Here is a 43,418-nt window from a genome sequence, read left to right as displayed (position 1 = left end):
GGCGGCTACCAGTACAGCCGCTTCTGCGAGAGGTACGGGCGGTGGCTGGCCGCCTCCAGCGTCACCCTGCGCCAGGAGCACCGGGCCGGAGAGAAGTGCTTCGTGGACTTCAGCGGGGACGGGGTGCGGGTGGTGGACGCCGTCACCGGCGAGGTGCGGGTGGCGAAGCTCTTCGTGGCGGTGCTGGGGGCCAGCAACCTGACGTACGTGGAGCCCGTCTTCAGCGAGGACGTGCCCACGTGGGTGGGCTGCCACGTGCGCGCCTTCGAGTACTTCGGCGGTGTCAGCGAGGTGGTGGTGCCCGACAACCTCAAGGCCGGCGTCACCCGGGCGCACCGGTACGAGCCGGACCTGAACCCTACGTACGCGGACCTGGCGCGGCACTACGGCTTCGCGATTCTGCCCGCGCGCCCGCGGCGGCCCCGAGACAAGGCCAAAGTGGAGGTGGGCGTGCTGCTGGCGGAGCGGTGGATTCTGGCGGCGCTGCGCCACCGGCACTTCACGTCGCTTGGCCAGGTGCAGGAGGCGGTGAAGCCGCTGCTGGAGAAGCTCAACTCACGGCCCATGCGCAAGCTGGGCAAGTCGCGCTGGGAGCTCTTCGAGCAGGTGGAGAAGGCCACGTTGCGGGCCCTGCCGGCGCGGCCATACGAGCTGGCCTTCTGGAAGAAGGCGCGGGTGAACATCGACTACCACGTGGAGCTGGAGGGCCACGGGTACAGCGTGCCGTACACGCTGGTGGGCAAGCCGGTGGAGCTGCGTCACACGGAAGGCTGCGTCGAAGTCTTCCTCGGGGGCCGCCGCGTAGCCAGCCATGTGCGCAGCCTGGAGAAGGGGCGTTTCACCACGCAGCCCGAGCACATGCCCGCCTCCCACCGGCAGCACGCGGAGTGGACACCGTCGCGCCTCATCCACTGGGCCGAAGGCGTGGGCCCCTCGTGCGCGAAGCTGGTGGAGGAACTGATGACGAGACGCCCTCATCCGCAGCAGGGCTTCCGCTCGGCCCTGGGCGTGCTGCGCCTGGCCGACGAGAAACGCTACGGCAAGCCTCGCGTGGAGAAGGCGTGCGCCCGGGCGCTGCGCCACCGCGCCGTCAGCTACAAGTCCGTCGTCGCCATCCTCCAGCACCGCCTTGAGGATGCCGACGAGAAGACGGCCGAGAAGGGCGCGCTACCCGAGCACGAGAACGTGCGCGGCGCCCACTACTACCACTGACAGCACGCGCGGCTTGACGGCCATGCGCGGACATTCCCCGTCGGTGCTGGCCCTGAGTCTCCCAGCATCGGCGGTGGCCTGCGCGCGCCCTGGCAGCAGGGCGCGCGCAGGCCGGACGACGAGACGACAAAGAGAGCAAGAGATGCTGGTGGACCAGACGCTGGAGAAGCTCAACGCGATGAAGCTGCACGGCATGGCCAACTACCTGCGCAGCTGGGTGGAGAAGCCAGGCGACAAGGGCCTGAGCGCCACGGACCTGGTGGGCCTCTTGGCGGACGCGGAGTGGATGCACCGGGAGAACAAGAAGCTCACCGCCCGGCTCCAGCACGCGAAGCTGCGTCAGCAGGCGTGCCTGGAGGACATCGACTACGCCCACGCCCGGGGCCTGACGAAGCCGCAGGTGCTGGAGCTGTCCACCTCGAAGTGGGTGGCCGACAAGCAGAACGTGCTGCTGACGGGGCCCACCGGCGTGGGCAAGAGCTACCTGGCGTGCGCACTGGGGCAGAAGGCGTGCCGCGATGGCTACAGCGTCGTGTACCGCCGCGCTTCACGCCTCTTCGACGAGCTGGCCCAGGCCCGCGCGGACGGCACGCACCCGCACGCACTCAAACGACTGGCCAAGGCCCAGGTCCTCATCCTCGACGACTTCGGCCTGGAGCCGCTGGGCTCGGCCGAGCGCAAGGAACTGCTCGAAGTCTTGGAGGACCGCTACCACCAGTCATCGACGGTGGTGACGTCCCAACTGGAGCCCAAGGACTGGCACGCCGTCATCGGCGACGCGACGCTGGCCGACGCCATCCTCGACCGGCTCGTCCACAACGCCCACCGCCTCCGGCTCGCCGGAGACTCCATCCGCAAGGCGGATGCGAATTTGACGAAGGCTCGTAAGCAGGTGAAGTGACGGAACGTCCCAGCGTCGCTGACGCTCCGACTGCTCGCCATGGCCGGAACGGCTGCTCGGCTTGAGCTGGAATGGGTGCTCACCATCACCGGAATACGCATCCGCGATATGTCTAAAGTGCGCGAGTACGCTTGGGCCTCCTAGGGCAGCGCGACAGGGGCTCCACTCGATATGCCTCTGGATAATGCTGACGGACGTCATTTGTGTGGTTCGTCGGGCCAAGCTGATGACACATCAAGGCACTGTTAACGGGCGTATCTCCGCGCGCTCCGTTCGCCAGAGGCTTTACTCCAGGCTGTGTCCTCGAGATGGGTGCGGTTGGGACAACCCGAGCGCAGAGAGAGTCGCGGGTGTGCGTCAAGATGCCGAAGCCGTCAGCGCCTGCGTGGTATATCTGCCCATCTACAGCCCCGACCTCAATCCCATCATGCTCTAGTGGGCGGACTTGAAGCGGCAGCTTCGAAAGCGCGCGCCTTGCGCCAGCAACGAGTTGCCCCGGGCGGTGAGGTAGTTGCGCTCAGCGACCTCGCTCGCGAAACTCGTAGCTTAATTTTGCCACGGCCTCTCCTTCATTCAGCCCAACAGATCTTGGCGCTAAACGGCCAATGGTTGCTGCATGGGAAGTCTCACTCCTCTTTTCCTGTTTCTACCAGAAGGGCGACTGCGGTCTCTGTTGACCTACATCTGTAGGAGTAGTCACCGGGCTGCAGTATTGGGAATGTGAAGGAATAACATTTTGGCACAGTGACACTGCGGGGGGACGATGAAGACGACGTCGGCCGAGCCACTACACGCTACCCGCTCTTCGTGACATCAGCGGACGGGCATAACGATTCCATTCTCATGGGATATTCTCGCCGTGGCAATCATGCAGCGTCTAACTATCAACCCCAAGGGAGCCATATAAGATCCAGAAGAGCGATGGAGTTGGCGCGGACGCAGACTGGCTTGACGGCCATGCTGGAGTCGTATTAATCATCCTTATGCGCCACACACTTGCCGATCTCGGTTTCCTGGTTCGAGCGTTTCGCGAACAGCGCGAATTAACCCAGGAGCAGCTTGCGAAGCTAGCCGGTAACCTCCCTCGAAGCGCAGTTGCGCATCTTGAGCAGGGGCTCCGACTCCCTACTGCTGATCACCTTCGGGTGTTAGCTAAATACCTAGCGTTGCCGGACGCTCTTGTCGCGCCGTTTCTCCGCCCAACGGCGGCACGAAGGGTAGACTTCGAAGCCGAGTTGGGCGAACTAAGCGGACAAGAAGTTTCAATTGCCAACCTTGACGACGAAGCTTCACATGCGGTGGAGGGCGCCATCAGCGCGTTACTGGGGGCCGCGATAACAAACCCCCAGGCGTTCGACATCTTAAGGGAGATTCAAGTATTCTACGGCATCCGCCCCGTCTCTCGTTCCTTCTTTGATCGCTATTTCAAGGCTGATGCATTCCAGTCGATGAATCAGTTCTCGGCGGCTGTCCAGCGATACCAGTCGGAAGCCATTCGTCTCTTTCCGACGTTCATGCAAGCCTATGAAGAGATGAACCGCACGAACAATCTTGAAGGACTAGTCTCGGCTCTCAAGATACGAGTCCTTGATGACTATCGAGATCGCGCCCCATGGAATCGAGTTGAGGTGATTGATGAAGGTAGTCTTCGTGATCTGGGCTATATTGCCGCAGCAAAACTCGACCAGGAACGAAAGGAGCGCGAAGAACTTGTCAAGTGGCTCATGGAGATGTCGGCCTTTATTCAAAAAAATGGTCCTGCGGCGATAGCGGAATTCAAGCCGAAGCGGCGCCGTGAAATGGAGTCCCTGTTACGAAAGTTTGGCTCCCGGTTGAGTCACGGGCCGATGTCTTCGCTGTTTAGTCCGGCTCCAGAAGAGCTGGAGGCGGAAGCCAGTCGCCTTGCCCCCAAGGACGAAACAGACAGAGCGCGTATTGCGAAGACACAAGCAGTTGGGTTGAGGAATTTGTCTCAGTATTTAGCTGCCGATCACATGGATGTGTATGTGGCAACATCAATGCGCGACGACTCCGATTTTGTGTCCGTGAATCGCTTCGTCCAGCAGCTTTTTGAACATGCTGAGTTAAAGCCCCTGAAACTTCGATTTTTTAATCCAACGCAGTCTTGGGTTGAGGATCGGATCGCCAAGGGTTTGGTTGAGGCGCTAATGCTTCGTCGCTCTTCGGCGACAATATATATGGCGCAGAAGGGCGACACCTTTGGAAAGGACTCAGAGGCCTCTGTGGCGCTGGGTCAGGGGAAGCCCGTCATTGTCTATGTTCCAAAGCTTGTGGTGCCAGAGCTTGGCTTGGACTCATCGTCCCTGGCTATGTCTTCGGAGGAGAGCCTGCGCAACATGCTGCGCAGTATTGACCCCGAAGAGGTTTCGCCGACAATGGATCAAGAGGCCCTGTTAGGGGCAATTCTTAATCGGCGCCTTGCGGCGGCCTCCAGTGCGCAGATTGGCTTGACGGTGGCCAAGCATTGGGCAGACTTTGGTCTTGATGGTGAGGCTGCGCGGTTTAAGGAATCCGAAAGGGGTAGGTATCTTGAGTGGTTGCGAGAGGTTAGGAGAAGTCCGGAAACGCTGCCACCCATTCCGGAAGGACTGCGCACTGAAATCGAGACCACCTTGGTGGCCAATGCGGTTCGATTTGAGCGTCGAGCCTCGCTTTTTCGAGAAAAGCATCCGCTTGCACTTCAGGTCATTCTGAGCACTGGGGTCTTGAATGGTATCCTTGTGGCGCGCTCAGTTGAATCCTGCGGGGTGCTACTCCGAAAGGTATTTGAAAACAGCCTCGATCTTGAGTTGGTGCGTGGTGAGGATAGTTATCGACTTATCGAGCGAACAACCCAGTCGACAATTCGTGTGATTTCAAAGCACAGTCTTCTTGCGAATGCGTTTGCATCATACTATGCCAATTAGTCCGATAGGCGCAGTTCTGGAGAGATCGCAGTCGCCCTCCTGTTGGAAGTGCAACGAGTGCTCGCGCTGAGTCGGTGCCGACAGGGAGTGGGTCATCCGGGTCTCGCCTTTTCATCACCCACAATGAGAAGGCATCATCCCCGGGCCGTCGCCCATTCCCATGGCGGGCCACCAATCCCTTTCATGAACAAAGCATCCACGTCCCTGTGGCTGGCGCTCGCGCTGGCCCTTGTCTCGGGTTGTTCTTCCCCGTCCTCCGAAACCGAAACGGGGTCCGCCCGGTTCAGCGTCTCGGTCCCCCAGGCCCTCGCGGGCCCCATCACCCGGGTCACCGTCGTCGCGAGCGCCGCCGACTTCTCCCCGCTGTCCGTGGACCTCACGTCCACCAACGGCGTCTGGGGTGGGACGCTCGCCAACATCCCGGCGGGTGCCCTGCGCACGTTCCGCGCCCAGGCCTTCGACGACGCCAACACGCTGCGCTTCGAGGGGGGCCGTCTCCGGCATCACCATCACTGCCGACCAGACCGCGCTCGTCGCCATCCTCCTGCAGGAGGTCAACCCGGAGCCGCCGTTCCAGAACGAGGCGCCCATCATCGACGCGCTGGTGGCCAACGCCACCTCCATCGTCCTGGGCGGCACGCTGACGCTGCAGGCCACGGCGCATGACCCGAACACGGGCGACACCCTGACCTACGCCTGGACGTCCACCGGGGGCAGTTTCTCCACGACGACGGCGGCCTCCACGACCTGGACGGCGCCTGGAACCGTCGGCATCCAGACCCTCACCGTCACCGTGACGGACTCCGGGGGCCTGTCCTCCAGCGCCTCCCTGGCCATCCATGTCTTCCAGGGCGCGCAGCAGGGGCTGGCCCAGCTCTCCATCACCTTCAACCGCTTCCCGTCCGTCAGCGCCCTGGCGGCCTCGCCCACGCTGCTCGCCACGGGGCAGGCCACCACCGTCTCCGCCACCGCGTCCGATCCGGAGGGGGACAGCCTCTCCTACGCGTGGACCTCCTCCTGCGCCGGCACCTGGAACAATCCCGCCTCCATCACGGCTCAGTTCACGCCGTCGGCCCTGCCCGCGGGCAATTGCAACAACTGCCGTCTCACCGTCGCCGTGTCGGACGGGCGCGGTGGGAGCACCACGGGCACCGTGGCGCTGTGCGTGAGCAACGCTCCGCGCATCAATCACTTCCAGCCCATCATAGCCAATGTCTCCCAGTCCTCGGAGACCGCGACGCCGGGGCAGGGGCTCACCTTCGACGTCGTCGCCAGCGATCCGGAGGGCACCACGCTCGGCTTCGGCTGGCGCGCCAACACCGGCGTCCTGGGCACGCGCGTGAACACGGCGACCACCAGCCGCGCTCCCTGGACCGCCCCCGCGTGCGCCGTCGCGGCCACGCCCACGGTCATCACCGCCACCGTCACCAATGCCTTCAACCTGTCGGCCACCCGGAACTTCACGGTCACCGGGCTGCCGGTCTGCGCCACGGGCTGGGCCACGACCGCTTCCCTGAGCTCGGCCCGCAACGAGCACACGGCGACACTGCTGCCCAATGGCAAGGTGCTCGTCGCCGGCGCGTACACCGGGAGCACCACCCTCGCGTCGACGCTGGTGTACGACCCGAACGCCGGCACCTGGAGCAGCGCCGGCAACCTGACCTCGGCGCGCAGCAGTCTCTCGGCGACGTTGCTGGCCGACGGCCGGGTGCTCGTCGCCGGAGGGACCAACGGGGCCACCGACTTCGCGACGGCGGAACTCTATGACCCCGTGCTGGACTCCTGGCGCACGACGGGCGTCATGCCCGCGGCGCGTTCCCAGCATACGGCGACGCTGCTGGCCGACGGCAGGGTGCTCGTCGTGGGCGGTGTCCGGGGCAACACCCTCGCGACGGCGGACGTGTATGACCCCGCCACCGGGACCTGGAGCACGACTGGCTCCATGAGCATCGCGCGTTACAACCACACGGCGACGCTGCTGCCCAACGGCAAGGTGCTCGTCGCCGGTGGGGCGGATGGCTTCAGCACCGACCTGGGATCGGCGGAGGTGTATGACCCGGCCACGGGGACCTGGAGCACGACGGGCGCCATGGGCTCGAAGCGCTACGACCACACGGCGACGCTGCTGCCCAACGGCAAGGTGTTCGTCACCGGCGGCGGTAGCAGCACGGCCTTTGCGGCGGAGGTGTATGACCCCGCCACGGGCACCTGGACTTCCGTCGGCGCGCCCACCTTCGGTCGCGGGGGCCACACGGCGACGCGGCTGGCCAACGGCAAGGTACTCGTCACCGGCGGCTTCGCCAGCAGCAGCGTCCTCAGCTCGGCGGAGCTGTACACCCCCTGATTGTCGCGCAAGGGGCACCGCCCCATGCTCAACCCATCAGCCGGTTCAGGCTCAGATCGAGCTGGCTGTTCACCAGCCCCAGCAGGCTGTCGAGCGCGGCGTCGTCTGGCTTCAGGCGCCCGGCCAGCTCGGCGCGCAGGAGCTTGAGCAGCCGCTCGCGGGACTGGAGGACCCGGCGCGCCACGCCGGAGCGGGACTCGCCATACATCGTCGCGAGCCGATCCATCGTGAAGCCGTGTGTGAGTTGGGGAGCAGCGTGGGGGTGTTGATCCAGACGGCGTTCGGAAGGGCCTGGGGCTTCGGAGGGCCGTTAGAGAAGCGTTCGGGATGCGCGGTGAAGGCGGCGGCGGTCGTCGGCAGCACCGGCATCAGCACGATCTGCACCTCGGCCAGAATGCGAAACCCCGCGACACATTGCTGGCGCCACGGGGGTTCATTCTTCTCAGTGGAGGCGGTGGAATACGGCCTCTGTGGAGGTGAGGTCGGGTCAGGCGCCTGCGCGTCTTTGGGTGCGCCGCGCGCGAAGCACGCGGCGCACCGATTCTCCTACCGAGACCGCGCTGAAATCAGGGCACACTGCCCCATCGCGGTATCGCGTTCAGCTACTCAGAGTCCGTTGGGGACCACGGTCACGGTGCCGGAGCCCCTGTTGGTCAGGATGAGATCGGCGTACCCGTCCGCGTCCATGTCCGCGGTGGCGATGGCGTTGAGGCCAGGTGAGGCGCCGGTCGTGACGACAGTGCCTGAGGTGAAGCCTCCGTTGCCGTTGCCGGTCATCGGGCGGACGCCGCCCGAGGCCGTTGTAACGAGGATGTAGGCGTCGAGCTTGCCATCGCCGTTGAAGTCATCGGCCACGACGCCCAGCGCCGAGTTGGTGGCCGTAGTGGCCGCGGCGATGGACTGAACGCCGCTCGCGAAGGTGCCGTTGCCGTTCCCCTTGAAGAAGAAGAGAAACCGGCCGGCCGCGCCGTTCGAGAGGATGTCGAGCGTGCCGTCGCCGTTGGCGTCGCCGAAGGCGATGCCCGCCGTCTGGCCGCTGGCGGAGTTGCTGTAGGAGACGGGTGCGGCGAACGAGCCGTCGCCCTGGTTGATGAGGATCGACAGGCGTGCGCTGGCGGGGCTCGTCACCACGAGATCGGAGAAGCCATCGCTGTTCAGGTCACGGCAGGCGATCGACGACTGCGCGCCGCCGGTGTTCGGGATGCCGATGAACGTGGGCGCGCCGAAGCTGCCCGCGCCGGTGCCGAAGAGCACGCTCACCTGGCTCAGGGTCACGCTTGTCGTGGCGATGTCAGCCACCCCGTCGTGATCGAAGTCCCCGGTGCAGAGGTGGACGGAGCCCGGGGTGCCGGTGGTGAAGCTCGTCGGCGCGCCGAAGGTCCCGGGCGCGCTCGGGCCCAGGTTCTTGTAGACGCTGATGTTTCCGTTGATGAGGAGCAGGTTGGTCTGGCCGTTGACGGTGACGGCGTCGAGCCACCCGTCGCCGTCCACGTCCACGGCCACGACCGCGTTGCTGGAGAGCGAGGCGCTCCCGTAGTTGACCTCCGACTGGACGCTGGCGTCGCCGTTCCCGAGGAAAACGGAGAGCGAGCCAGAGGGGAACAGGATCGCCCCGGATTCGGCGTTGGCCACCAGGATGTCGAGCTTGCCGTCGCCATTCACATCGGCGACCGCCGGGGCCAGCGGGTTGTGGTTCGCGGGGGAGCTGATCGGCGTGCCAGGGATCTGGCCGGGGGGGACAGCCTGGCAGGTGCCGTTCGAGCAGATCTGGCCCGTCGAGCACACGACGCCGCAGGCGCCGCAGCTATTGGCGTCGCTCTGGAGGTTCACCTCGCAGCCGTCGGACGAGTTCCCGTTGCAGTCCCCGAGGGTGCCGGAGCAATCCTGGCAGTTGGTCCCCTCGTAGGTGGGCGCGCACTCGCAGGTGTAGCTCCCCACGCCGTCGATGCAGGTGCCGCCGTTCAGGCACGGGCTTGCGGCGCACTCGTCGATGCTGGTGCAGGTCACGCCGTCGCCCTCGTACCCCGCGTTGCAGGCGCAGGTGAAGGAGCCCACGGTGTTGGTGCAGGTGGCGTTTTCGCTGCAATTGTCGGTACCGGCGGCGCACTCGTTGACGTCGCCGCAGGTGCCGCTCTGGCACGTGAGGCCGTCACAACAGGGGACCGTGGCGTCGCACGGCGCGTTCACGGACAGGCAGCCCTGGCCGCTGCACGTCGGGTCGTAGAGCGGCGAGGTCGGGTCGAGGCTGGTGACGTAGTCGCCGTTGTGAGCGCTGTGCGCGTTGATACACGCCTGCTCGCTAACACGGACGATCGTGTAGGGATGAGTCGTCGAGCTGGTCTTGTGGCAGAGCTGGACCTTGCCGTTGACATCGAAGTAATCGCACTGCTCGGCGGTGAGGGCGGAGTCGGCCGAACCGACGTACGCGTCATTGTCTTCGACGGAGATCGGGCTGCAACCGCCGATGAGGCCGAGCAAACCGGCCCCCGTGATCATGACGAGGAGCGAGATTGATTTGTGTTTCATTGAGATTCCCCCTGAAAAGATGCACCACGGCCTCATGACGGCTTGCACGGAGTTCGCGGGCGCCCAAGCTGGATTGTCGTTGAACGCGGGCTGTCTTTATTCACCCGTAGTGAATTCGCATAGCGTCCCGCTGGCGACCTGTCAATTGCCAATTCATGACCGCGGTCGGATTCCTGCCAATTCGGCACAATGCCTGTCGTTTTCGCACAGCTAAACCATGCATGAGTCAGCACAAACCCATCACTTTCGACGTGGGTCGAACGCGCGCCAGCCGGACTTCCTCCTCCAGACGTGCTCGGGTGCGTTGGACCTTCTCGGTCAATTCCGCCACTTGCGGCAGGGGGACGCACTGGATCACCACGCAGGCTCCGAGGCCCTGCGGCGTGCGGGTCTGGGCGAGGAGGACTCGCTCGCCGACACGGCCCTGCCCCAAGTCCCGGAAGAACTCGTAGGAGGTGTCGCCGTTCGTGAATAGGACAACGCCCCCGGCACGCCGAGAGTCAGGCGGATTTGACATGGACGGGAAGCTCCTGGTGCCTGTGCGAGAGGGATTCGAACAAGGGCAGACGCCCAGCATGTCCGACAGCGCGTCCTTCACCAACCGCTTGGAGAGGCGATGTTTGCCCACCAGCAGTGACGCGAGCGCGGCAAGCCTGTCACCGAAGACGCTGCGCGCGTGCGCGGGCGCCTCCGCACGCGTCACCACCCCGCAGTCCGGGCACGCAAGTGCATGGCAACGGGGCTGTCCCTCCGCCACGACAACGGCAGCCAGTACACCTCCGACGCCTTCCAGAACGAGCTGCGCTTCCTGGGCGTCGACTCCAGCCCATCCTTCGTCCGCAGCCCCGAGGGCAACGGCTGCGCCGAGCGCTTCATCCGCACCCTCAAGGAGCAATTGCTCTGGGTGCGCACCTTCTCGATCGTGGAGGGACTCCGGCGGGCCCTGCTGGAGGGGGCCCATCGCTACAACGAGCACTGGCTGCTGGAGCGCCACCATTTCCTCTCTCCGAGTCAGGCCCGGCGAGAGCTGGTGCAGAAGCAAGCGGCCTGATGACAACCCATCTGGTGCCTCAACAATCCGGTGCGGTACAACTCGCCGTCTCACTTGATATGAGGACAGGAATTCGACGGGAACCAACAACTCGATTCCGCTCGTCGGATCCAGAAACCCGCGCTGGCTCGGCAGCGTCAGACCCCTGACCCCTGACCTGCGCGGCAGGGGGCGCCCCGCGCTCAACCCATCAGCCGGTTCAGGCTCAGATCGAGCTGGCTGTTCACCAGCCCCAGCAGGCTGTCCAGCGCGGCGTCGTCCGGTTTCAGGCGTCCAGCCAGCTCCGCGCGCAGGAGCTTGAGCAGCCGCTCGCGGGACTGGAGGACCCGGCGCGCCACGCCGGAGCGGGATTCGCCATACATCGTCGCGAGCCGGTCCATCGTGAAGCCGTGCAGGTGGTGCAGCCGCAGCAGCGTGCGCTCACGCGGGGGCAGGGCGGCCAGGGCCTTGCGGAGCACGTCCACCAGCAGCTCGCGCAGGTCCTTGCGCAGCAGGTCGTGCTCCGGGTCCCCCGTGGACAGCAACTGCACGAGCGCCTCGGGAGGTTCGTCGAACAGCTCCTGACGTTCGTCCCGGGTCTTGAGCTGGCTGGCGATGCGCGCGGTGGAGATGACCACCCAGGCGAGCAACGCGCCCCGGCCTGAGTACGTGAGGATCCTGGGCGGCTCTCCGCCGGAGCCCATCAACAACCGCTCGCGCAAGAGCTGGAGCGCTTCATCCACCTGGGTGCGCGGCATGGAGGCGAGCCGGGAGGGCACCTGCTGGAGCAGGTGCTGCTCGAAGGCGCGCAGGGCGGCGGGGTGGCCCTCTCCACAGGCACACGCGAGGTACAGGTCCGCGGCCTGGCACTCGCGCAGCACGTCCCGTGCACCCGTCTCCGGCAGGTGCAGTGCCAGGTGCCGCACGAAGGACTCCGTGGCGAGCGGCACCGTGGGCCACGCGTTTCGCGCCACCGAGAGGTGTCCGCGCAGGAGTGCTTCCAGGTCTTCCACTCCGTCCAACTGCGCGCGTCGCTCCGGAGGCACGTGCGTGCGCAGCATCGCGGCCAGACCTTCTGGTTCCACGGGGTCGCTCATTTCCGTGCCTCGCGCCGCTGCCAGGCGAGGACCTGAGCCAGCTGCTTCTGCGCCTTCACGCCCATGGCCGCCAGCTTGACGCGGGCCTCTTCGGCCAGTGCGACTGCGCGCACGGGGTCGGGGTTCGTGCGCTTCTCGCTGAGCGCTCGGGCCAGCAGGAAGGAGGTCTTGGCCGCGACCAGCGGCTCTCCGTTCGTCTGTTGGAGAATCTGGCGTGCGCGCTCCAGCAGCGGTTCCGCCTCCTCTGGAGCCTTCAGGGCCAGCAGCGCCTCTCCGATGCAGGAGCAATCCGCTCCGATCATCTGGGACTGCGGCGATGACCTTCGCTCGTCAATCATCAGCGCGTGTTTGCAATGGCCAAGCGCTTCTCGCGCGTTCCCCTCTGTCATTGCGACATCGGCCAGGTAATGGTCAACGAACGCCGCGCTGGGACTGTCGGGGCCTTGCTCCTTCTCCAGCAACTTCAGCGATGCCAGCAGGTCCTTCCGGGCCTCGGCGGTGCGTCCCAGCTTGAGCAGGATGCGCCCGCGAGATCTCAGGAGGGTCTGGGCGCGTGGCGTGTCCGGTCCAAGCGAGCGGCGGATACGCTCCAGGCCCTCCGTCACCAGCCGCAAGGCCTCGTCGACCCGGTCCGCGTCATGCGCCACCAGTGCCAACTCCTCCAGGATGACGGCAACATGGGGATGATCAGGCCCGTGGATGCGCTCCATGATGTCACGCGCTCGCTCCAGGCTCCGCCACGCTTCATCAAGCTCTCCCTTGCCCCGCAACGCCGTGCCCAGGTTCCCCAGCGAGTTCGCGATCCCCACGTGCTCCGGCAGGCGGGCCTCGTCCGTGATCTCGATGATGCGGCGCCAGAGGGCGATGGCCTCGTCGAGCCGCCCCAGATTCATGTGGGCCCCGGCGAGGCTGTTGAGCGTGGTCGTGAGCTGGGGGTGCTTGGGGCCCAGATGGCGCTCGCGCAAAGCCAGGTTCTGACGATGCAGGGCCAGCGCCTCCTCGGACCGGCCCTGGCGGGAGTAGACGCGCCCCAGGTTGTGGTTGAAATGCGCCGTGCGCAGGTGGTCCTCGCCGTAGGTCTTCCGCGCGAGCTCCAGCCCTCGGGTCAGCTCCTCCTCCGCCCGGTCCAGCTTGCCCTGCTGGATGAGCGCCGCTCCCAGCCACAGGTGCAGGTCCATGGTGACGGCGGGGAAGCGTTCCGGTCCCAGCCGCGTCACCGCGGCCTGGGCGTGCTGGATGATCCGCTCCACGTCCGCGGCGCGAGCCTGCAGATCGCCCATGACCCAGACAAGAAGGCCCCACGCGCGCGCCGCCGTCTCGTCATCGTGCCCGGCCTCGGCGGCGAAGACAGCCTTGTAGAGGTGGTCCTCCGCTTCCTTGTGCTTGCCGTCCTGCGCGAGCAGGTGGCCATGGGCCAGCAGCACCTCCGCCTCCAGGGGCCGGAAGCCGAGCCCCTCAATCTCTCCGAGCAGCGCCGTCGTCAGCGCGAGTCCCTCGGGGTAGCGGCCCGCTTCGAGCGAGGCCTGCGCCTGCGCGAGCTTTTGCCGGGCGGTGTCCACCCGCGCGGCCAGCGCATCCGGGGGCTGCGGACGGGAGGAGAGCGCCGACGTGTCCTTGCACCCGGTCAGTCCCTCCAGCGAAGCCGCCAGCTGCTGCGCGTTCTGCACCGTCCGCGCATCCGCCTTCTCCAGCACCTCGGCGACGGCGGCGAACTGCCAGAGCCGGGCATCCAGGCACGTCTCCGTCTGCCAGGCCGGGCTCATGTCATCGAGGGTCGCGGAGAGGCAGGCCTCGGTGCGCAGCGTGCGCCACTGGGCCGCATGCGCATCCAGCGTGGCGGCCAGCGTGTCCCAGGCCTTCGCGGCGAACGGTACGCCCGTGGCGAGGAAGGCCGCGTGGATCCGCTCCCGCCTCGCGGGCCCCCACGCCCCGGCGAGCTTCGCCACCTCCTGCTCGCAGCGCGTCTCGTGCCGGGGCGCGAGGCCGTACACGAGCGCCCCCACCAGCAGGGCGGCCAGGACCGCGGTCGCCATCCACACGACCTCGCGATGCGACGGCGGAGTGAGCGCCGTCAGCAGCGCCTCCATGGAAGCGAAGCGCTCCTCGGGCCGGGCCCGCAGGCCCCGCAGCACCGTGCGCCGCACCCGGGCTGGCACCCTCACGTCGCGCAGCGGCGGCCGCACGCGGCCTTCCTCCGCGGCCCGGGCCATCTCCTCCAGGGTGTCGCCCGCGAAGGGACGCACGCCGAAGAGGGCTTCATACAGGGCCACGCAGAAGCTGAACTGATCCGACAGCGCGTCCGCCCGCTGGCCCTTCACCAGCTCCGGCGCCATGTACGCGGGCGTCCCCAGCAGCACGCCCGTGCGGGTGAGGGGGCTCAGCGTGGACGTGGCGGCCTTCGGCTCCGCGCGCGCCGCCAGCCCCTGCTCGCGGTTGAGGGGACGGGCCATGCCGAAGTCGGTGACCCACACCCCGCCGTTCTTCCCGACGAGCACGTTCGCCGGCTTGAAGTCGCGGTGCACCAGCCCCGCCGCGTGCGCGGCCGCGAGCCCCCGGCCCGCGTCCTGGAAGACGCGCAGCACGTCCGCCCACGCGCGCGGCGTCTGGAGCCAGCCCTGGAGCGTCGTGCCGTCCACCAGCTCCATGGCCAGGAAGACGCAGTCCCCATACGTCCCCACGTCGTAGAGCGTGACGACGTGCGGATGGGACAGTCGCGCCAGCGCCTGCGCCTCCAGCAACAGCCGCCGCTGCAACTCCTCCACGTGGCGGCCCTCCGGGCGCACCACCTTGAGGGCCACCTGCCGGTCCAGCTCCGGATCATAGGCGGCGTACACCACGCCCATGGCCCCGGCGCCCAACCGCTCCAGCACCACGTACCGGGAGAGGGTGGCCCCCCGGGCCAGCGGGGCAGGGTGCGGCTCTGGTGCCGCGACCCCGGGGAGGGCGTCGTTGCCCACCGCCAGCACCCACTGACAGTCAGCGCAGCCTTCCAGGTGCGCCACGACGCGCGTCCGGGCCTCCTCGGAGAGCCGCCCCTCCAGGAAGTCGCTCAACGTCGTTTCGTCCGGGCACGCCATCATCACGGGGCGAGTCTAACAGGACTCCCCGTGATTCCCGTGAAGGTTGGTTTAACCGCCAGTGTGCCCCCGGCGGCGGGGGCGCACTGGCCTCAGGCGCGCACGCCTCCGAGATGGCGGCCGGTGGCCATCTGCCGGTGGAGGGACGCCGAGTTGGGGGCCTCGCCCAGGCCCGCGGTGCCGCTGGAGGTGTTCGCGACCGCGCCGCCGGGCCCGGTCGAGCGCACGAGCGTGTCCATGGCCAGCTTCGCCTCCTCGGCGGAGGAGAACTTCATCTCCACCTTCGCGCCGACGCCGGCGGTGGCCTCGGCCTCGGCCTCGGCCTCGGCCTCGGCCTCGGCCTTGGCCTTCGCGCCCACGCTCCCGCCGAGCATGCCGTACAGGCCGGCGCCCAGCTCGCCGTCAGCGGAAACGATGTCCTCGCCCTTGTCATTGCGGGTGCACTGGAGGTCCGCCTTCGCGTAGACCTTGCCGGTCTCGACGCTGGCGTCGCCTCCCACGTGGAGGGAGTACGTGTCGCCCGGCCCGAGGTTGTCGATGCTCTTCTTGTAGTCGACGGACTCCTTCCACTCCTCGACCTTGCCCTTGTCGAAGGCCTTGTCCCACAGGCTCTTCTTCTTCGGAGCGGCTGCCTTCTGCTCGGCGGGGAACTGCGGCTTGATGAGGGTGGCGGCACTGCGGAAGGCATCAATGGCTCTCATGTCCCTGCTCCTGGCTTCGACGTTGGGGGTCGAGGGGGTTCCAGAAGGGAGGGCCGGGCTCGTGCCGCGCCGTCCCAGAAATGAATTTCTGGGGATTTCGGAGGAAGGGGGCTGAGCGCGGTATCCTCCGGCCTCCTTCGCCGTCTCCACACCGGAGCGCTTCCATGAACAGCGGTATCCGCGCCGTCGTCATGTCCCTGGGCCTGTTCCTCGCGCTGGCGGCCCCGGCGGCCAGAGCGGATGGCCTCTCCGTCATTCCCTATGGCGACAACTGCTGGGGCACCGGGACGGATGCGGACCGGGATGGGCTCAATGACGACTGCGAGTATCAGCTCGCGAAGTGGTTCATGCCGCTGTTCTGGTTCGACAGCGGCGAGAGTGGCACCGCCCGCCGGCCGTACTACGCGGTCAAGAGCGAGGCGTTCGCCACCCGCACCGTGCGCATCTTCTACCTGGACACCTTCTTCGAGGACACCGGCGTCACCACCGGTCACGACGGCGACCCCGAGTTCCAGATCTTCGAGGTGCACGCCTCCGGAGGGCGCTGGTACCTCGACGCGGTCTACCTGTCCGCCCACCGCAAGAGCTCGTGTGAGTCGTCCGCTTGGTACTCGTTTGATCAGCTCGAGTACGACCTGAGCGATTCGCGCAATGGCTATCGCGGGTGGCCCGTCCTCTACATGGCCGAGGACAAGCACGCGTCCTACAACAACCTGTCCACATGCGACCGCGGGTGCTTCTCCCAGGACTTCTGCAGCCGCACCACGGCGCAGTACCTGGACACCACGGCGAACAAGCTCGCCTCGCGCAACGTGGGCTCCACGGCGGTGCAGCTGATCAACCCGGTCGTCCTCAACGGGAAGACGGAGCGCCTGCTCGACGACGTGGAGTTCAAGGGTTGGGATGACCAGTGGTACCGGCCCAACTCGCAGGGCTACCGGCGCCACCTCAACGACTTCGGCTTCTGATCCCCCGTGTCCCCTGGAAGTCGTGGACGCAGGCTCCTGCTGGCCAGTGGCGTCCTGCTGGTCATCGGATTGACGTGGGTGCTGCTCAAGGACGGTGAGCCGCCGCCCGCCGCCCCCGTCATCGCGGTGCCTGCGCACGTGGCGGAGCTGCCTCCAGCGCCCATCGTGCATGCACTGCTGCGGCCACTGGCCCCCGACCGTGTTCCGCCCGCCGCGACGGGAGCAGCCCTCTCCGCCGCTTTGAACGAGGAGCGGGTGGAGCTGTCCTCGACCGCCCGTATCGAGGGCATCGACGCGGACCGCCCGTGGGTGTGCGCGGGCGAGCAGCTGACGCTGTCCGCTCGCACGGGAGGGGAGGTCGAGCCAGGCATGGTCCAGCGCTGGGTGTGGCCGGGCTCGGAGACGGGTGCGGAGCTGCAGCCCGGTGCCCGGCTCCCGTGGCGCGCACCGGCCACGGCGGGGCGGTACTTCGTGCGCTTCCAGCTCTGCAAGGACCTGGGGGGCCGACGCGTCGGCGTGCTGGCCGAGCAGGTCGTCGGCATCGATGTGCGCGCGTGCGGCGCAGGCGAGGGACAGGCCGACGCACTCCGTATCGAGGTCTCCCAAAGGGGTAACGAAGACTTCTCCTTCCGCGCGGTGTCACCGAAGCCAGCGACCACGTACCGGTGGGACTTCGGTGATGGAAGCTCCACCGTGACAACGGAGCCCGGTGCCACGCATGTCTATGCCGCGCAGGCCCCCGGCGAGCCGGACGTGCGCAGCTTCAAGGTGTCACTGTCCGCACGAGGCGCGGAAGGGGAGCAGACCGCGACGACGTTCGTGCAGGTCCGTGGGCAGCCGCCCTCCGATGCGCCACCGGGAGCGCGCCTGAAGGTCGAACGGGTGACCGGCCGCGCAGCGAGCGAAGGCTGGAGGAGCGAGGTCCGGGTCGACGTTCCCGAGGACGGCAACGTCGCATGGGAGCGTGTGGAGCGGCTCACCGTGGGCTGGGATGATCAGGTGGACGTCCGCACGAGCGGGTGGCGCGAGGTCATCACCGTGGAGGAGGACCTGGGACGTGGAGGCTTCCGGGGTTACGTCACCGTACTTCCGTCCGACGTGCGCCCGGAGGTGAAGCAGGTCATCGACTTCCTCCACGGGCGCGATGCGACGGGCAAGGACGTGTCCCTGTCCTGGTCCGCCTACAAGGCCGAACCCCTGCGCCCGTCCTCTTCGGAACGGCCACCGCCGAAGTAGCTCACGGGGCCGTATGCCCCGCCCCCGCTTGAGCGGAAGGGGAGAGCGCCTGGATCACCTGCGCGGTCCGCACCACGCGGCCGAACTCGCTGTTCAGCGTCGTGAGGTGCACGCGGTGGATCGTCTCGCCGTCCAGCAGCGCTCCGTCCGGCGTGTGCTGGCTCCAGGTGTGGCAGGCGTCCCCCACCACCACGAGGTCGAACCCGAGGTTCGCCGCCATGCGCGCCGTGGTGGAGACGCACATGTCCGTGGCGATTCCAAAGAGCACCACCTGCCGGACGCCCGCCGCGCGCAGACGCGTCTCCAGGTCGGTCCCGATGAACGCGCTGTTGACGTGCTTGGTGATGAGCGGCTCACCGGGCTGCGGCTCGAAGCCCCGCTTGAGCGCGTTGCCGGGCGTTCCCGGGGTGAGGGGAGAGCCGGGCTGGATGCTGTCATGGCGCACCACCACCACGGAACGGCGGGCCGCGCGCCAGGCCGCGAGCAGCGCGAGGGCATGCGCCTCCATGTCCGGGTTGTTGCGCGGTCCAGAGGGCCGCAGGTCGAAGCCCTGCTGCACGTCGATGGAGATGAGCACCGCGGTGTCGTCGAGCTGCATGTCCTTGCCCCTTTCGCCAGGTGCGGTGCACCCTAGGGTTCAGTCCTGCCGGACGCGACCCGGCAAAACGACGGAACACCGGCACAGTGCCGGCGGGGTGGAGCAAGGGGCACTCGCATGGCGCTGGACGAACTCGACGGTCGCATCCTGGCCCTCCTCGAAGCCAATGGGCGGGAGTCCGCGACGAAGCTGGCGGCGAAGGTGGGGCTGTCGCGCAGCGCGGTGCAGGAGCGCGTGGCGCGACTCGAACGTGACGGCGTCATCCAGGGCTACACGGTGCGGCTCGGCGAAGTCGCCCGTGCGCCTGGAGTGGTCGCCTACCTCACGGTGAAGCTCTCAGGCCCGGTGTGCCCCCGCGTCGCGCCGCTGCTGCGCGACCTGCCGGAGGTGCTGCGCATCGAATCACTGGCCGGAGACGTGGACATGCTCATTCGCGTGCGTGCCCCGGACCTGGAGGCGCTGTCAGCGCTGCGCGAGCGCGTCGCGCGCATCCCGGAGGTGCGCGCCGTCACCACCGCGCCCGTGCTCACGGTGCACCTGGACCGGGGCTGAGCGCCCGCCTACTTCGCGAGCCACGCCGCGAAGCGCTTGTCGAGCAGCGGCGCCGCCTTGTCGACGGCGTCCCAGGTGTCGTCGTCGAGCTTCGGCGCATCGTGGCCGAACGCGCCCGCGCGCTTGCCGAACGTCTTCTTGAGGTCGGCCGTGATCCACAGCCCGTTCATGTTGTGGAACCAGCGCCACGCCAGTTGGCGGAGCCCCGGCGCATCCCGGAGGTGGTCGTCCCAGAGGCCGCGGGGAAGCGCCTGCTTCACGAACTCCGAACCCTTCGCCTTGCGTGACGCGACGGCCGCGAGCAGCGCCTGGTGCGCCGGGAACCGCGAGGTGTCGAGCAGGCCTCGGGTCGCGGCATAGCCGACGAAGAGCCCGGTCGTGACGTCGGGCTGGCGCATGAGCGCACCTGCGCTCTTCACGGTGAGGGTGACGGAGAGGGACTCGTCGAACGAGAGGTTGAGCCAGACGTGCGCCGTGGTGTCGAGCTCGAAGTCCCAGTAGGCGACGGTGGGCTCGTCATCGGTCGCGAAGGCGGCCTCGTATCCGGTGGGCGGGCCGAGCAGCTTCGTGATCTCCGCCTCCGACTTCACCTTCCACGGCACGCCCAGGACCTCCTCGCCGATCTTCGACCTCACCCAGGCGGAGGCGAGATACGGGATGAACGTCTTGGCGGTCTTCGGGATCGGCAGAAAGGCATCGTTCAGGACGTCGTGGGTGAAGACGAGTTCGACGCCGTGCTTCGTTGCCTCGACGTTCACCGAGTCGGTGTTCTCACTCGTGGACGCGGGCACCTTCTTGCCAAGCTCCCCGGTCACGTAGGCGACGACCTCGGGATCATCCCCGCGATGTCCGAGCAGGGACGCCAGCCGCCGTGTCTTCGGGCCGAGCTTCTTCATCACCGGGGTCGGCGAGAACGTGATGCTGGCCGCCGCCGCAGGAGCAGGCACGGCGCCGCCGTCCAGCCAGGCCTCGAAGTCGAAGTCCTTGGCCTTTGGCGCCTTGATCTTCTTCGCCTTCAGCCACGCAGCCAGCGCCTTCCGCCCGGACGCTCCCTCTTCGTCGTCGAGGTCGTCGATCTCCGTCTCGCCCCGGGACCACTGCGTCAGGAACTCTTCGAGGCTGTTCGCGACCGTGCGCGCCTCTCCCTCCGAACCGAGCAGCGCCACCGCCTGCGGAGCGTCAGCCCCGGTCTTCACGAGCGCGAGCAGCGAGCCATCAGGCAGGTGCAGGAACGAGAAGGCCTCGCGGCGAAGCCGGTCCGCCTTCTCCGGGTACCACTCCTTCGGAATGGGCTCGATCTCGAGTGCATCGAACCAGCCCAGCGTGCCGTGGGCCTGCGTGCCAACCCAGGCGCCGACCTCCGCGAGCAGCGGCGGAACCTCATGACCCTTCGGTGCCTTGGAGACCTTGACCGTGTATTTCGCCATGCGGCGCAGCTTTGGCCACAGGCCCGGTGCAGTAAAGCCGCAACGCTCAGTCCGTCAGCAGCACCATGAGCGTCTGGGACAGCTCCAGCGCCCCCGGGTATTTCGGGTCGAGCTCCATCGCCTCGTCGACGATGATGCTCGCCTCCCCCAGGCGTCCCTCCTCCTTGAGGGCCACGGCATACGCGAAGTAGGCGGCCGCGGACTTCGGCTCCTTCGCGATGCGGTCCAGGTGCACCTTCTCCTCGGCGCTCGGCGGAGTGAACGCGCCGGTGGGCGGGCAGGGGTCGCCATACGCGCCCTTGATGCTCTTGGAGTACGTGCCCGGTGCCAGGGCCTTCACCGCCTTCACGAGCGCCTTGGCATTGGTGTCCCCGTCACGGGCACAGAGCCCGAGCACGGCGATGTACAACCCCTTGTTGAGACCGGGGTAGTCGTCGGACTTCTCCACCCGGGGGTAGTGCCAGCTCCCCTCGGTCAGCCGCACCCAGAGCACCCGCTTCTTGAGGGCTTCCAACGGGGCCTGCGCCGCGGCCTCCGTCTTCCCGCCTCCGAGGATGATGATGTCGTAGGTGCGAGGCTTTGGCTCCTCCGCCGAAGCAACCAGGGGCAACAGCACGAAGGGGAGCAGCAGGAGGCGAGCGATCATCCTGCCACTCTATCCAATCCTGCGCGAAGCCTGCTCAGGCGGTTTCGAGCACGAGCCGCTGCGTGACTTCCCTGCAGATGGCCTGCGCCTGCTGGACCGTCTCCGCGTAGGCCAGCACGTAGCCCGCGCGGTCCTCGGACTTCATGGCCGGGCGGATGGTGGTCCCCACGTCGACCACGAGTGAGATGTCCACCACACCCGGGAGCCGCTTCAGCGCGTGCATGCCGTGCAGCCGCCTGAGCTTGCCGGGCGGCGGGGTGAAGTACTGGATGGCCGCGCCGCCACGGGGGATGGGGTCGGCCTCCAGGGGCTTCAGCGTCCCCATGGCCCACTGGAGCGTCATGTCCAGCAGGTCATACCCCGTGGTTAGTCGCACCAGGTCCCACAGTCGGTCTCCACCGAGCCGTGTATGGGTTTCCACGATGCGCGGCCCGCGCGAGGTGTACTTCAGCTCCGTGTGCGAGGGGCCGTCCTTGATGCCCAGCACGTCCAGGAAGCCGCGGATGAACGCCCGCACCTCGCGGTCGCGCTCCGGGCTCATCGGCGCGGGGACCTGGTGGGCCACCTCCAGGAACTCGCTGCCGATGGGGTCCGTGTTCTTCGTCTCCACGTTGATGCCGAGGATGACGTGGCGCCCCGCGAACGAGAAGGCCTCCACGGAGTACTCGGGGCCGTCCAGGTACTCCTCGGCGATCCACGACGACGTGCCGTTGAGCACGCCCTCCAGGTCGTTCACGGAGCGGACGAGCCGCACGTCGATGCTGCCCACGCCATCCACGGGCTTGAGGATGAACGGGTAGCCCCGCTTCTCGGCGAACGTCACGGCATCCGCGTGCGTCTTCACCGCGGCCCACTGCACGGGAGAGAAGCCGCCCGCGTCCAGCACGCGCCGCATGGCAGGCTTGTCGCGCGTCTTCTCCACCAGGTCCAACGGCGTGCCGGGCAACCCCAGCGCCTGGTTGATCCGCGCGCAGGGGATCAGCGCCTCCTCCGCGATGGTGACCGCGCTCACGAAAGGGGTGAGCGCGTGCGCGGCCTTCAGCATGGGAATCAGCGCCGGATCCTCGTAGCTCATCAGGAGCACCCGGTCCGACTGCCGGTTGACCGCGTCCTCCGAGCGCTCCGGGTGCTGGATGACGAAGGGCCTGGCACCCAGCTGCCACGCCCGCTCACAGATGAAGGGCCTCGCGCCCAGGAGGATGATGTCTGACGCCATGATTCACGGGCTCCCTGGTGATCCTGCTGGAGACTTCACGGTGAGGCGCGCTGGCTCCGCGCGTGACGGATGAAGTCACGGCGTCCTGCCTCGGAGACGACGAAGGCCCACCCCAGCTTGCCTCCGCTGGAGATGTTCACGACCTTGGAGCTGCGGCTGCCTCGCACCAGGAACCCGTTGGGCTTGCCGCCGTAGGAATACAGGCCCAGCACCAGCCGGTACTCCACCGGCGTCGCGTCCCCGACCGCGCGCAACGCGACCGTCTCCGCTTCCACCCCCCGCTGGCAGATCCAACGGTCGAGGCCTGACTCGCGCAGCTTCTGTTCGAGCACGTCCGCGGGCCAGTCCCCACCCATCAACACGCCGCTCCCGCCATAGGTGGCGCCGCCGTCCCACTTGAAGACGAGCTCGTCCTTGTCACGCAGCGCGGACGCGAGGGTGTCCTCGGACAATGAGAAGGCGTGCGGAAGGTGCTTGCGGATGGCCGCGACCTCCTCCGCGCTGAACAGGGCCTGGTAGGCCGGCTCCCACAGCAGCGCGAGGAACCGCTTGCTCATCCGCAGCTCAGGTTCAAAGCCATTGGTCAGCACCGCGCCGCTGGCCCACAGCTTCTCCACGAACGCGAAGTCGTCGGTGACCTCCTCGTGCGTGAACATGCGGTGCACGAGGGTCTTCTCGCCCTCGCCCCGGCTCAGCCAAGCCTTGGGGTAGCGCGCTTCATCGAGCAGCTCCACGGTCAGGCCCGGGTTCGCCGCCTCCAGGTAGCGCTTCAGCAGCTCCTGGCGCGGGTATCCCATCTGCCCGTGCGCGGTGGAGTCGAGGATCACCACCCGGCGGAGGTCCCGCTTCCTGCACTCCGCGGTGTACAGCCCGGCGAGGTCCCGAAGCGCGCTGCCCGCCCGGCCGGCCTGGGGATACCCCAGCGCGTCGAGGTAGAGCTCCGTCCCTTCGTACGCCTCGCCCCCGCCCACGCCGGGGAAGATGTTGAACTCGCAGAAGAAGTACCCGTCGCGCGTCGGGACGATGTCCATCCGGCCGACCGTCGCGTCACCGTGCTGGAGGTTGTCCCAGTGGATGAACGGGGCAAGCCGCCTCGGCATCTGGAACAGGTCGAGCACGCTCTCCTTCGAGCGCGTCGCGAGCAGGTGCTGGATGATCTTCAACTGCGCGGAGAGCAGGGCGCTCGACGCTCGCCCCAGCTCGAGGAACTCCGCCTCGTCGAACAGGAGCGGGTGCGCGAACAGGCGCTTCTCGAACATCGTCGAACCCAGCCCCATCATCAGGGCGTCACCGTTCGCGTGCGCCACGGCTTCCCTGGCGGGATCCCGTCCTTCTTCGACGGCGGCGAAGAACTCTTCGTTGAATGCACCGATCATGGGCGGACGGGGCTGCGCAAGGGGTGTCTGGGAAGGTGAGCAGGATACATCACGCCACACCGAAGAGCGCGTTCATCTTCTGGAGGGAGAAGGCCTTGTAGACGACGGGCTCGTACTTCGCCGGTGTGTCCTTGCAGAACTTGGGGAAGCACTCGATCAACGCGTCGTCGTTGGCGAGCTTGAAGAACGCGACGGACTGTCGCTCGTCTCCGGACAGCACGACGCGATGGGGCGTGGAGACGTATTCGTCATTGGACCACCGCGCCATCAGGTCGCCGATGTTGACGATCAGGTGGTCCCGCGCGGCCAGCCTGGGGGTGATCCAGGTGCCACCCCGGTCCCTGACCTGGATGCCGGGCCCCGTCTGCGCCAGGACGGTCAACAGCGTCCCATCCGTGTGCTCGCCCATGCCCTGGTCATTGGCCAGCTCCTTGTTGAGCTGGGGATAGAGCAGGGAGCGGAGCGAGTCATTGGACGCGGAGGTCTTCTTCGCGAAGAAGTCCCGGGGCAGGTCCAGGGCGATGCTGAACAGCTCCGTGAGCCGGGCCGTCAATGCCTCGCACTCCCGGAAGTACGCCTTCAGCGCCGCGCGGAGCTGCCGGCCCGTCAGGTCCGGGCTGAAGGGCAGGGGGGCGCCGTCGTCGTCGATGCGCCGGCCCACGCTGAACTTCTCCACGTAGTCGCTGGGGAGCCCCTTCTTGCCCGTGTACGCGAAGGCATTCTCCTCCAGCATGCCGCTGTAGCCGTAGGGCGTGTAGTCGTCCGCGGCCATGGTGAAGCCGGACTGCAACCGGCACCGGTTCTTCACCTCGAACGGCAGGCCGAAGAAGGCGCGCGAGGTCGCGTACGCGTCCTCGAAGGTGGAGGGGGCGATGCCATGCCCGCTCAGGGTGAAGAAGCCCACCTCCTTGCACGCACGGTCAATCTGGAACGCCACCCGGCGCTCCGCTTCGGAGCCGGGCGTCGCGGACGTCAAATCGATTCGGGGTAGCTCGGTCATCTGTCTTCTCCTCCTTCAATCCCGGTGGTGTTCGAGCTCGCGCAGCAGGTGCGCGGTCGTGATGACGTCAAGGAAGGCGTGGCCCGTCGAACTGAAGACCGTTCGTCCTGCCCGCAGCGGCTCGCGCGCTGTTCGGACGAGCTGCCCCAGGGAGAGGGCGCTGGCATGGACCGGGCCGGCCTCGGCCACTGCGGTCGCCAGGTCCTCCACGATCAGCGTCGACGTGCGCAGCAGCTCCAGCGGCACCTCCCGCGCTTCCGTCGTGTGCCCGCCCATGCAGTTGATGTGCACGGTGGGGGACAGGTCCGAGAAGCGGCCCAGCGGCACCTTCGATGCCGTCGCGGTGCCGATGACGTCCGCGGTCCGGACCGCCTCCTCCAGGGACTCGCAGGGGAGGATCCGCACGTCCTGCCCCAGCGACGCGCGCAGCTCCGCTGCGAATGCGGCGCACCGGGACGCATTCCTGGCCCAGAGCCGCACCTCCTGGATGGGGCGGACCGAGCAGACCGATACCGCCTGCTGCCGGGCCTGCACCCCCGTCCCGGCGATGGCCAGCACCCGGGCATCCGGTCGCGCGCAGCGGTCCGTCACCAGCGCCGACACCGCGGCGCACTTGAGGTTCGTCACCGCCGCCCCGTCGAGCATCGCGAGCAGCTCGCCGGTGCGGGTCGAGAATGCGGTGACCACGGCGTTCACGGTGGGCAGCGGGTCGGTGGCGGACCGCTGGAAGAGGGTCGCCACCTTGTTGATGTAGAGGCCGAAGTGCTCCGACACCGCCGGCATCGACAGGAACGCGGAGCGGGGCTGCTCCAGGGCGACCACCTCCCGAAGCGGGACCTGCATGCGCTCATGCAGGCCCTGTTCGAGGGCGGACTCCAGCTCCCGCATGAGCCGCGGGAGGTTGCCGCGCGCGGCGACGACGCTGTGGGGATGGAACGGGGGCATCGCGCGGGCTCGCCTCTCTCGCCTACAGCGTCGCGAGGACTGCCTTCAGGTTGTCGATGAACGACTGGACCGTCTCCGTGGGCAGGTCGCCGCGAAGCATGAGGCGGATGCCGGCGCGGCCGACGGGGACGATGGGGAAGAAGACCGCCGAGCAGTAGAAGCCCCGCTTGTACAACTCGCGCGAGAGCTTGACGGCCTTGTCCTGCTCGCCCACCTCCACGACCTTGATGTGGAGCCCGTCGCCCCGCTGTGCCGTCTGGATGTGCTCATCGAACAGCGCGATGTTCTTCCGGAGCTGTTCCTGGCGCTTCCCCAGCTCGGGGCTGCGGTGCACCTTGATGCTGCCCAGCGACGTGCCAATCGCGGCCGTGCGCAGGCTCTGCGACCACCCCATCGGGCCCGTCCGGTAGAGGAAGTCGTAGTGCTTGCGGGAGCCGAGCATCGCGATGCCGCCCGTGCTGCCGAACGCCTTGGCGGTGGAGGCGATGATCAGCGTCCGGTCGTTCATCGAGGGAAGCCGCGAGCGGATGTACCCCTCGCCGTTCTTGCCCTGCGTGGAGAGCGAGTGCGAGTCATCGATGTACAGGAACAGCCCGTACTTCTCCTGCAGCGTCCTCAGCGCTTCGAGGTTCGTCTTCCCGCCCACGGAGTAGACGCCGTCGCACACGTACGCCACGCGGGGGTACTTGCGGCAGACGTCCTCCAGGTAGTTCATGTCGTTGTGCGGGCTGTTCAGCACCAGCGTCTCGTCGGCGACGATGGGCTTCACGAACGCCATCGAGAAGTGCGCGAACTTGTCGAACACCATCACCAACGGCTCGCTGTCCGTCAGGTGGCCGGAGCCGAGCATCGGCAGGATGGCCGCCGTGAGCGCGCTGGACGTGACCGCGGGGAGCACGGGGCCGCCGAACAGGTCGGCGAGCTGCACCTCCAGCTCCTCCATCAATCCCAGCCGGATGCGGAACTCGGCCATGGACAGCCCGGTGACGCCTTCGCTCCGGAGCGCGTCGATGCCTCCCTGGATGACGTCCGGGTGGCTGTTCAACCCCAGGTAGGAGCACGAGCACAGGTTGACGAACTCGTGCCCGGTGTCGACCTCGCGCAGCCGGTTCTGGCTGCCGTTGAACTCGACACGGATGCCCAGCATGTTGGCGTCCTGCGCCACGCGCCAGGCGCTCTCGCTCGCCGGGACCATCTTCTGGTTGTTGCGGTGCGCATGGGGACCCATGATCGGGTCGGTGGGGTTCTTCACGGCCGGGCTCCTGTCTTCTCGATCACGAACTGTCCAATCCGGGCAATGGCTTCACGCCCGCTCGAAAGCCGCGGGTGGTGCAGGTGCCAGACGTGCACCATGTCGGGCCACTCCTCCAACGTGACGTCCACGCCGGAGGCCCGCGCCTTCTTCGCGAGCGCCTCGGAGTCGCTGAAGAGGATCTCCCGCTCGCCCACCTGGATGAGCAGCGGCGGGAAGCCAGTGAGGTCCGCGTGGATGGGCGCCGCTGTCGGGTGCCGGAGGTTCTTCCCGTTGAGGTACAGCCGGATGACCTGGTCCACGACCTTGCGCTGCACGAGCGGGTCGATGTGCTCACGCGTCCGGTAGCTCTCGCCGGTGGGCTCCATGGCCACCAGCGGAGAGATGCTCACCGCGGCCCCCGCGAGCGGGAGCCCCTGCGCCTGGGCCGCGACCAGCATCGCGAGCACCAGCCCGCCGCCGGCGGAGTCACCCACGATGGAGATGCGTCCGGGCGCGAACCCCCGGCGCAGCAGCCACTGGTACGCGGCGGTCGCGTCCTCGACGGCGGCCGGGTAGGGGTGCTCGGGGGCCCGGCGGTAGTCGAGCTGCAGCACGCGGCAGCGCGCGGCCCGGGCGACCTCGCCGACCATTCCGGCGTGACTCTTCAGCGAGCCGAAGACGAAGCCGCCGCCGTGCAGGTAGAGGAGGGCGCGGTCCGCATCGCAGTCCGGAGGGGTGAGGATCTGGGCTCCGACCCCGTCGAGGCTGAGGGGTTCGGCCTTGATGTCGGGCGCGAGCGGCGTCCCGAGCGCGTCGTAGTGTACCCGCGCTTCCTTGAAGTCGTCCGGCCAGGGCCGGGCGTCCAGGTACGCGAGCAGTTCCTTCATCTCCGCGGCATTCCGCGCGGTGTTCGAGCGTGTCGTCATGTCGCGCCTCAGGCCAGGACGTCGATGACGTGCGGGAACGAGTTGAGCTCGCCACGGACGTAGCGGGAGACGGTGGGGTCCTCCTTGTGGTCGTCCGCCTTGAACAGCGTGAGCCCGTAGAAGTCGTACCAGCGCTTGAGGTCCTCCGTGCCCGGCACCTGGTACTCGACATGGCGGATGGGCCGGCGGGCATCCCGGTTGGCGTCGGGCCGCATGGGCTGGGTCGCCGCGTGGGCCACGCCGCCCACCACCTCGTTGTGGAGGACGATCATCACGATGTCGTTCTCCAGGTCGAGCTTCAGCGCGAACGAGTAGTCGTTGAGGACCTCGTCGTAGAACTCCTGCTTGAGCGCGACGTTGTAGTTGTTGGGGATGTTCTCGATGAGCGACTTCGGGTCGATGCCCTTGTCCTGGCAGAACTTGCGCGTGTCGCAGATCATCGGCAGCCCGCCGCTGATGTTCCGGTTGGGGCCGTAGAGGTTGGCGATGAACGGCGTCGCCGCGTCGAAGTGGATGCACTTCGTCGTCACGAACTCGCGGCTCTCGGTGTGGTCGCTGTTCGGCGTGAAGCTCTTGTTCTTGTTGTACCCGTCGACGTCCATCTTGACGACGCGGTCATAGGCGACGTCCACCGGGCTGTATCGCTTCAGGTCGAAGCGCGGCGCGGCGGCGCGGAAGAGGCCTTCCAGGTAGTTGCGGGCCAGCTCCGCCCCGGCGTCGGTGCGGATGTCCAGCTGGCGCGCCGCGAGCAGCTTGTTCGCGCCGTGCACCACCGCGAAGCCGTTCTTCTTCTCGACGGCCTCGATGATGGCATCCACCAGCGCCCTGTTCGGGGGAACAGAGTCGCCCTTGCTCAGCTCGGCGGGGAAGGTCGAGACGTCAATGAGCGAATCCTTGATGCGGCTCGGATCGATCTTTTTCATGGACTGTCCAGGTTTTGAGGGAGGAATGACTGGAGAAACAACCTATACATTTGCAGATATTCTCCGTCAATCCATGCCAGGCGTGATTTATTTGGGTGTGATTAGGGGTGGAGTGTCGCGATGCTGGTCATGGTAGCATTTGATTGTCCGGAGGGGGAACGACTCGCTCAGGGGGTCCGGGGGTTGCGATGCGGGCAACCTCTTGCGTGTGAAGGATTGACCGGCTTTCGCTGCACTCGTCTGGTTATGGCTATCGCCAGGATGGATCCCTACGATCACTGGCAATGCTGCAATCACCTTGGGTCCGAGCCACTCCGATAGCGATCACTGGCTTTGCATTTGCGCTGCCTGGCGCCCGCTCACTGGATGAGCTGGCGGATGTTCTTCTGCGCGGGAAGACGACGTATGGCGTCTGGCCCGCGGACCGCATTCCCCCCGCGACGTACCTTGATCCCGCTGCGTCCGTGGGGGCGGCGAAGCTGTACACGGCGCTGGGCGGCGTCATCGAAGAGGGCGAGCGCCCAGAAGACCCGTCAGGTGGAGCCGGGCTCGCGCAGCGCTGGGTGCTGGAGGCGGTCCACCGCGCGCTGGCGTCGGCGAAGCTGCCCCCTGGCTCGCTCAGCGGGCAGCCCGTGCCGGTCTTCATGGCGCACTCACGCGGTGGCGGCCACGGGCTCTATGACGCCGCGGTCCTCGCCCTGGCAGGTCGGCTCCAGCCCTACCTCGTCCATGGCGCGCATCCGAGTGAGTTCACCCCGCAGGAGCTGTCGAACGTCGCGGAGCAGGTCCGCCGCGAGCTGCTGGACGCGTTCGGTCCCCGCTTCGTCGCCGACCCGCGCGAGCGAGCCATCCACCGGCTGGCCAGTGGGATCGCGGAGGATCTGGGCACCACGGAGAAGGCGTTGATTGTCGATGGCAACTGCACCGGGGGGCTCATCGCGGTGGAACTCGCGGCACGGGAACTCGCGCGAGGTGCTCCGTGGGCGCTCGCGGGTGCGCTGTCGTACGTCGACACCGTCAATCAGGTCCTCTACTCGAACGCGCGCCTGTTGTCGGCGGAGGGCTGCTTCCCCTTCGCCAGGAAGGGCACGGGCACGGTCATCTCCGATGGCGTGGTCATGCTGGTGCTCACGACCCTGGAGCGGGCCCAGAAGGAGGGCCTGCCAATCCATGGCGTGATCCGTGGAGTCGGCGGCGGGAACGACGGCGCGACCGAAGGGTACATGCTGGTTCCGAACCCGCGTGGGCACCAGGTCGCCATCAAGCGTGCAATCGATCAGGCCGGTGTCTCTCCGTCCGAGCTGGGAGTGCTGCTCTCGCACGGTACGGGCACCCGGGCCGGTGATGCCGTGGAGACGAAGGTCTTCAATGGCGCGCTGAGGATGCACGGGGAGGCCGGGCAGCCGCTGTCTCCGGTCCCCGTGCTGTCGATCAAGGGGAACGTGGGGCATGCCAAGGAGGCTTCGGGGCTGGCGAATCTTGTCGCGCTCCTGTCCATGTTCGAGGCCGGGCAGATCGCGGGCCCGCTCCGTGCCGAGAAGGACGGAGCGCTGATCGAACCGGGTGGGCTCATCGAACTCGACAAGACGGCCCGTCCCTGGCCGGCAGGCGATACGCCGCGCATCGGTGGTGTGAGCGCCATCGCGAGTGGCGGTCAGAACTACCATGCGGTGGTGGAGGACCGGCCTTCGCCAGCACGGGTCAGGACCCTGCTCCGAAGCCAGCCCCGAGGCCCCACGAGGAGTGACGAGCCCATCGCCATCGTGGGGGTGGCGGGCGCATTCGCGGGCGCTCCTGGACTCTCCACGCTGTGGCGCAACCTTCTCCAGGGGCAGCGGTCCTTCCGTCGGCTCTCGCTCGACCGGGGGCTGTCACAGTCCGCGCGTGGCGAGCTGTACTCCGACCAGGGGGCGCCACTCGATCTGGACGCGGAGCACTTCGCCGACAAGGCCAGCCAGTACGCGGAGCGGCCTTCCGACATCCTGCGGTACGACCCGCTGCACTACCTGCTCGTGGACCTGGCGCGGAGCGCGGCGTCGAAGGTGCCCATCGAAGCAGGGAGCAATGTCTCGGTGGTCGTGTCCGCGGAGCACTGCAGCGAATACGGGCTGCGCCAGGTCGCGGCGGCGCGTCTGCCGGAGCTTGAGGAGCACCTCCTGCGCGCCTTGCGTGGGACGGGCAGGGACCCCAAGGGGGTGTCCCGCACGCTGCGAGCGGTGATGAAGCGACTCTCGGGTGACCTGCCCGAGCTGTGGGCAGGCAGCCTGTTCAACCTGTCCCCCAGCTTCATGGCGGCGCGCATCGCCCGGGCCTTCGATCTGACGGGGCCCACGTGCGCCATCGAAGCCGGAGGCGCCGCATCGTCCATCGGGGGCCTCGAAGTCGCGTGCGGCCGTCTCGCGGCCGGAGAGGTGGACGCGGCCTTCTGGGCGACGGCGGACATGCGCCTCGGGTACACGCGCTACGCCGATGAGTGCGCGATGGGGCTCGTGTCACGGCGGGACGCACCGACCGCGCTCGATGCTGCTTCCGACGGCTATCTGCCGGGGGAGGGCGCCACGGTGTGCCTTCTGCGGCGGTTGTCGGACGCGAAGGCTCGCGGCGAGCGGATCCACGGGATCATCCGGTCCATTGGCAGCACCTTCGCGCCGCTTCCAGACCGTGGCCTCGTCTCCGAGACCGCGATGAGTCTGGCCATCCGGCGCGCCTACTCCCGGTGTGACGTGTCGGCGGACGACCTCGCGTTCGTCGAATGCTTCGGCAGCGGGCACCGTGCCAGTGACGTCGCGGAGACCACCGCGCTCGGACGAACGTTGGGCGCGGCGCGAGCCAGGCCGCTCCCCATTGGCGCCGTCATGCCCAACATCGGTCACACCGGGGCTGCGGCGGGTGGCGCGAGCCTGATGAAGGCCCTCTTGATGCTGAGCACCCAGAGGGCCCCTGCGACGGTGGGTGTGAAGAGTCCGCTTGTCGGTGCGCAGGAGAACCTCCGCGTCGTCACCGAGGCCCAGGAGTTGAAGGACGCGCGCTTCGCGGGCATCAACGCCGCGGGGGCGGGCGGGACGCACTATCACGTCGTGCTCGAAGCGGGCCCGGATGCCCTGGAGCTGGACCCATGAGCGCCCACCCGGAGGTACTGGCCTCGCTGGCACGAGGGCTCCACGAGCAGATCCCGATGACGCAGTTCCTCGGGATCACCTTCGCGGAGTTCGAGCCCCAGCGAATCGTTCTCGCGGCGCCGCTCGGCCCTTCGATCAACCACAGGGGCACGGCCTTCGGCCCGGGAGCCTTCACCGTCGCCGGACTGGCTCCCTGGCTGCTGCTCGTGCGGAAGGCCTGGTCGGAGAGGCTCGCCGTGCAGATCCTCCTGCGGCGCTGCGAGTTCGCCCTCCATCGACCCATCACCGGAGACTACCGGGCGCGGTGCGACTCGCTGCCCATCCTGGAGGTCGAAGCCCTGCGGCGTGGAGGGAAGGAGCGGCTCTCGGCCACGTCGCACGTCATCATCGATGAGGGGGCGCCGGCTGCGACCTACACGGCGCACTACACGCTCATCGGGGTGCCGGCTTCGGCAGGTGCTGGAGAAGGTGACCTGCGGTTGCCCTTCCCCGAGGAGTGGCGGACGTGATCTACCGCAGGCTCGGCGGCCTTGAGGTCTCTGTGTTCGCGCTGGGTGCGGCGAACTTCGGAGGCATTGGAAGCTCACGGAAGCTGGTGGGGAAGGGCGAGACCGAAGCCGAAGCGCACGCGCTCCTGGATCGTGCCGTGGCGCTGGGTATCAACCTCATCGACACCGCGGGCACGTACGCGGATGGGGCCAGCGAGTCCTTCATCGGTTCCTGGCTGGCTTCTCGGGGCCCGGCGATGCGGGACAGGGTCCTCCTTTCGTCCAAGGTCGGGATTCGCGGCGGCCTCGGTCGGAAGCATGTCTTTGAAGAGGTGGACCGCACGCTGGCCCGGCTTCGCGTTGACACGCTCGATCTCTACCTGTCGCACGTGCCCGATCCCGCCACCCCGTGGGACGAAGTGCTCGCGACCTTCCAGGACCTCGTCAAGCGGGGGAAGGTTCGACAGTTCGGCCTGTCCAATGTGTCCGCGAGCGATGTCTGGAGCGCCGCCGCCAAGGGGAGCCCGGGGTTCGGCTGGGTCCAGAACCGCTTCAACCTGCTCGAACGGGACGACGAGCACAACGGCGTGTTGGAGGCCTGCCTGAAGCTGGGGCTTCAATACACGCCGTACTCGCCCCTGGCGGGCGGCCTGCTGAGCGGCAAGTACAGCCTCGCTGGCTCCATTCCAGAGGACACCCGCATCGGGCAGCGCCGGGACCTCTATGCGAAGGCCTGGAGCCCGGAGAACGCCTTACGAGTCGAGCAGTTGAAGACCCAGGCCGTCGCCCATTCGCTTTCACCGGCGGGGCTCGCGACCTGGTGGCTGCTGCGCTGCCCGTTCGTGACGTCGGTCCTCGTCGGCGCACGCAGCCCTGACCAGTTGGAGCAGCTCGTGACCCAGGCCTTGTCCCTGCCCGCGAACGAAGGGCTGTGGCAAACCCTCTCTTCCCCGGGCCAATAACGTGCGCGCCATCGTTTGCAGGACCTGGGGTGGACCCGGGCAGCTGACCCTTGAGGACCTGCCGGAGCCCGTTCCGGGAGAAGGCGAGGTGAAGATCGACGTGCACGCGTGCAGCGTGAACTTCGCCGACCTCCTCATGATTGGCGGCACGTACCAGACCCGACCACCGCTGCCCTTCGTTCCAGGGCTGGAGGCCGCGGGCACGATCGCGAGCGCTCCCGAAGGCTCCGGCTTCCAGCTTGGGGACCGGGTCGTGGCGATCCTGTGGCACGGGGGCTACGCGGAACAGGCCGTGGCCGCGTCGCGAGAGACCTTCCTGCTTCCGGCCGGCGTCTCGTTCGAGGTCGCGGCGGCCTTGACCAGCGCGTATGTGAGCACCGCGCTGGCGCTGCAGCGAGTCGCCCGCTTGATGCCATCCCAGACGCTGCTCGTCCTCGGGGCGAGCGGGGGCGTGGGCCTGGCGGCCGTGCAGCTGGGCAAGGCGCTGGGCGCCACCGTCATCGCGGTCGCGGGGACGGCGGACAAGCTCGCCACGGTGCGCGAAGCCGGCGCGGACCACGTCATCAGCCACCGCGACGAGGACTGGAAGGAGCAGGTCCAGGCAGCCGCGGGGCCGTCAGGCGTGGACGTCTGTTTCGATCCCGTCGGAGGCCCGCTCTTCGATTCAGCGCTCTCGACCCTGGGCTGGGGGGGACGGTACGTGCTCGTCGGGTTCGCGGCGGGCCAGGTGCCCCAGATTCCGGCCCACCGGCTCCTCGTGAAGCACCGCGCGGTCCTCGGCTCCTCGCTGCGCTACTTCCGCTACCGCGAGCCGGCCGCCCTGCGCGAAACCATGGAGCAGCTGTTCACCTGGTACGCGCAGGGCAAGGTCGCCCCGCGCATCACCGGCCGGCTGCCCCTGAGCAGGACCTCCGAGGGCCTGCGCGCCCTGGAGGAACGACGAGCCATCGGAAAGCTCGTCGTCCACGTCCGCGACGCCGGCCTATGAGAAGGACCGGGGCAGCCCGAGGAGGTGCTGCCCGATGTACGACAGGGCCATGTTCCGGCTGACCGGCGCGTTGATGTACAGCCGCACCTCCCGGAACTTGCGCTCCACGTCGTACTCCTCGGCGAAGCCGTAGCCCCCGAAGGTGTCCATGCAGACGTTGGCGGCTTCCCAGGCGGCTTCCGCGGCCAGGTACTTCGCCATGTTCGCTTCGGCCGCACAGGGCTGGCGGGCATCGAAGAGCGTCGCGGCATTCTCCGTCAGCATCGACGCCGCCGTGATCGCCGTGTGGGCCTTCGCGATGGGGAACTGCACGCCCTGGTTGGCGCCAATGGGCTTGCCGAAGACGACGCGCTCCTTGGCATAGGCCACGGCCTTCTCGATGAACCACTGCCCATCGCCAATCGCCTCGGCCGCGACGAGCACCCGCTCCGCGTTCATCCCGTCCAGGACATAGGAGAACCCCTTGCCCTCCTCGCCAATGAGCTGGTCGGCGGGCACTTCGACGTCCTCGAAGAAGAGGGCATTCGTCGCATGGTTGAGCATGGTGCGAATGGGCCGGACCTCAAGCCCCTTCGTCTTGCGGAGATCAACGAGGAACAGGCTGATGCCCTCCGTCTTCTTCTGGACCGCCGCCCGGGGCGTCGTCCGGGCGAGCAGGAGCATCAGGTCCGACTGGAGCACCCGCGAGATGAAGATTTTCTGGCCGTTCACGACGTAGCGGTCGCCGGAGCGCACCGCGGTCGTCTCGATGGCGGTGGTGTCCGAGCCCGAGTTCGGCTCCGTGACGGCAAACGCCTGGAGGCGGAGCTTGCCCGCGGCGATGTCCGGGAGGAAGCGGTTCTTCTGCTGCTCCGAACCATGGCGCAACAATACGCTCATGACATACATCTGGGCATGGCAGGCGGAGGCATTGCCGCCGAAGTGATTGATCTCCCCAAGGACGGTCGCGGCCTCCAGCAATCCCAGACCCGCCCCGCCATACTCCGTGGGGATGAGCGCGGCCAGCAGCCCGGCCTCCGTCAGGGCATTGACGAAGTCATGCGGGTATTCGCGCTGCGAGTCGAGGGTCCGCCAGTACGTCGGAGGGAACCGGGCGCAGATGGCGCGCACGGACGACCGGATCGCCTCCCGGGTGTCATCTTGGGCTTTCATGGAATCCATTGGATGGCTCTCCTTCAACACCGCGGCATTCTCATGCATCGCATTGCGAGATGGCAGCCGCTGGCGGGTCCCGCGCGTCCATGCGACCTGAGAGGAGATGGCCTGGATGAGCTGAAAGACTATTCACCGGGGCGGGGCGTGACGCGGTGTGTCCCGGGATCCCCGTCAAGCGCTTCCAATGCGGAATGGTGTGTGGCCTACGCATCGGGTCACGAAAGCGGGGTTTTCTGCGCTTCCATCCGCACGGTCCCCATGGAGTAGAGTCCGCCGTTCCATGGAGCGCACCGGCGCGGCGGCGATCATCATCGGCAACGAGGTCCTCACCGCGAAGGTGAAGGACGAGAACGGGCCCCACCTCATCCAGCGCCTGCGGGAGCTGGGCATCCCGTTGCGCTCGGTGGAGACCATCCTGGACGACGTGGACGCCATCGTGGACGCGGTGGCACGCGCCCGGCGGCGGGCCCGCTACGTCTTCACCAGCGGTGGCATCGGGCCCACCCACGACGACGTCACGGTGCGCGCGGTGGCGCTCGCGCTGGGCCGCTCCGTGGTGCGCCTGCCGGAGATGGTCTCCGCGCTCCACGCCCGCGCGGGTGACACCCCGGTGACGGCGGAGGGCCTGCGGCTGGCGGACGCGCCCGAGGGCGCCGTGCTGCTGGCCCAGCCGGGGATGTGGTTCCCGGTGCTGACCGTGGACGACATCTACCTGCTACCGGGCGTCCCGCAGCTCTTCCGGCTGCAATTGGAGACGGTGCTGGCGCGGCTGAGCGGCACGCCGGTGCACCTGGTCAGCCTGTTCTTCACCCTGGGCGAGAGCGCCCTGGCCGCGGTGCTGGACCGAGTGGCGCTGGACATGCCCCACGTGGCCATCGGCTCGTATCCGGTGTTTGACGCGAGCCTGGACTACCGCGTGAAGGTGACCGTGGAGGCCCAGGAGCGCAGCCAGGTGGATGAGGCCGTGGGCCGCCTGCTCGGGGCGCTCCCGACGGACTCGCTGGTCCGCCGGGAGTAGCGCTCCGAAGGGCGACGGCTACAGCGCCAGGCCGATCCGCTGGCGCAGGCGGAAGAAGTCATCGGTGAGCAGCCAGGTGAGCAGCGCGCGCAGGTCCGCGCGCTCACGCACGGCCTGGAGGACGGGCTCGGTGCCCTCCTGACGGTTGGCCGGGATGTTCGGATCCTCGCGCAGCAGCATGGTGAGGCCCACGGACGGGTCTCCGCACACCAGCAGGCCCGCGCGGTCGGCGGAGTAGCCGAGCGCGTCCACCACCGTGCCCACGTCCAGCTTCGGCTGGTCGGCCAGCATCTGCGCGGGGACCTCGGACGCCTTGAGGGCCTTGCGTGAGAAGGCCTTCTTGAGCTGCTTGCTCACGTCGTCGTTGCGCCGGCCCAGGCCGTTGAACTGCGACACGTGGATGCGGACGGCACTGCCGAACAGGTCCGCCGTCTCGCCCTGGGACAGCTTGGAGAGCACGGCCGTCTTGTTGAGCAGGCCCAGCACCGCCTTGCCGATGAGGAACTTCTGCTCACGGGCATTGAAGCGGCGCACCACGTCCTGGCCCACGCAGAGCGACAGGGGCTCCGTCGTCTCCGGCTGCATCAGCCCGCGGCGGGCGAGGTAGACCTCGAACTCCTCCACGCCGAAGGTCTGCGCCACCGCGCGCACGGCCTTGAACACGGCCGAGTCCGCCTTGAGCTTGTCCGTCTTCGGGTTGACCCCGAGCATCTCGAACTGCGGCGGGTACACCTTGCTGAGCTGGTCGCCAATGGCGCGCAGCAGCTCCGTCATCGCGCCCCGGGCGGCGGGGTGCATCAGGATGGTGTCCACGTCCGACTGGGTCAGCGCCTCGCGAGGCTCCTGCGGCTGCCGGGCGCGGCCCTCCGAGTAGAACGACTGCTCCACCTCGTTGGTGGCGCGCATGAACGTCAGCACCGCGGACACGGCGAAGGCCTTGTCCTGCTGCTTCTGGGCGTCCCACAGCTTGAAGAGGGCGTGCAGGCTGTCCACGCGCGTGGGATCCGCGCGCAGGAGCTGACGGTGCTCCTCGATGGCCAGCGCGTAGCTGTTGGTGTCGCGGCCGTACAGCTCCGCCAGCGCGGCGCGGGCCTGGCTGTTGAGCGGATCCTGTTCCACGACCTGGCGGTAGAGGGCCGTGGCGCGGGCGGGCTCGGAGAGAGGGCCCGCGTAGAGGCTTGCCACTCGCATGCGCAGGGACGCGGCCCGCTTGCCGTCCGACGAGGACGAGGCGGCCAGCTGGGCCTGGGCCTCCAGCATCTGCGCCAGCTCCGGCAGGTTGCGGGCCCGCTCGTAGAGGGCCACCAGCCGGTCCACCAGCGCGGGCTCGCCCGGCGTCAGCTCCAGCGCCTTGCGGTACAGCGCCGTCGCGGAGGCCGCGTCACCCAGGCCTTCGTCGTGGATGCGCGCCAGCTCCACCGTGAAGCGCGCTCGCGCGTCGGTGGGCAGGTCCTGATCCAGCAGCTTGCGCAGGCAGTCCACCGCGCCGCTGAAGTTGCGGCCCTGCGCGTACACCGTGGCCAGCCGCTCCAGCGCCTCCGGGTGGCGGGGCAGGGTGGCCAGCGCCGTCTGCAGGTGCGCGGCCGCGCGGTTCGGATCGTTGAGGTGCGTCTGGTAGAGCGAGCCCAGCGTCAGGTGGTGCTGCGCGAGCACGCGAGGGTCGCCGCCCTGCTGCACGCGCTGGCTGAGCATCACCGCCGCCTCGGCGTATTGCTGCGCTTCGAGCAGCAGCAGGCCGCGCGTCTCCAGCGCGTCGGGGAAGCCGGGGCGGGCCGCCAGGGCCTTCTCCAGCACCGCGAGCGCGCGGGCCCGGTCGCCCAGCGCCACGTTGTGCAGCCGGGCCGCGGTGACGTAGGCCGCCGCCGCTGCTTCCGCGTCACGCTGTGCCAGCCGCGCCTCCGCGCGCCGCTCGTGCAGGGCCGCGAGGTCGGAGGAACCGCCGCGCTGCGCGAGCAGCTCCTCCAGGCCGGTGGCCGCGCCCGGGTGCAGCGGGTCGCGCTCCAGGGCGAGCCGGTACAGGGCCGCTCCGCCGTCCGGATCATTCAGCTTGTGCACCGCGAGCTTCGCGGCGGCGACGAAGCACTCGATGGCGCCCTTGGGGTCGCGGCTCGCCTTGGCTTCGGTCTCCAGCATGGTGCGGGCGGTGGTGAAGTCGGAGCGGCGCAGGGCCACGCGGCGCGCGCCCTGGAGCGCGGGGAGGCACTGCGACTGCAGCTCCAGCGCCTGCTGGTAGAGGGCGGCGGCCTGCTCCAGGTCGGCGCTCTTGCCTTCGGCCAGCTCGGCCGCGCGCAGCAGCACCTCCAGCGCCTCGGTGGCGTCCGTCGTCACGGCCAGCCGCATGCCGTACATGCGCGACAGGCCCGCGGTGTCGCCCGTCTGGCGCAGCACGCGCTCCAGGCTGAAGGCGAGGCGCGCGTCGCTGGGGTCCTCATCGAAGGCGCGCTGGTACACGTCCAGGGTGCGCTCGGTGGGCGGGCCCTTCTCCTGATCCGCCGCGGCCAAGAGGCGCAGCGCGCTGGACAGGCGCGGATCCGTCACGCGGTCGGCGATGCGGCTGCGCAGCTCGGCGCGGCGGGGGCGGTCCGACACGCGGATGCGCTCCAGCAGGGTGAGGGCGGAGAAGTTGCCCGGCTCCAGGGCCAGCACGGACTCGCAGCACTGCGCCGCGCGCGAGGGCTCCTGGAAGCGGTCCAGGTACAGCCGCGCGAGCTTCAGGTACGCGGTGACCTTCGAGGACGGCGTCTGGCCCACCTGCGTCTCGCGGTCGAGGATGGCGACCAGCTCCTTCACGTTGTCCTGCGCGACGTACAGGCGCTCCAGCGCGCGCAGCGTGGCGGCGTGGCCCGGCGTCAGGCGCAGCACTTCCTGGTAGCCGTCGATGGCCAGCTCCGGCCGCGCGAGCTGATCCTCCCAGATGGCGGCGGCCTGGTAGAGCGCGTTGGCGCGCTCCAGCGGGTCGGTGCGGTTGGCGGCGTCCGCGCGCAGCACCTCCACCAGGTTCTCCCACGCGCCGTGGGCCCGGTGGATGCGGGCGAGCGCACGCAGCGCCGGGAAGTAGCTGGGCGCCAGCATCAGCGCCTCCTGGTACGACGCCAGCGCCTCGTTCTCCTGCTTGAGGCGGTGCTCGTACAGCTCGCCAATCTTGTAGATGAGCGCGGCGGCCTGGTCGGTGGAGGAGGAGATCTCCGACTCCGCCCGATACATGTCGATGAGCTTCTCCCACCGGGCGTCCTGCGCGTACAGCCGGCCCAGGGCCTTGAGCGCGGGCAGGTACGAGGGCGACAGCGCGAGCACGCGCTCGTAGGCGGTGATGGCGCCCACGCGGTCCTTCAGGTGCTCATCGAGGATTTCGGCGTTGCGGTGGAGCAGCGACAGCACCTGCTTGGTGTCGCCGGCGAACGACGCCTCCAGGTCGTTGGTCTCCAGGAGTTCGCGGTGGCGTCCGGCGCGCTCGTAGAGGCGGGCCAGGTTGCGCAGCGTGGGCAGGTGATCCGACGCGAGATCGAGGATGCGCTTCATGCACTCGATGGCGTGGTCCAGGTCCCCCAGGCGGTCCTCGTAGATGACCGCCATCTTGTTGAGGGTGGTGATGAGCTGGTCGCGGTCGTTGGTCTGGAGCAGGTCCTGCTCGAACATCCCCACGAGCTCCGCGAAGCGGCCCTGGCGCTCGTAGAGGCGGGTGAGGGCCTTCTGCGCGGGGAGGTAGCCCGGCTGGAGCTGGAGGCACGCGTTGTAGCGCGCGATGGCGTCCTCGGGGCGGCCCAGGCGCTCTTCCAGAATCTCGGCCGCCTTGTACATGCGCGCGGCCTTGCCCTTGGCGTCCTCGGCGGCGGTGACCTCCGCGTCGAAGACGACGACGAGCCCCTCCCAGTTCTGCATCCGGTACGACAGCTTGCCCAGGCCCGCGAGCGCGGCGGCGTGGCTGGGGATGCGCGCGAGAATGGCCTGGTAGCGCGCGGCGGCCTCCTGGTCGCGCTTGAGGTCGTCCTCGTACAGCGCGGCGAGGCGCAGGTTGATGGCGACGAGTTCGCTCTCGTCGTTGATGGAGCCCACCCACGCGAGCAGCACGTCGGCCAGCTCCTCGAAGCGGCCTTGGGTCTCGTAGATGCCGGCGAGCGCGGAGAGGACGAGCGGCTCATGCGGGCTCACGCGCCGCGCGGCGAGCAGCGCGGACAGGGCGTCGTCCTTGCGGCCCAGGCGGTCATGGACCTTGGCGATGTGGAGGTAGGCGGGAGCGGCCTGGGAGCCCTGGCCCTCGGCCTCGGCGAGGAGGGCGGCGAGCAGCTCGTCGGTGCGGCCCTCGCGCTCGGCGATGCGCTTGACGGCGGCCTGGAGCAGCGGGTCGGAGCGATCCAGCGCGAACGCCTCGCGGAAGCAGACGGCGGCGGCGTCCTTGTTCTTTAGGCGCTCCTCCAGGAGCATGCCCGCGGCGGTGAGGTAGTGGGCGCGCAGGCCCGGCGGGACGACCGCGGCGGCGAGCAGTTGGTAGATCTCCACCAGGGCGCCGGCGTCGTTGCGCGAGGCGTAGACGGACTCCAGCTGGGTGAGGAGGGTGATGTCGGAGGGCTTGCGGTCCAGGGCCTGGCGCAGGGCATCCGCGGCGTCGTTGTCGCGGGACAGGCGCTCCTCGAGGATGGAGCCCTTCTCGAAGAGGAGGGAGGCCTGCTGGCGAGGGTCCTCGGAGGCGATGAGCTCCGCGTCGATGAGCTGGACGACCATCTGCCAGTTGCCGACGTCGGCGAAGAGGCGACGGGCGGCGCGGATGTTGGCGAGGAAGCGCGGCGCCAGCTTGTAGGCGTTCTGGAACGCGACGGCGGCGTTGCGAGGGTTCTTGAGCGGCTCTTCCCAGAGCAGGCCCACCTCGTGGAAGAGGAGGGCGGCTGTCTGGGGCTCGGTGGTGGCGAGCGCCTTGGCCTCGCGCTCCATGGAAGCGATGCGCTCGCGGGCATCGTCCTCGGCGCTGGCCTGGGGGGCGGGGAGGGCAGTCACGTTCTGCGCGAGGGCCTGCGCGGCACCAGCAGGGTCGGGAGCGCCGGGGGGAGCCACCGGGGCGGAGGACGAAGGCCGCGTGACGTCATTGCGCTCGCTCATGGAAGCCGGCTCCAGACACAGAAGTTGTCGAGGGGAACTGAACGGGAGTTCGTACCACGCGCTCGGCCGGCCCCTCAACTTCCCGTCTTTCCTGGTGATTTGAGTGTGGAGCAGCCGGCCAGCCGGGCGTGTGGGTGTGCGTTACGGCCCGGGTGAAGGGCCCCCGGACGCGCCGTGTTGCCCGGGGCGCAAGGGGCGTGGTTGGCTCCCTGCTCCCCGTGAGCCCTCCGCAGACCGACCCCCGGATTCCCATCGCCGCGAAGGACCAGGCGGCCCTGGAGAAGTACATCGGCGTGTGCCACTCGCTGGGCCGGTACGCGGCGAAGGACGTGCTGGTGGTGCGGGGGTATTCGGGAGACCTCCAGCTGTGGGTCAGCCCGACGTACTCCGGCTACCGGAGCGCGTGGGTCAGCGCCTTCGGGCCCGTGGTGGCGGCGCACGACGTGGACCATGTCTATTCGAAGAAGCGGGGGGAGCTGTACGGCTACAGCTACGTGCGGTTGGCCCTGGTGGATGGGAAGACCAATCAGCGCAGCGGTGAGTTCGAAGCGCTGATGGGGAAGGTGGGGAAGGCGAACGAGCAGTTCCTGGGGCAGCCGTTGCAGGCACAGGAGATCCGTTACGCGGACGACGTGCAGGCGCTGAAACTGAAGCACCTGTCGTTCAAACCGAACCAGCGGTACGCGGAGACCCAGAAGCCGGGGCAGGCCATCCTGAGCGGGACGCGGCTGGTAGGGACCACGAAGCCCGTGACGCCGCAGGCGCAGCGGGTGACGGTGCCCTTGAACGCCCCGAGAGCCGTGGTCGCGGCGAAGCCGCTGGTGACCGTGAAGGACTGGAAGCCCGCGCCGCCGAAGCGGTCGCTCCAGGTGACGTCGGTGACGCTGCAACGGACGGCGACTGACGTCCGGGTCGTGCCTGGGGCGAAGTCCTACGCGTGGAGCGGCGCCGTCGTCGAGTGGCTCATGGGCGCGTTGGTCACCGCCGTGAACCACAAGAGGACCCAGGAGGCCTTGGACAAGATCCTGGCGGGAGTGGAGAAGCACATCCCGGAGAACGGCGGCGTGCTGATTGCAGTCGTGTACGAACAGCCGGACAACGCGGTCCAGTACGGCCATTCGACGGAGCTGTTCCTGTACGCGTACGTCATGGGCTACGGCGAGACGGCACTGGACGCGTACCTGAAATACCAGGAGGAAACGTCGCGTCCCGGGTACACCACGTTGTCACCGGGGGCCCAGAAGAACTGGTCCAAGGTCGAGCACCATGTCTGGGTTCGCGCTGGCGAGCGCTGAGCTGGGCCCGAACGTCCTCTGATCAGAATCGTGGCACGGGCAGCCCGTGCTGCAAGGCAGAACGTCAGACGCATGGTCTTTCCTCCTCCCTCTGGGAACATCACGGGAGGTGTGTATGCGGAAGACGCGAGGCTGGGTCGTGTGGCTTTGGCTGGTATTGCCTGCGTTGGGATGGGCAGAGGACAGCCTGGCGTCGCCGTCCGTGGAGGACCGTCGGTGGCACTTCCTCACCCGTCTGGAGGCCGCGACGCTGACGCTGCTGCCACGGAATGGCACGGACCTGGACGAGGGCTTCGTGCAACTGGAGCCCTGGCTGATCTTCCACGCACGCTGCTCTCCTAGTCACAGCTCTTTATGTGTGGGCCGCGGAGTTCGCGTTCGGCGCCATTCGTGCTTCGGAGCGGCCCGAAGTGCCTTGAGCCTCGCAAGCTCTTTGGAGT

30 protein-coding genes and 2 pseudogenes are annotated in these 43,418 nt (G+C 68.0%); 14 read left to right on the top strand and 18 right to left on the bottom strand.

Translation table 11 applies throughout. The features are described 5' to 3' along the window. The 4 genes from istA to D7X12_RS09845 form a co-directional block, all read left to right on the top strand. The coding region (gene istA / locus D7X12_RS09860) for an IS21 family transposase (RefSeq protein WP_120625010.1) at nt 1-1,212 on the top strand (1,212 nt) is incomplete at its 5' end. 142 nt (nt 1,213-1,354) lie between these two features. Next, nucleotides 1,355-2,113 (top strand): IS21-like element helper ATPase IstB, encoded by a 759-nt coding sequence (gene istB / locus D7X12_RS09855; protein WP_120625009.1) that lies wholly within the window; start codon nt 1,355-1,357, stop codon nt 2,111-2,113. Nucleotides 2,114-3,096: 983 nt separating this feature from the next. Beyond that, on the top strand, nt 3,097-5,040 hold the full coding sequence (locus D7X12_RS09850; RefSeq protein WP_120625008.1) for a helix-turn-helix domain-containing protein: 1,944 nt from the start codon (nt 3,097-3,099) through the stop codon (nt 5,038-5,040). Nucleotides 5,041-5,467: 427 nt separating this feature from the next. Continuing rightward, nucleotides 5,468-7,384 (top strand): Kelch repeat-containing protein, encoded by a 1,917-nt coding sequence (locus tag D7X12_RS09845; RefSeq protein WP_244224459.1) that lies wholly within the window; start codon nt 5,468-5,470, stop codon nt 7,382-7,384. Nucleotides 7,385-7,412: 28 nt separating this feature from the next. On the opposite strand, the gene D7X12_RS09840 is transcribed toward D7X12_RS09845, so the two are convergent. The 3 genes and pseudogenes from D7X12_RS09840 to D7X12_RS09830 form a co-directional block, all read right to left on the bottom strand. After that, nucleotides 7,413-7,610 (bottom strand): hypothetical protein, encoded by a 198-nt coding sequence (locus D7X12_RS09840; protein ID WP_208718917.1) that lies wholly within the window; start codon nt 7,608-7,610, stop codon nt 7,413-7,415. Between the two features lie 380 nt (nt 7,611-7,990). Then, nucleotides 7,991-9,910, bottom strand: coding sequence for an FG-GAP-like repeat-containing protein (locus tag D7X12_RS09835; RefSeq protein ID WP_158620017.1), 1,920 nt, complete (start codon nt 9,908-9,910; stop codon nt 7,991-7,993). A gap of 565 nt (nt 9,911-10,475) precedes the next feature. Next, a pseudogene (locus tag D7X12_RS09830) lies at nt 10,476-10,649 on the bottom strand (IS66 family transposase); the annotation flags it as partial. Here D7X12_RS09830 and D7X12_RS09825 point away from each other — a divergent pair. Then, nucleotides 10,644-10,961 (top strand): annotated as a pseudogene (locus D7X12_RS09825) (IS3-like element ISMtsp5 family transposase); the annotation flags it as partial. The pseudogenes D7X12_RS09830 and D7X12_RS09825 sit on opposite strands and share 6 nt — an antisense overlap. A gap of 182 nt (nt 10,962-11,143) precedes the next feature. Here the strand turns inward: D7X12_RS09825 and D7X12_RS09820 are convergent. The 3 genes from D7X12_RS09820 to D7X12_RS09810 form a co-directional block, all read right to left on the bottom strand. Next, nucleotides 11,144-12,025 (bottom strand): sigma-70 family RNA polymerase sigma factor, encoded by an 882-nt coding sequence (locus D7X12_RS09820; protein WP_244224458.1) that lies wholly within the window; start codon nt 12,023-12,025, stop codon nt 11,144-11,146. Nucleotides 12,026-12,033: 8 nt separating this feature from the next. Further along, nucleotides 12,034-15,114, bottom strand: a complete 3,081-nt coding sequence (locus D7X12_RS09815) for a tetratricopeptide repeat protein (protein ID WP_120625013.1) — start codon at nt 15,112-15,114, stop codon at nt 12,034-12,036. Between the two features lie 92 nt (nt 15,115-15,206). Beyond that, complete coding sequence (locus tag D7X12_RS09810) at nt 15,207-15,815, bottom strand: hypothetical protein (RefSeq protein WP_120625005.1); 609 nt, start codon at nt 15,813-15,815, stop codon at nt 15,207-15,209. Between the two features lie 164 nt (nt 15,816-15,979). Here D7X12_RS09810 and D7X12_RS09805 point away from each other — a divergent pair, with 164 nt between their 5' ends. Continuing rightward, nucleotides 15,980-16,783: a hypothetical protein gene (locus D7X12_RS09805; protein WP_120625004.1), complete on the top strand. Its 804-nt coding sequence runs from the start codon at nt 15,980-15,982 to the stop codon at nt 16,781-16,783. Nucleotides 16,784-16,789: 6 nt separating this feature from the next. After that, entirely contained in the window at nt 16,790-18,019 is a 1,230-nt protein-coding gene (locus tag D7X12_RS09800; RefSeq protein WP_147443594.1) for a PKD domain-containing protein, read from the top strand. Between the two features lies 1 nt (nt 18,020). Here D7X12_RS09800 and D7X12_RS09795 read toward each other — a convergent pair whose 3' ends face one another. Then, nucleotides 18,021-18,617, bottom strand: coding sequence for a cysteine hydrolase family protein (locus tag D7X12_RS09795; RefSeq protein WP_120625002.1), 597 nt, complete (start codon nt 18,615-18,617; stop codon nt 18,021-18,023). Between the two features lie 117 nt (nt 18,618-18,734). Between D7X12_RS09795 and D7X12_RS09790 the strand changes: the two genes are divergently transcribed. Next, a complete protein-coding gene (locus tag D7X12_RS09790) occupies nt 18,735-19,169 on the top strand; it encodes an Lrp/AsnC family transcriptional regulator (RefSeq protein WP_120625001.1) in 435 nt (144 codons plus the stop codon). An 8-nt stretch (nt 19,170-19,177) separates the two neighbouring features. Here the strand turns inward: D7X12_RS09790 and D7X12_RS09785 are convergent, their stop codons facing one another. Genes D7X12_RS09785 through D7X12_RS09745 form a run of 9 tightly spaced genes read right to left on the bottom strand, consistent with a single transcriptional unit; the run spans nt 19,178 to nt 28,862 of the window. After that, nucleotides 19,178-20,596 carry a hypothetical protein gene (locus D7X12_RS09785; RefSeq protein WP_120625000.1) on the bottom strand — a complete coding sequence of 473 codons (1,419 nt, stop codon included), beginning with the start codon at nt 20,594-20,596 and terminating at the stop codon, nt 19,178-19,180. A 46-nt stretch (nt 20,597-20,642) separates the two neighbouring features. After that, on the bottom strand, nt 20,643-21,242 hold the full coding sequence (locus D7X12_RS09780) for a hypothetical protein (protein ID WP_120624999.1): 600 nt from the start codon (nt 21,240-21,242) through the stop codon (nt 20,643-20,645). A gap of 34 nt (nt 21,243-21,276) precedes the next feature. Next, nucleotides 21,277-22,458, bottom strand: a complete 1,182-nt coding sequence (locus tag D7X12_RS09775; protein ID WP_120624998.1) for an ATP-grasp domain-containing protein — start codon at nt 22,456-22,458, stop codon at nt 21,277-21,279. Between the two features lie 35 nt (nt 22,459-22,493). Further along, nucleotides 22,494-23,834, bottom strand: a complete 1,341-nt coding sequence (locus D7X12_RS09770) for a hypothetical protein (RefSeq protein WP_120624997.1) — start codon at nt 23,832-23,834, stop codon at nt 22,494-22,496. 49 nt (nt 23,835-23,883) lie between these two features. Beyond that, a complete protein-coding gene (locus D7X12_RS09765; RefSeq protein ID WP_120624996.1) occupies nt 23,884-24,834 on the bottom strand; it encodes an isopenicillin N synthase family dioxygenase in 951 nt (316 codons plus the stop codon). A gap of 15 nt (nt 24,835-24,849) precedes the next feature. Continuing rightward, nucleotides 24,850-25,779 (bottom strand): ornithine cyclodeaminase family protein, encoded by a 930-nt coding sequence (locus tag D7X12_RS09760; protein WP_120624995.1) that lies wholly within the window; start codon nt 25,777-25,779, stop codon nt 24,850-24,852. A 22-nt stretch (nt 25,780-25,801) separates the two neighbouring features. Beyond that, nucleotides 25,802-27,031 (bottom strand): aminotransferase class I/II-fold pyridoxal phosphate-dependent enzyme, encoded by a 1,230-nt coding sequence (locus D7X12_RS09755; RefSeq protein WP_208718915.1) that lies wholly within the window; start codon nt 27,029-27,031, stop codon nt 25,802-25,804. After that, nucleotides 27,028-27,939: an alpha/beta hydrolase gene (locus D7X12_RS09750; RefSeq protein ID WP_120624994.1), complete on the bottom strand. Its 912-nt coding sequence runs from the start codon at nt 27,937-27,939 to the stop codon at nt 27,028-27,030. Before D7X12_RS09750 ends, D7X12_RS09755 begins: the two co-directional genes overlap by 4 nt. Before the next feature lie 8 nt (nt 27,940-27,947). After that, entirely contained in the window at nt 27,948-28,862 is a 915-nt protein-coding gene (locus D7X12_RS09745; protein ID WP_120624993.1) for a hypothetical protein, read from the bottom strand. Nucleotides 28,863-29,146: 284 nt separating this feature from the next. On the opposite strand from D7X12_RS09745, the gene D7X12_RS09740 reads away from it, so the two are divergent. The 4 genes from D7X12_RS09740 to D7X12_RS09725 all read left to right on the top strand — a co-directional run bounded on the left by D7X12_RS09740 (nt 29,147) and on the right by D7X12_RS09725 (nt 34,419). Beyond that, nucleotides 29,147-31,981, top strand: a complete 2,835-nt coding sequence (locus D7X12_RS09740) for a beta-ketoacyl [acyl carrier protein] synthase domain-containing protein (protein ID WP_120624992.1) — start codon at nt 29,147-29,149, stop codon at nt 31,979-31,981. Next, complete coding sequence (locus D7X12_RS09735) at nt 31,978-32,490, top strand: YiiD C-terminal domain-containing protein (protein WP_120624991.1); 513 nt, start codon at nt 31,978-31,980, stop codon at nt 32,488-32,490. Before D7X12_RS09740 ends, D7X12_RS09735 begins: the two co-directional genes overlap by 4 nt. After that, entirely contained in the window at nt 32,487-33,431 is a 945-nt protein-coding gene (locus tag D7X12_RS09730) for an aldo/keto reductase (protein WP_158620016.1), read from the top strand. Before D7X12_RS09735 ends, D7X12_RS09730 begins: the two co-directional genes overlap by 4 nt. A gap of 88 nt (nt 33,432-33,519) precedes the next feature. Then, the gene (locus D7X12_RS09725) at nt 33,520-34,419 is read left to right on the top strand and encodes an NADPH:quinone oxidoreductase family protein (protein ID WP_158620015.1); all 900 of its coding nucleotides are present in this window, start codon (nt 33,520-33,522) and stop codon (nt 34,417-34,419) included. Here the strand turns inward: D7X12_RS09725 and D7X12_RS09720 are convergent. Beyond that, on the bottom strand, nt 34,414-35,571 hold the full coding sequence (locus D7X12_RS09720; RefSeq protein WP_120625011.1) for an acyl-CoA dehydrogenase family protein: 1,158 nt from the start codon (nt 35,569-35,571) through the stop codon (nt 34,414-34,416). The genes D7X12_RS09725 and D7X12_RS09720 overlap by 6 nt on opposite strands. Before the next feature lie 283 nt (nt 35,572-35,854). Here D7X12_RS09720 and D7X12_RS09715 point away from each other — a divergent pair, with 283 nt between their 5' ends. Then, nucleotides 35,855-36,592, top strand: coding sequence for a competence/damage-inducible protein A (locus tag D7X12_RS09715; RefSeq protein ID WP_120624988.1), 738 nt, complete (start codon nt 35,855-35,857; stop codon nt 36,590-36,592). 18 nt (nt 36,593-36,610) lie between these two features. On the opposite strand, the gene D7X12_RS09710 is transcribed toward D7X12_RS09715, so the two are convergent. Then, nucleotides 36,611-41,683, bottom strand: a complete 5,073-nt coding sequence (locus tag D7X12_RS09710; RefSeq protein WP_120624987.1) for a tetratricopeptide repeat protein — start codon at nt 41,681-41,683, stop codon at nt 36,611-36,613. A gap of 218 nt (nt 41,684-41,901) precedes the next feature. Between D7X12_RS09710 and D7X12_RS09705 the strand changes: the two genes are divergently transcribed. After that, nucleotides 41,902-42,978: a hypothetical protein gene (locus tag D7X12_RS09705; protein WP_147443593.1), complete on the top strand. Its 1,077-nt coding sequence runs from the start codon at nt 41,902-41,904 to the stop codon at nt 42,976-42,978. Nucleotides 42,979-43,418: the final 440 nt, after the last annotated feature.

It is taken from the genome of Corallococcus sicarius, assembly GCF_003611735.1.
GTDB classification, from domain to species: domain Bacteria; phylum Myxococcota; class Myxococcia; order Myxococcales; family Myxococcaceae; genus Corallococcus; species Corallococcus sicarius.
This window is presented reverse-complemented; position numbering and strand designations above follow the sequence as displayed.

Coding starts and splice junctions, on each gene's coding strand:
- D7X12_RS09750 (WP_120624994.1), bottom strand. CDS start 27,939: ATGACGACACGCTCGAACACCGCGCGGAATGCCGCGGAGATGAAGGAA.
- D7X12_RS09720 (WP_120625011.1), bottom strand. CDS start 35,571: ATGAAAGCCCAAGATGACACCCGGGAGGCGATCCGGTCGTCCGTGCGC.
- D7X12_RS09740 (WP_120624992.1), top strand. CDS start 29,147: ATGCTGCAATCACCTTGGGTCCGAGCCACTCCGATAGCGATCACTGGC.
- D7X12_RS09785 (WP_120625000.1), bottom strand. CDS start 20,596: ATGGCGAAATACACGGTCAAGGTCTCCAAGGCACCGAAGGGTCATGAG.
- D7X12_RS09760 (WP_120624995.1), bottom strand. CDS start 25,779: ATGCCCCCGTTCCATCCCCACAGCGTCGTCGCCGCGCGCGGCAACCTC.
- D7X12_RS09715 (WP_120624988.1), top strand. CDS start 35,855: ATGGAGCGCACCGGCGCGGCGGCGATCATCATCGGCAACGAGGTCCTC.
- D7X12_RS09815 (WP_120625013.1), bottom strand. CDS start 15,114: ATGGCGTGCCCGGACGAAACGACGTTGAGCGACTTCCTGGAGGGGCGG.
- D7X12_RS09810 (WP_120625005.1), bottom strand. CDS start 15,815: ATGAGAGCCATTGATGCCTTCCGCAGTGCCGCCACCCTCATCAAGCCG.
- D7X12_RS09765 (WP_120624996.1), bottom strand. CDS start 24,834: ATGACCGAGCTACCCCGAATCGATTTGACGTCCGCGACGCCCGGCTCC.
- D7X12_RS09780 (WP_120624999.1), bottom strand. CDS start 21,242: ATGATCGCTCGCCTCCTGCTGCTCCCCTTCGTGCTGTTGCCCCTGGTT.
- D7X12_RS09735 (WP_120624991.1), top strand. CDS start 31,978: ATGAGCGCCCACCCGGAGGTACTGGCCTCGCTGGCACGAGGGCTCCAC.
- D7X12_RS09790 (WP_120625001.1), top strand. CDS start 18,735: ATGGCGCTGGACGAACTCGACGGTCGCATCCTGGCCCTCCTCGAAGCC.
- D7X12_RS09795 (WP_120625002.1), bottom strand. CDS start 18,617: ATGCAGCTCGACGACACCGCGGTGCTCATCTCCATCGACGTGCAGCAG.
- D7X12_RS09745 (WP_120624993.1), bottom strand. CDS start 28,862: ATGAAAAAGATCGATCCGAGCCGCATCAAGGATTCGCTCATTGACGTC.
- D7X12_RS09840 (WP_208718917.1), bottom strand. CDS start 7,610: ATGGATCGGCTCGCGACGATGTATGGCGAGTCCCGCTCCGGCGTGGCG.
- D7X12_RS09775 (WP_120624998.1), bottom strand. CDS start 22,458: ATGGCGTCAGACATCATCCTCCTGGGCGCGAGGCCCTTCATCTGTGAG.
- D7X12_RS09805 (WP_120625004.1), top strand. CDS start 15,980: ATGAACAGCGGTATCCGCGCCGTCGTCATGTCCCTGGGCCTGTTCCTC.
- D7X12_RS09835 (WP_158620017.1), bottom strand. CDS start 9,910: ATGAAACACAAATCAATCTCGCTCCTCGTCATGATCACGGGGGCCGGT.
- istB (WP_120625009.1), top strand. CDS start 1,355: ATGCTGGTGGACCAGACGCTGGAGAAGCTCAACGCGATGAAGCTGCAC.
- D7X12_RS09850 (WP_120625008.1), top strand. CDS start 3,097: ATGCGCCACACACTTGCCGATCTCGGTTTCCTGGTTCGAGCGTTTCGC.
- D7X12_RS09770 (WP_120624997.1), bottom strand. CDS start 23,834: ATGATCGGTGCATTCAACGAAGAGTTCTTCGCCGCCGTCGAAGAAGGA.
- D7X12_RS09710 (WP_120624987.1), bottom strand. CDS start 41,683: ATGAGCGAGCGCAATGACGTCACGCGGCCTTCGTCCTCCGCCCCGGTG.